Below are 55,646 nucleotides of genomic sequence, written 5' to 3'. Positions count from 1 at the left end.
TCGGCGCGCGCCTGCCGCAATCAGTTTCCAATTGCCATTGAATTATGCCGCCCGATGGCGAATAGCAGCGGCAACAACATAGCAAAGGGATATGACGGATGACCGACGGCACGACTCCTTATGTTCGCCCCGATGTGGCGGCCTTTCTTGCCTTCCTCAACGCCCAGGACGGCCCCAAGATGGAAGAGATGCCGCCCGAGGCGGGGCGCGAGATGATGCGCGTGATGGGCCAGATGGCCGACGTGCCGCGCGGCGCGATCGCGAAGGTCGAGGATCGCACCATTCCCGGACCCGCCGGTGAGATTCCGATCCGCATCTATGACAACCGTCCCGATCGCGAGCCCGGCCCGGTCATGGTCTTCTACCATGGCGGCGGCTGGGTGATCGGCGATCTCGACACGCACGATCCCTATTGCGCCGAAGCGGCGCGTCAGCTCGACATGCCGGTGATCGCCGTCGACTATCGCCTCGCACCAGAACACCCCTTCCCTGCGGCGCCCGAGGATTGCGAAGCGGCGACGCGCTGGGTCGCCGACAATATTCCTTGCACCGGGCTGGTCCTGTCGGGCGACAGCGCGGGCGGCAATCTGACCATCGCGACCGCGCTTGCGCTGCGCGATGCGCCAGCCGCGAAGCCCGTGGTCGCGATCCATCCGATCTATCCGGCGGTCACGACGCATCAGGACTGGCAAAGCTATCGCGATTTCAAGGATGGCTATCTGCTCACCGAAGGCGGCATGACCTGGTTCGGCGATCATTATGCCGCCGATCCCGCCGATCGCCGCGCGTCGCCGATCGATTTCGATGCCGCCGGCCTGCCCCCGACCCTGCTCGTCACCGCGGGACTCGATCCGCTGCGCGATCAGGGCCGCGCCTATGCCGGCAAGCTGATCGCCGCTGGCGTGCCGACCACCTATCGCGAAGCTGCGGGCACCATCCACGGCTATATCTGTCTGGCGCAGGGCATCCCGAGCGCCAAGGACGACATCCGCGGCAATCTGACCGTCCTCAAGGCGATCGTCACCGAAGCGACCGCATGATCGACGCCAGCGCCCTTCCCTATCGCCCCTGCGCCGGGGTGATGCTCGCCAATCGTCATGGCCGTGTCTTCGTCGGCCAGCGACTCGATTCGGCCGAGGACGCGTGGCAGATGCCGCAAGGTGGCATCGATCCCGGCGAGGATGCCGAAGATGCCGCAATCCGCGAGCTCAGCGAGGAAACCGGCGTCCATGCCGGGCTGGTCGATATCATCGCGCGCAGCAAGACCGAGCATTTCTACGACCTGCCCGACCATCTGATGGGCAAGATGTGGGGCGGGAAATATCGCGGTCAGCGCCAGTCGTGGTTCCTGATGCGCTTCATGGGCGAGGATAGCGATGTCGATATCGCGACCCGGCATCAGGAATTTCGCGCCTGGCGCTGGGCCGAACTCGACGAGCTCGAACGGCTGATCGTCCCGTTCAAGCGCCAGCTTTACCGCGCCATCGTCGACGAATTCCGCCCGCTGGTCTGATCGCGCAGCGCGATCGCCGAACGAAACACGTCGGCGAACATCGCCGGCGTCAGCCGCCCGGTGTTCGTGTTGTAGCGCGAGCAGTGATAGCTATCGACCAGATGGCGCCCGTCGGGCAGGCGATGCACCGCGCCATGCGCAAACCGATAGGCGGCGAGCCGTCCGCCCACAGCGCGAACCGCCGCGTCATGCGCAATTCGGCCGAGTGCGATCAGCACCCTGACCTGTGGCAGCGCCGCGAGCTGTCCCTCGAAATAGGGTCGGCAGGCGGCGATTTCGGCGGGCGTCGGCTTGTTCTGCGGCGGCAGGCATTTGACGCTGTTGACGATGATCGTTCCGTCCAGGCGCAGCCCGTCGTCGATCCGCCCGTCATAGACGCCGCGGCTGAGCCCGAAGGCGGCGAGCGTTTCGAACAACAGGTCGCCCGCATAATCTCCGGTAAACGGCCGCCCGGTGCGGTTGGCACCGTGCTTTCCCGGCGCGAGCCCGGCGATGGCGAGCCACGCATCGGGATCGCCGAAAGCATAGACGGGGGCATTCCACCAATCGGGATGCTCGGCGCGACAGGCGGCGCGCAACCCGACAAGGCGCGGGCAACGCCGGCAATCGCGCGGCGGCTCGGTACCGGGCAAGGGGCTGTCAATCTTCACCCCGCTGCGATAGGCGCATGGGCATGACCAGCGCAACGCCCCTCCCCCTCTATGCCATCGGCCTTGGTTCGAACCGCCGCCACGTCCGCTTCGGCGATCCGCGGCGCGTGTTGCTCGCAGCACTCGCCGCGCTCGAAAGCGACGATATCGAACCCGTCGATGCGAGCCCGATCGTCGCCAGCGCGCCGCTCGGTCCATCGCGTCGCCGCTACGCCAATGCCGTCGCGCTCGTCGCCTCGCCGCTCAGCCCGCCCGAGATGCTTGATCGGCTGAAAGCCATCGAAGCTGCTTTCGGACGGCGGCGCGGCCAGCGCTGGGGCGCGCGCACGCTCGACCTAGACATATTGCTGTGGTCGGAGGGCGCATGGAGCGATGCGGCGCTCACCGTGCCGCACGCGGCAATGACCGTGCGCGATTTCGTGCTCGGCCCGCTCCGCATGATCGCACCCGCGTGGCGCCATCCGCTCAGCGGCCAAAGCGTCCGCCAACTCGCCGCGCGTCTTTCGCGGGCAAAGCCGGTTGACCACGGCGCTTCGGCGCACTAGGGCGACGGCTCGCTTTCGCACACCGCCCCCGCGCGGTCCGCGATGGGCCCTTAGCTCAGTCGGTAGAGCAACTGACTTTTAATCAGTAGGTCGCTGGTTCGAACCCAGCAGGGCTCACCATAACCGCCGGAATTGGCGCCTTACCTCAGGCGAAGTGCAGCTTGCGATATTTGCCGCGGAAGTAGAGCAAGGGATCGCGGCGCGGTTCGAAGATTGCTTTCAGGACGCGGCCGACAAGAATGAAATGATCGCCGCCCGGATGCACTGCCTCGCGCGCGCATTCGAAACTGCTGAGCGATCCCGACAGCACCGGCGTACCGAATTCGCCGATCTCCCACCCGGTTGCCGCGAAGCGGTCCTCGCCCTTGCCCGCAAAGCGATTCGACGTCGGCTGCTGGCCGATCTGGAGCACATTGACCGCGAAATGCTCGGCTTCGCGCAGCACCGCCGCGCTGCCGGCATTGTTGGCGATGCAAACCAGGAGGAGCGGCGGGTCGAGCGATACCGAGGTGAAGCTGTTGGCGGTGAGGCCGATCGGCTGGCCCGCCGCATCGATCGCTGTGACGACGGTAACGCCGGTCGCGAAGCAGCCGAGTGCGTCGCGAAAGGTCCGCGCATCGGACCCAGCGCGATATTCGGGCCAGCCGCGCGGCGCGCGGCGCTCGAGAAAGTCGATCAGATGCGCGCCAAGCGCATCGATCCGGTCTTCGGTGACGACCAGCGCGGCGTCCTCCACCTCGACCAGTTCGCCATCGGGGAGCTGGCCGACGAACGCCGCAGCCGAGGCGCGCGAGACAAGTTCGCTCATCGCGCCGCGGACATAGAGCGTCGGCAAGGCTATATTGCGGGCGATACCGGAAAGCCGCTCGGTCACCGTCGCCGCGTCGAAAGCCTCGAACAGGCGGGCGTCCCATGCCGCCTGGCCGGGCGCGCGATTGGCCGCTTCGCGCAGGCGGTCGCCGATGCGCTGCGCCATCGTGACATCGTCGCTGACCGGCAGGTCGACGAGCACCAACCCCGAGGCGAGCACCGCCGCATCGCGTTCGAGCGCGGCAGCGGCGATCCATCCTCCGAGGGTCGAGGCGACAACGACCGGCCGCGTGCCGAGCTGCGCGAGCACCGCGCGCAGATCGCCGACCAACGCATCGAAATCATAGCGCCCATCCTCGGGCCACTCGCTACCGCCATGACCCCGAAGGTCGAGGCTGATGACGCGGCGGCCGGCCTGTTCGAGCGCGTCGGCGACATTCGACCAGATCGCGCGCGTCTGGCCCGCACCGTGAAGCAGCAGCACCGCCGGGTCATTATCCGATCCGATGACGTCGGCTTCGAGGCGGATTCCCGCGAAGCCCTGATAATGAACGATGCTCATGCCGTGAAAATCTCTTTCGTCCGGTGCCGCGGCGGCGACCGGTCGGGCATGATTATTTTCGCTTGTTGATGCAAGTCAAAGTCGGGGAACCGCACCATTGCCAAAAGCGGATGGCAGGTTCCGGTGATCGAACCTGCGTTCACGGCAACCCTGCACCAGTTGCCACCCAGATCACCTCCCCCAACTGCCCTGCCGGCGTCCCACCGGCGGGGCATTTCTTTGGGAAGGCCGTTCAGGCGCGAAACCCGGCCAGTCGCTGATCGAGGACAGCCTCCGCCTCGGCTATGATGCGGTCGATCAATTCCTGGCAGCTCGGAATATCGTGGATAAGGCCCTGGACCATCCCGGCCCAGAATACCCCCTTCGTCAGATCTCCCGTTTCGAGGAGTTCGCGGCCGGCCTTGCCGTTGACCAGTTCGGCGACGTCGGCAAAGGTCGCATCGGGCTGCGCAAGGCGGCGCACCACCTCCTCCGACACTGCGCTCTTGCCGACGCGCGCGGTGTTCTTGAGGCTGCGGAAGATCAGGAAGCTGCCGCGCTCGTCATTATCGACATAGGCCTGCTTCACATTGTCGTGGATCGGCGCTTCCTTGGTCGCGCAGAAGCGCGTCCCCATGTTGATGCCTTCGGCACCGAGCGACAGCGCTGCGACCAGCCCGCGACCGTCGCCGAAGCCGCCCGACGCCAGCATCGGGATCTTCACCTTGTCGGCGGCGGCCGGGATCAGGATCAGCCCCGGAATATCGTCCTCGCCGGGATGGCCTGCACATTCAAAGCCGTCGATCGAGATGATATCGCAGCCCGCTTTTTCGGCCGACAGCGCATGACGCACGGCGGTGCATTTGTGGAGGATGGTAACGCCATGGGGCTTGAGCATTTCCCATATCTCGCGCACCGCTTGGGTGCCCGCCGTTTCGACGATCTTGACGCCGCCGTCGATGATCGCCTGCGCATAGGCCTTGTAATCGGGGGCGTTGATCGTCGGAAAGACCGTCATGTTCACGCCGAAGGGCTTGTCGGTCATCGACCGGCAGCGTTCGATTTCGTCGCGCAGAGCGTCAGGGCTTGGCTGGGTCAGCGCGGTGATGATGCCGAGGCCGCCGGCGTTCGACACGGCGCTCGCCAGTTCGGCATAGCCGACGCTCTGCATGCCGCCCTGCACGATCGGATGCTCGATGCCCAGCATTTCGGTGATGCGCGTCTTGAAAGCCATGGTCCATCCTTCCCTTCTGTCTCTGCCGTTACGGCACCATTGCTTCTCCCTTGAATTAACTTGACGCTTACGTCAACGTCGGGTTGAGAGTAGGTAGTTAGATAGCGAAGGGAATCGGAATGGCGGCGACGCACCAAGGCATATCGGATCGGGCGCTCGCGATCGCAGCCAAGGTCGAGGCTTTCGTCCGCGAAACGGTCGTCCCCTATGAAAAAGATCCGCGCCGCGACCATCATGGCGCACCGACCGACGAGCTGGTGATGGAAATGCGCGAGCATGCGCGGGCCGCGGGCGTGCTGACGCCGCACATCCTGTCGGATGGCAGCCACCTCAATCAGCGCGAGACGGCGGTCGTCCTCATCAAGTCAGGTCTGTCGCCGCTCGGTCCGCTCGCCTGCAACACGATGGCGCCCGACGAAGGCAATATGTATCTGCTCGGCAAGGAAGGCAGCCCCGAGCTCAAGGAACGGTTCCTCAAGCCGATGGTCGAGGGCCGCGTCCGATCGGCCTTTTTCATGACCGAACCCGCCGAAGAAGGCGGTGCGGGGTCCGATCCGTCGATGATGAAAACGACCTGCCGCCCCGACGGCAATCATTGGGTCGTGAACGGCCGCAAGACCTTCATCACCGGCGCGGAGGGCGCGCGCGTCGGCATCGTCATGGCGAAGGCCGAAGAAGGCGCATGCATGTTCCTCGTCGACCTGCCCGATCCGGCGATCCGTATTGACGAGATTCCGAACACGATCGACAGTTCGATGCCTGGCGGGCACGCGACGCTGACCATCGACAATCTGCGTATCCCCGCCGACCAGATGCTGGGTGAGGCCGGCGAAGGCTTTCGCTACGCGCAGGTCCGCCTGTCCCCCGCCCGGCTGTCACACTGCATGCGTTGGCTCGGCTGCTGCATTCGCGCGCACGAAATCGCGACCGACTATGCCAACCGGCGTGAAGCCTTTGGCAAGCCGCTGATCGAGCATGAAGGCGTCGGCTTCATGCTCGCCGAGAATATGATCGATCTGAAGCAGGCCGAACTGATGATCGACTGGTGCGCCGGCGTCCTCGACACCGGGTCGCTCGGCACGGTGGAAAGCTCGATGGCAAAGGTTGCGGTCTCCGAAGCCCTGATGCGGATCGCCGACCGCTGCGTTCAGGTGATGGGCGGGACCGGCGTCACCGATCGCACGATCGTCGAACAGGTGTTCCGCGAAGTGCGCGCCTTCCGCATCTACGACGGTCCGACCGAGGTCCACAAATGGAGCCTTGCCAAGAAGATCCGCCGCGACTGGAAGGCCGGACGCACCTGATGCCCCTGTCAGTTGCACTTTGCCGCCCGATCCTCCAGCCGTAGCGTCAAAACGACTTGACGTTTACGTTAACGTCCGGATGATGGGTGAAAACATAAAGGGTAGAGGACTCGGACCGATGTCGATTTTGTACGACGAAGGACAACAGGCGATCGCCACCGAATCGCGCCGCATATTGGAAGCGCGCGTGCACAAGGACGATCTGCTCCCGCTGCTCCAGACAAGCGGGCGCTATCACGAAGCCTTCTGGGCCACCGCGAAAGAACAAGGCTGGACCGCGCTGGCCTTGCCGGAAGCCCATGGCGGCCTTGCGCTCGGCCTCGTCGAACTCGGCCTGATCGCGCACCAGGCGGGCCGCACGCTCAGCGGCGCACCCTTTCTGACCTCGAATTTCGGTGCGGCAAAAGCGATCGAACTATACGGCAGCGATGATCAGAAACAGCGCTGGCTACCTGGACTGGCAAGCGGTGACGTCATCGGGGCGGTCGCGATTGCATCGGGGCCTGACGCCCTGCCCGCCCATCCCAAAGTCACGCTGACCAATGATCGCCTCGATGGGGTGAAGGACGGCGTTTCGGGCGCATTACATGCCGACGTCGCCATTGTCTTCGCCAATGGCCCGGGTATGCCGGTCCTCGCGTTGGTCGATCTTGCCAAGGTCGAAAAGACGGCGATCGACAGCTTCGACAACAACCGCTGCCTCGCCGACCTGCATTTTGCGGATACGCCCGCCGAGACGCTCGTCAGCGGAAGCGCCGCGCGCGCGGCGGCGCTGCACATTCTGGCATTGCAGGCCGTCATCACCGCGCACGAACAGACGGGCGGAGCCGAGGCGCTGATGGAAATCGCGCGCGACTATGCCGTCACGCGCAAGGCGTTCGGGCAACCGATCGGCGCCTTCCAGTCGATCAAGCACCGCATCGCCGAACTCTACGGCCTCGTCGAACTCGCGCGCGCCAATTGCATCCACGCGGCCTCGCGCGAGGGGCAGAGCGACTTCGTGACGGCGGCCGCCGCGGCGCGGCTTTCGGCGACCGAAGCCTATGACACCGCGGCGCGCGATTGCGTGCAGATCCACGGCGGCATCGGCGTGACCTGGGAAATCGGCCTGCACCTTCATATGCGCCGCGCCCGCACGCTGGCGCTTGAACAGGGAAGCAGCCTGTTCTGGGAAGATATATTGGTCGACCGCCTAGCAGGAGAAGCAGCATGAGCGATCTCGAAGCCTATCGCGCGAAGGCCGCAGCCTGGTGCGAATCCGTCGCGCCCACGTTCGGCAAGGCGGCCCGCAAGGGCCTGAGCGTCGAAGAGGATCTCGCGCTCGGACGCCGCTATCAAAAGGCGAAATTCGATGCGGGCTTCGCTGGCATCAACTGGCCTACCGACCTCGGCGGACAGGGCCTTGGCCATATCGAGAAGATCACCTTCGAAGCCGAGGAGATGAAGCACGGCTTCCCGAACGTCTATTTCGGCATCTCGCTCGGCATGCCGGTGCCGGTGCTGATGCAGTTCGGCTCTGACCGCGATTTCGTGAAGGAGCGCGTGCTCAAGGCGCTGCAGGGCGAAGAAATCTGGTGCCAGCTCTTCTCCGAACCATCGGGCGGCACCGATCTTGCCGGCCTGCGCACGCGCGCCGAAACCGATGGCAACGGATGGAAGATTAACGGCCAGAAAGTCTGGACGAGCTGGGCGCAATATAGCGACTATGGCGTCATCGTCGTGCGCACCGACCCGACCGTCGCCAAGCACAAGGGCCTTACCTATTTCTGGGTCGACATGAAGGCGCCCGGCGTCACCGTGCGCCCGATCAAACTCGCCGGCGGCGACAGCCACGTCAACGAAGTCTTCTTCGATGATGTGAAGATCAGCGACGACCACCGCATGTCTCCGGTCGGCGGCGGCTTCTCGGTCGCGCTCGCGACCCTGATGATCGAACGCTATGTCGCGACCGACAGCGCCGGATTCGGCCCGCACCTCGACCTGTTCGTCGATCTGGCGAAAGACCTGATGATCAATGGCCGACCGGCGATCGAGGATGGCCGCATCCGGCAGCAGATCGCCCGCAACTATGCGATGCGTTCGGGACTCGATTCGATCAATGTCCGCGCACGATTGATGATGCAGGCGGGTATGACGCCGGGGCCCGAAGGCTCGCTCAACAAGCTGGTTGCGGTTCGCTCGCGCCAGAAGCTGTCCGAACTCGCGATCGACCTGCAGGGCGTCGGCGGCTTCCACTTCGACGAGCATGCCTCGCCCAAGGACGATTGGGCATCGAGCTGGATCAATGCGCCGACCGGCCGCATCGCCGGCGGATCGGACGAAACGCTGCTCAACACGATCGCCGAGCGCATCCTCGGCCTGCCGCAAGACCATCGCCCCGACAAGGGCGTCCCCTTCAACCAGATTCCAGCCTGAGGAGCCTCCCCATGAAACTCGATTCCTCGACCGCGGCCGTTGTCACGGGCGGCGCGTCCGGTCTTGGCCGCGCAACCGCCGAAGCCCTTGCCGCCGCGGGTGTGAAGGTCGCGATCTTCGATATCAACGACGCGCTGGGCGAAGAGGTGGCGCATTCGATCGGCGGCCTGTTCGTCCATGTCGATATCACCGACGAACAGTCGGTTCTCGACGGCTTTGCCAAGGCGCGCGCCGCTCATGGTCAGGAACGCATCGCGGTCCACTGCGCGATGACGTCGCGCCGCGGCAAGACGCTTGCCTATGACAAGGAAACGGGCAAATTTCGCCGGACCCCGACCGCGGATTATGAATATGGTGTCGCGGGCATATTGACCGCAAGCTACCGCATCGGATCAATCGCGGCCGAAGGTATGGCGACATTGCCCGAACTGGAAGACGGCGAACGTGGCGCAATCATCTTCACCGCCTCGGTCGCGGCGCAGGACGCGCAGATCGGTCAGGTCATCTACGGGTCGGCCAAGGCCGGGGTAAACGGCCTCGTCCTGCCGATGGCGCGCGATCTGATGGACCTCGGCATCCGGGTCAATTCGATCATGCCCGGTGTGTTCGGCACCCCGCTGCTTGGCAATATGAACCCCAAGGTCAAGGAAAGTCTCGAAGCGTCGGTCCCCTTCCCCAAGCGGCTCGGCAAGGCCGAGGAATATGCCAGCTTGGCGATGGAAATGATCCGCAACACCTATTTCAACGGCCAGGCCGTCCGCCTCGACGGCGCGATCCGCATGGCGCCCCGGTAAACCTCGCGGTGGCCGCATGGCCCCGCGTCAAGACTTTCAAGGAAGGAACATCGTCATGGCCGAAGCCTATATCATCGACGCCGTCCGCACGCCGCGCGGGATCGGCAAGCCCGGCAAGGGCGCACTGTCGCATCTTCACCCACAGCATCTCGCCGCGACCGTCCTCGCGGCGATCCGCGACCGTAATCATCTCGACACGGCAACGGTCGACGATATCGTCTGGTCGACCTCGTCGCAGAACGGCAAGCAGGGCGGCGACCTTGGCCGCATGGCGGCGCTGTCGGCAGGGTACGACACCAAGGCCAGCGGAACGACGCTCGACCGCTTCTGTGGCGGCGGCATCAGCTCGGTCAATTTCGCCGCGGCGAGCGTGATGAGCGGCATGGAAGACTGCGTCATCGCCGGCGGCACCGAAATGATGAGCTACACCACCGCCTTTGCTGCCGAGCAGGCGAACGCTGGGCTGCCGCCACGCCTGATGGGATCGGGCCATGAAGCGCTCGACGAAATCCACCCGCAGTCGCACCAGGGCATCTGCGGCGACGCGATCGCGACGATCGAAGGCATCAGCCGCGAAGCGCTCGACGCGCTCGCGCTCGTCAGCCAACAGCGCGCCGACAGGGCGATCAAGGAAGGCCGCTTCAACAAGTCGGTCGTGCCCGTCCTGAACCCGGACGGCAGCGTTGCGCTGGACCATGAAGAGTTCCCGCGCCCCGAAACCACCGCGGAGGGCCTTGCGTCACTCAAGCCCAGCTTTGCCGCGCTCGCCGATTTCGACATGGGCGGCGGCTTCACCTTCCGGAAGCAGATCAACCGCCGCTATCCCGACCTTGAAATCCGGCATTTCCATCATGCAGGCAATTCGTCGGGCGTTGTCGACGGCGCCGCCGCGATTTTGCTGACATCCAAGGATTATGCCGACAAGCATGGCCTGAAGCCCCGCGCGCGCGTCGTCGCCTATGCCAATATCGGCGACGATCCGACGCTGATGCTCAACGCCCCGGTTCCGGCGGCCAAGAAGGTGCTCGAAAAAGCGGGACTGACCAAGGACGACATCGACGTCTGGGAAATCAACGAAGCCTTTTCGGTGGTCGCCGAAAAGTTCATCCGCGACCTCGACCTCGATCGCGAAAAGGTGAACATCAATGGCGGCGCGATGGCGCTCGGTCATCCGATCGGCGCGACCGGTTCGATCCTGATCGGCACCGCGCTCGACGAACTCGAACGCTCGGGTGGCCGCTATGGCCTCGTCACCATGTGCGCCGCGGGCGGCATGGCACCGGCCATCATCATCGAACGCATCTAAGACAATCATCGTCATTGCGACCCCGGCGAAACCCGGGGGAAGCAATCCATGGCGGCTTACGCCCCCCTGGATTGCCGTGTCCCCCGGATCAAGTCCGGGGTCCTCGCAATGACGATGCAGGCATGGGAGACACGACATGGCCGGACCCCTCAAGGGCATCAGGATCATCGAATTTGCGGGGATCGGTCCCGGCCCCTATTGCGGGATGATGCTCGCCGACCATGGTGCGGAGGTGATCCGCATCGATCGTCCCGGCGGTTTCATGGACCCGCGCGATCCGCTGTCGCGCAACCGCACCTCGATCGCGCTCGACATGAAAAATCCCGATGCGGTCGCGATCGCGCGCGATCTGTGCAAGAGCGCCGACGGCATCATCGAAGGCTATCGTCCGGGCGTCATGGAGCGGCTGGGGCTCTGCCCCGATGTGCTGCTCGCCGACAATCCCAGGCTTGTTTACGGACGCATGACCGGCTGGGGCCAATATGGCCCCTATTCGCAGGCGGCCGGACACGACATCAACTATATCGCGCTGTCGGGCGTCCTCCATACCGTTGGCCGCGCTGGAGAAAAGCCGGTGCCGCCAGTCAATTATGTGGGCGATTTCGGCGGCGGCGGCATGATGCTGGCCTTCGGCATGGCAAGCGCGCTGCTGCACGCCGCGAAGACCGGCGAGGGTCAGGTCATCGACTGCGCCATGACCGACGGGTCGGCATTGCTCGCGGGGATGAGCTGGGGCTTTTATGCCATGGGTCGGCTGCGCGACGAGCCGGGGGTGAACATGCTCGATACCGGCGCCCATTTCTACGACACCTATGCGTGCGCCGACGGCAAGTTCATCTCGATCGGCTCGATCGAGCCGCAATTCTATGCCTTGCTGCGCGAAAAGACCGGGCTCGACGCCGATCCCGCCTTCGATGCGCAGATGGACCCGTCGCAGTGGGAACCGCTCAAGGACAAGCTGACAGCGCTGTTCGCGACCAAGACGCGCGACGAATGGTGCGCGCTGATGGAAATGACCGACGTGTGCTTTGCCCCCGTCCTTTCGCTCGCCGAGGCGCCGCAGCATCCGCACAATGTCGAGCGCGAAACCTTCCTCTCGGTCGGCGGCGCCACCCAGCCCGCCCCCGCTCCGCGCTATTCGGCGACGAAGGCCGACACGCCGCGTCCCGCTCCGGCGGTGGGCGCCGATGGCGACGCGGTGCTTGCCGCGCTCGGCTACGACGCCGAGCGAATCGCCGCGCTGCGCAGCGGAGGCGCGGTCCGCTGAACCGATACGGCGACCGGGCGCCGATCCGCGCCCGGCAACGCCATCTGCAACTTGCCAGAACAGACCGCGGGGCATAGCCTCTGCGCGGTACAGGAGACGTGATGATGGGCGAATTTCTGAGTGTTGAGCGGCGGGGAAAGATCGCCATCCTGACGATGATCAAGCCCGAGAGCATGAACGCCATCGGCACCCATGCCGACTGCGACGATATCGTCGACACGCTCCGCGCGCTGGGCGAGGATCGCAGCGTCAGCGCGATCATCCTTACGGGCAGCGGCAAGGCGTTCAGCGCGGGCGGCAATCTCAAGTCGATGCAGGATCGCAAGGGGATCGGCGTGCTCGATCAGCCTGATTCGACCCGCGCCAATTATCGCCGCGGCGTGCAGGCGGTGATCCGCGCGCTGATGGATTGCGAAATCCCGATGATCGCTGCGGTCAACGGCCATGCCGTCGGCCTCGGCTGCGACCTTGCCTGCACCTGCGACATCCGTATCGCGGCGGAGAGTGCCAAGTTCGCCTGCAGCTTCATCAAGGTCGGCATCGTCCCCGGCGACGGCGGCGCCTGGCTTCTCCAGCGCGTCCTCGGCTATCCGCGCGCGGCCGAACTCTTCCTGACCGGCGACCGCTTCGATGCGCAGACGGCAAAGGACTATGGGCTTGTCACCGAAGTCGTCCCCGACGCCGAGCTGCTCGACCGTGCGGTGGCGATCGCCGAGCGCATCGTGTGCAACCCGCCGCGCGCGCTGCGGCTCACCAAGCGGCTGCTCCGCGAGGCGCAACACAGCCGGATGAGCGACATCCTCGAACTCAGCGCCGCCTATCAGGCGATCGTTCACGAAACCGCCGACAACCGCGAGGCGATCAACGCCTTCGTCGAAAAGCGCCCACCCGTCTTTACCGGAGAATAGCCATGATCGCCGACCGCGTCCTGCCGCTTTCGGGCATCCACAATTTCCGCGACTATGGCGGCTATGCGGTCGAGGACGGCGGACGGCTGCGGCAGGGACTGCTCTGGCGTTCGGCGCACCACGAACAGGCGACCGACGCGGATCTGGGCGCGGTCGATGCGCTGGGCCTCGAAACCGTGATCGACCTGCGCGGCGACGATGAGCGCGAAATGCATCCCTGTCGCCGCTCCGACAATTTTTCGGCGCGCGTCCTGTTCGCAGGCGGCGTCACCGCAGGCCTGGCGCCGCACCTTCAGGCAGCGGGCGGCGCGATCGATGTCGAGACGGCACGGGCGCGAATGATCGACACCTATGCCGGCATGCCCTATCGCTCGGCGCTCGTCGCGACGCTGCGCCTCTATCTGGCGGCGCTCGCCGAACATGATGCGCCGAGCCTTGTGCACTGCGTCGCGGGCAAGGATCGCACCGGCTTTGCGGTCGCGATCGTCCACCGGCTCGTCGGCGTGCACGAGGATGATCTGATGCACGACTATCTGCTCACCAACACGGCGGGCAAGATCGAGGAACGCATCGCGCAGGGCGCCGCGCACATCCGCGCCCGCTATGGGGCGGAGATCAAGGACGAGGCGGTGCGCGCGCTGATGTCGGTCAATCCCGCCTATCTCGACGCCGCGCTGGCGACGGTGCGCCGCGATCATGGCGATATTCCGAGCTATGCCGAGGCGGTGTTGAATTTCACCCCCGCGATGCGCGAAGCCCTGATCGACAAGCTGGTCGTATAGTCCCTTTCCTCAAGGGCAGATTATTCGCCCTTCACCAGCACCCCGCCCTTCACGACCGCGGCGACATGTTCGAGCCGGGTCACATCGGCAAGCGGGTCGCCATCGACCGCGATGATGTCGGCGTAGCGACCGACCGCGATCGCGCCGAGGTCGCTCGTCATGTCGAGCGCTTCGGCGCCGCTGACCGTCGCGGCACGGATCGCCTGGAGCGGGGTCATCCCCCACTCGACCATCTTTGCGAACTGCTTGCCGTTATCGCCGTGCGGATAGACGCCGGCATCGGTGCCGAACAGCATCCGCACTCCTGCCTTCACAGCGCGCTGGAAGGTCTGGCGCTGGGCAAGGCCGATCGCCTTTTCCTTGTCGAGGCTTTCCTGTTCGGTGCCGTTGGCGGTCCCGGTCGCGAGGATATAATCGTCGTTATAGATATCCATGTCGAACCAGGTCTTGTGCTCGATGGCGAGCTTGATCGCCGCATCGCTCGCAAGGCTGGCATGTTCGATCGTATCGATGCCGGCAAGGATCGCCGTCTTGATCCCGTCGTCGCCATGCGCGTGGGCCGCCACCTTCAGCCCCAGCATATGCGCCTCGTCGGCAATCGCCTTCATCTCGTCGAAGGTCAGTTGCTGCGCGCCGACGCTGTCGCCGAGCGAAAAGACGCCGCCGGTCGCGCAGATCTTGATGACGCGCGCGCCATATTTGTGCAGCCAGCGCACCTTCGCGCGCGCCTCTTCGGGGCTGTCGATCACCGACGCCTCCTTGCGGTCCATCGAGGGCGGCAGCCCGCCGCTGTCGCAATGGCCGCCGGTCGCGCCGATCGCCCACCCCGCCGGAATGATGCGCGGTCCCTGAATGAAACCGCCCTCGATCGCCTGCTTCAGCCCGACGTCCTCGAAATCGGCGGAGCCGACATTCCGTACGGTGGTGAAGCCCGCATCGAGCACTTTCTTCGCGTTGGCGACGCCGACGACGGTCCAGAAGCTGTCGGTGTAGCGCAGCCCTTGATAGCCGCCGACTTCGGCGAGCGAGGTCAGATGGACGTGCATGTCGATGAGGCCCGGCAAAAGCGTGCGATCGCCAAGGTCGATCTGCCGGACGTCGGAGCCCCAGCGCACGGTGCGCGCATCGGCGATGCCGGTAATGCGCCCGTCGGGCCCGACGAAGATCGCGGGATGCTCGACGGTCTTGCCGGTCAGCACGTCGAGATAGCGTGCCGCGGTAATCACCGTCTTCTGCGTCGCCGCCGCGTCCTGCGCCGACGCTGTCCCAACGGCAAAAATCGCCGCCGCACCGATCGCGATTCCTCGCAGAAAACTGCCGAACTTCACACTGGATTGCATCACGCGTCCACCCTCTGTTGCTGCCCGCAGACTTGATGGCAAAAGGCGCCCGTGTAGGACAGCGAAAATTGCGTCAGGCGGCGATTTTATGCTGCGCAAGATAGGCATAGTCGGCGCGGCACGCGTCCGCGACGGCCTGGGCCTCGGGCGACAGCGGCGCCGCCGGCTTGTCGGGCGCACCGAAGCCCGTGCTGGCCGCAACCGCGTCATACCAGTGCGACGCCCATATGCCGTCGGTGGCTTGGATTCCGGGTTGCCACCGCAACATGGCGGCGTCCCATCCGATGCCGAGCGCTGCGCACAATTTCTGCAGCATCGCCGGAGGGTCGCGCAATATGTCGGCGCTGTCGATCACCGGCGGCGCATGGCCGAGCCGGTCGGCCTCGCGGTCGAAAAACTCGACCTGACGCGCGGTGCCGAGATGGTCGGGGCGGACCATCACGCGCTTGGCCGCATAGCTCGCGACGACGCGCGCCGGGTCGCGGATCAGGAAGGCGTGGCGAAGCCCGGGCAGATCGTGATGCGCGATCGGGCCGACCATATGGTGCGCCATATGCTTCTGATACCAGATCGGCGTGGCGGCGGGATTCGGCCCCGTCAGGGTGCGCGCCACTCTACGCCAGTCGCAGTCCATCGACGCCATGACCTGCTCCATCATCGGCTGCGGGTCGCCGGTCTGCCGCAGATAGGCACCGTAAAAGGGTTCGTCGGTGACGAAGCTGTCGGCGCGGCTGTCAAAGCTGCGCATCATCGCGGTCGACAGGTTTCGCGGCCCCGACCACATGGCGATGCGGATGCAATCGGTCACGGTCGTCCCCGCGCCGCGACGTCGGCCTCGATCAGCGCGCGATAGAGGCCCTGCAGGCGCTCGACCATCGGCCCGCGCCCCTCGGTCAGCTTGCGCCCGTCGATCGTGTGCGCCGGCACGACGCCGGCGAAGGTGCCGGTCACGAATGCCTCGTCGGCGCCATAGACATCGGTCAGCGAAAAATTCCGTTCATGGACCGCTATTTCGTTGTCGCGGCAGATACGGATGACGTTGCCGCGCGTGATCCCGCCAAGGCAATAATCGCCGGTCGACGTCCACACCTCGCCCTTGCGGACGATGAAGAAATGGGTCGAATTGCAGGTCGCGACGAAGCCGTGCGGATCGAGCATCAGCCCCTCGTCGGCGCCCGCCTGCGCCGCCTGGATGCAGGCGGTGATGCAGTTGAGCTTGGAATGCGAATTGAGCTTCGGATCCTGCACCGCGGGATCGCCGCGGCGGACATGGACGGTAAAGAGCGACAGCCCCTTTTCGACCGTCGCGGGCAGCGGATCCTTATATTCGGCAATGATGACGATCGTCGCGGGCGAGACGATCACGCGCGGATCCTGATAGGGGGTCGAGCGTATCCCCCGCGTCACCATCAGGCGGATGTGGCACGCGTCCATCCGGTTGTCATCGATCGTGTCGTAGAGCCGCCGCTCGAGCGCTTCGCGCGAAATGCCGATGTCCATCGCGATCGCCTTTGCGCCCTCCCACAACCGATCGAGATGCTGGTCGAGAAACGCCATGCGGCCGCGGTGAACGCGGATCCCCTCCCACACTCCGTCGCCAAGCATGAAGCCACTGTCGAACACCGACACGCTGGCTTCGGCGCGCGGAACGAGCGCGCCATTGACGTTGATGAGGATCGCGTCGTTGCGCGGATCGGGGACGAAGTCGTGCGTGCCTTGTGCCATCATTCCAACCTAGCCGCTTGGACGGCGCTGTCGAGCGGTCATGCCGGCCCGGCGGGCTCCGAACGCGCCCACCACGCGGCCGCCAGCGCGAAAGCCGCGCCGAGCAGGGTGCCGCCGACGACATCGCTCGGCCAATGCACGCCGAGCATGATGCGCGAGAGGCCGGTGAGGCCGATCATCAGCATCGCGAAGGTCCATACTGGCCGCCGCCATCGCACCGGCGCAAGCAGTGCCAGCGTCAGGTAGAGCGCCGCCGCGCTGGTGGCGTGGCCGCTGGGGTAGGAGGCGCTGCTGACATGATCGAGATGCGCGATCAGGTCGGGGCGCGGGCGATCGAAGGCGGCCTTGAGCAGGCTCGATGCGATGTTGGCGAACAACACCGCAGCCACGATCGCCAGCGCCGGACGCCGCCCGCCCCAATAGCGCACCGCCGCCGCGATCAGGCCGACCAGCACCCAGCGCGGCGTGCCGCCGCCGATCCAGCTTATCGCCTTCATGAAGGTGATCAGTGGTGCGGGACCGGCGCCGTCGGGCCACGTAAAATGCCGCGCGATCGCGGCGTCGAGGGCCGTGACATGATCGGCGCGAGTCAACAGGCCGAGCGCCAGCACCGCGACAGCAAGCATCACGACGATGACCGCCCTGTTCCGCAAACGCGCCGGTGGCTGCGCCACGATCAGGCTTGCCTCGCCCGATCGTCGGCGGGCTTTCGCCATGCCTCGAGATAGGTGGCGAAGCGGCGCAATTGTTCGGTGCCGCCGTCGACATCATTGTCCATCAGCCGCAACACGCCCGGCCCCTGATCGGTGCGATAGGCGAGATAGAGTCCGTGCCGGAAACGCGCCCCCATTCCAACCGATACGGAAAGATCGCCCGGAAAGCGATCGGCGCGGTCGACGAGAAGCTGCGTGATGTCGCGCGCATCGAGCGACCCGATACCCGCATCGTGCAGCAGATCAGAATAGAGGCGCCCGTTCTCGATCCTGACCGCAACGCGCGCGGTGGCCGCCCGCCTCCCATGTCGCGCCGCATAGAAGAGGCAGCCGCATCCGGCCCCGATCAGCACGATCATATGCAACGGTGCCAGCGGATCGCGCCGTGGCGCCGGCGCGGGCCACAAGCCGCCGGCGAGAGGCACTGGCGGCGGCGGCGGGGCGTGGGCGTCGTCGTACATCAACCCGGCCACAACGAAAGCCACGACCGCAAAGGCGAGGAAGAGCAAGGCCTTCCCGCTATTGCCGCCGCGCGAATAGTGAAGGATCGACGGGTTCAAGCGCGATCAGATATGCAGCGCCCGTCCATAGGCGCCCAGCACCGCTTCGTGCATCGTCTCGCTGATCGTCGGGTGCGGATAGACGGTGTGCATGAAATCCTGTTCGACCAGTTCGGCGGTCTTGCCGACGGTATAGCCCTGGATCATCTCGGTCACTTCGGCGCCGACCATATGCGCGCCGAGCAGTTCGCCGGTCTTGGCGTCGAACACGGTCTTCACGAACCCTTCGACCTCGCCAAGCGCGATCGCCTTGCCGTTGCCGATGAAGGGGAAATTGCCGACCTTGACGTCATAGCCCGCTTCCCTGGCCTTCGCCTCGGTCAGCCCGACGCTCGCGATCTGCGGGTGGCAATAGGTGCAGCCGGGGATGTTCTTCGCATCCATCGGATGCGGGTGCGCGTCCTTGTTGCCCAGTTCCTTCGCGATCGCCTCGGCCGCGATCACGCCTTCGTGGCTGGCCTTGTGCGCGAGCCACGGCGGCGCGGTGACATCGCCGATCGCCCACAGGCCCTTCACATTGGTGCGGCAATAGGGATCGGTGTCGATATGCCCCTTCGCCGTTTTGACGCCGAGCGCTTCGAGGCCGATATTGTCGGTGTTGGGAACGATGCCGATGGCGACGATCGCATGGCTGTAGTCGCCCGCCTGAACCTTGCCGTCCTTCGTCTTGATCTTCGCCGAAACGCCGCTCGCGGTCGCTTTCAACTCCTCGACGCCGGCGCCGGTCAGGATCGTCATGCCCTGCTTCTTCAGCGATTTTTCGAGGAAGCTCGACACGTCGGCATCCTCGACAGGGACGATGCGGTCGAGCATTTCGACGACCGTCACCTCGGCGCCCATGTCGTTGTAGAAGCTCGCGAATTCGATCCCGATCGCGCCCGATCCGATGACGAGCAGCTTCTTGGGCATTTCGGCCGGGGTCATCGCATGGCGATAGGTCCAGATGCGCTTGCCGTCGGCGGGCGCGAAAGGCAGGTCGCGCGCGCGGGCGCCGGTCGCGACGATGATATGCTTGGCGGTCAGCGTCTCGCTGCCCTTCTCGCCCTTGACCTCGATCTTGCCCCGGCCGGTGAGGGTGCCGTCGCCCATATGAACCGCAATCTTGTTCTTCTTCATCAGGTGCGTGACGCCCTGATTGAGCTGTTTCGCGACGCCGCGCGAGCGCTTGACCACCGCGTCCAAATCGGCGCTGATGCTCGCCGCGGCGAGGCCGTAATCCTTGGCGTGCTGCATATAATGATAGATTTCGGCCGAACGGAGCAGTGCCTTCGTCGGGATGCAACCCCAGTTGAGGCAGATGCCGCCCAGATTTTCGCGCTCGACGATCGCGGTCTTCAGGCCCAGCTGCGCCGCGCGGATCGCCGCGACATAACCACCGGGGCCGGAGCCGAGGACGATGAGGTCGTAATTTTCAGCCATGTTACGCCACCAGTCCGAGCGGGTTTTCGACGATCTGCTTGAACGCCTGCATCAACTGCGCGCCGTCTGCGCCGTCGATGGCGCGGTGGTCGAAGCTGCCCGTGGCCGACATCACGGTCGCGATGGCGAGCGCGTCGTCGACCACATAAGGCCGCTTCTCGCCCGCGCCGATCGCCATGATCATGCCCTGCGGCGGGTTGATGACCGCCTCGAACTGCTTGATGCCGAACATGCCCATGTTCGACAGGCTGGCGGTGCCGCCCTGATATTCGTGCGGCTGGAGCTTGCCTTCCTTGGCGCGGCCCGCAAGTTCCTTCATCTCGGTCGAAATCTTGCTGACCGACTTGTCGTCGGCGCCGACGATGATCGGGGTGATCAGGCCGGCGGGCACGCTGACCGCGACCGAGATGTCGGCGCGTTCGTAGCTGATGAGCTGGTCGCCGGCGAAGCTGACATTGCATTTCGGCACCTGGATCAGCGCCTTTGCCAGCGCCTTGATCAGCAGGTCGTTGACGCTGAGCTTGACGCCCTGCGGCTCGAGTGCCGCGTTGAGTTCGCCGCGCAGCTTGAGCAATTTGTCGAGCTGGACATCGACCGTCAGATAGATGTGCGGCACCTCCTGCTTCGACTGGGTCAGGCGGCGCGCGATCGTCTTGCGCATATTGCTGAGCTTTTCCGCGCTGTGCGGGATGTCGGTTTCGAACGGCTGCGCGGGGGCGGGTGCAGCGGCGGGCGCAGGGCTGGGCGCGGCCGCGCTTGCCGGGGCGGCGGTCGACGCAGCAGCGCCTTCGAGGTCGGCCTTGACGATGCGGCCGCCGGGTCCGCTGCCGGTCAGCGCAGCGAGATCGATGCCCTTGTCGGCGGCGATGCGCTTGGCGAGCGGGCTCGCCTTGATCCGCTCGCCCTGCGCGGCAGGGGCCGGGGCGGCGGTCTGCGCCGGAGCGGGTGCAGCCGCGGGGTCGGCCTTGGCGGCGGGCGCCGGTGCAGGTGCAGGCGTAGGCGCAACCTTGGTGCTGCCCGCATCCTCGTCCTCGCCGGCGATAACGGCGATCACGGTGCCGACCTTCACATTGTCGGTGCCTTCGGGGATCAGGATTTGCGCGATCGTGCCTTCATCGACCGCTTCGAATTCCATCGTCGCCTTGTCGGTTTCGATTTCGGCCAAAAGGTCACCTGACTGGACGCTGTCCCCCTCCTTCACCAGCCATTTGGCGAGGGTCCCTTCCTCCATCGTCGGCGAAAGGGCGGGCATCTTCAGTTCAATCGGCATCGTCGCTTTTGTCCCTGTCAGTCTTGCAGGCGCAGGCCTGCCGCTACGGATTCGTCCTCGTCATAAGCGCATCGCGGGTCAAGGTCTATCGGGCGGAACTTGCCTTTCATACGAATGTGACGCACTGTCCGCCCGCAAAAGGCATAGCGGGGGCCGGGGCATGCGCACCTATCTGGTGGTTATCGACGACAGTCCGGAGGCGACGCTGGCGCTGCGCTTTGCGGCGCGGCGCGCGGCGCGCACGGGCGGCGGCGTGATGGTGCTGGCAATCGTGCCGCCGCAGGATTTCGTGGCGTTCGGCGGCGTCCAGGCGACGATCGAGGCCGAAGCGCGCGAACATGCCGAAGAACTGGTCGCCGCCGCCGCCGATGCGATCGCGCAGGAAGCGAATGTGACGCCGCAGATCATGGTCAAATCGGGCAAGCCGGCCGAGATCGTGCGCGACGTGATCGGCGCGAACGACGAGATCGCGGCGCTCGTCCTTGCCACCGCCGCGAGCGGAGCGCCGGGACCGCTGGTGGCGCATTTCACCGGGCACGACGCGGGAACGCTGCCATGCCCGGTGATGCTGGTTCCGGGCGCAATCGACCTCGCCCGGCTCGACGCGCTTAGTTAGGCCGCCGCAGCGCGCGGGAGCGCTGCTGCGCCCTTCGCTTCGAACAGCGCGAGTTCGAGAACGACAATCGCCTGCACGATCAGGATTGCGATACCGGTCCAGCTCATCTGGCCCGCGAACATCGCCAGCACCGCAAAACTCGCCGCGACCCAGCCGAGATTGCCGATGGCGATCAGATTGGCGAGCGTGCGGCTCGGGTTCTTCTGCCCGGCAACGAACAGCATCAGCGCCGCCGACGGCAACCCGATCCAGCCTGCGGCCGCGACAAGCCCGGTCGGCAGACCGAGCAGCGCCGCGACCGGCGCGGTCGCGAACACGCACGCAAGGAACAGGATGCTGCAGGTAATCGCATCGATGACGAGGCTGTTCTTGAGATTGAAATAGGACATGATGGATTCTCCTTTCGAACCCCTCCTGAATGGCGCCGCGACGTCATCGCGTCGATTACGCGCCAGGTAATGGAAATCGCGCACCGCCATCGCTAACCAGAGGCAAAAGGAGACAGGCGATGCAGATGGTTCCGCTCGGCGAGCAGCTTCGCGAATGGCGCGCGCGGCGCCGGATGAGCCAGATGGACCTCGCCCTCGACAGCGAGATTTCGACCCGCCACCTGAGTTTCATCGAAACCGGACGCTCGAAGCCGAGCGCCGCGATGATCCAGCGCATCGCCGATTGTCTGGAGGTGCCGCACCGCGCGCGCAACGCGATGCTGCTCGCCGCCGGATACGCCCCCGATTATCGCGAGCGCCCGCTCGACAGCCCCGAAATGACCGGGATGAAGGCCATTGTCGACCATGTGCTGAAAGGGCACGCGCCCTATCCCGCGCTCGCAGTCGACCGGCACTGGAACATGGTCGCCGCAAACGATGCCATCGCGATCCTGACCGCGGCCGTGTCCCCTGCCCTGCTCGAGCCGCCGGTCAACGTGCTACGCATCGCGCTCCATCCGGAAGGGCTGGCGCCGCAGATCGTCAACCATGCCGAATGGCGCGCGCATATCCTGCACCGCCTGGATCAGCAGATCGAGGCGAGCGCCGATTCCGGGCTCGCCGCGCTGCGCGACGAAATCGCCGGCTACCCCGCGCGGCCGGGCGATCAGCCCGCCCCGCCCGCAAGCAGCATCGCGGTCCCGCTGATCGTCGACACCGCCGCCGGGCGGATCGGCTTCGTGTCGACCGTGACGATCTTCGGAACGCCCGTCGATATCACCCTGTCCGAACTGGCGATCGAGGCCTTTTTTCCTGCCGATGCCGAGAGCGCGGCGTTGCTGCAGCGACTGGCGACGGAGCCATAGGCTTCGTCAGTGCAAGGAGCCGAAGGCAAGGAGGCAAGCTCCGGCTTTCCGCGTTGCGGAAGGTGGCAGGCTGGAGATTGCTTCGTCGCTGCGCTCCTCGCAATGACGAGGCACGATTATCGGCGCTTGCCCTCATGGCGGATATTGCCGGGCCGTCCCCGTTTACCGACCATATGCTTGCCCGCCTTCTTCACGCCGTCGCGGCGCGGAGGGCGATTGCGGAAGCCGCCTTCGGGCGCGTCGGGCAATTCGAAACGCAGCGCGCCGCTGACCGGGTTCGCCTCCATCAGCCTGAGGTCGAGCCGCTGGCCGACGCTATAGCTCACCCGGCCATGCTCGCTGTCGAGCGTGCGCGCGGCTTCATCGTAGAAAAACCGCTCGCTGCCGAGCATCGAGACCGGCACCAGTCCGTCGCCGCCGAGGCCATCGACGGTCGCGAAGAAGCCGAACGGCTGCACCCCCGTTATCCGCGCCGGCACGATTTCGCCGACCTTGCCGGCGAGATAAGCGGCGACATAGCGGTCGACCGTCTCGCGCTCGGCCTCCATCGCGCGGCGTTCGAGCCCGCTGATCGCCTCGCCGATGCGCGAAAAGCCCTTTTGGTCGGCCTCGCCGAGCCCGCTGCGCTCGGGCAGGCCCTTGGGCTTGCCGGGCACTTCGAGACGATAGCTGTCGACCAGCGCCCGGTGGACGAGCAGATCGGCATAGCGGCGGATCGGTGAGGTGAAATGCGCGTAGCTGCCAAGCGCGAGGCCGAAATGGCCCGCATTGGCGGGGCCATAATAGGCCTGTGTCTGACTGCGCAGGATCGCCTCCATGATTTCTGGCAATCGGTCGTCGCCCGAAAAGCCGTCGATCAGGCGGTTGAACACCGCCGGCGTAATGACCTGTCCCAGCGCGAAGCTTTGTTCGAAGCTTTCGAGATATTCCTTCAGGCTGACCAGCTTTTCGCGGCTCGGCGGTTCGTGGATGCGATACATCACCGGCGATTTCTTCGCCTCGAGCGCCTTCGCCGCCGCGACATTGGCCGCGATCATATAATCCTCGATCAACCGGTGCGCGTCGAGCCGTTCGCGCACGCGTATTTCGGCGATATTGCCCTGCGCGTCGAGAATCACCTGCCGTTCGGGCAGATCGAGGTCGAGCGGCGAGCGCGCCGCGCGCGCCTTGGTGAGCAAGGTCCAGCAGCCCCAGAGGTGGCGGAGCGCCGGCAGCACGTCGGCGTCCCAGCCTTCGTCGGGCGCGTCCGCATCATAGGCTGCCTGCGCGCGTTCATAGGCAATGTTGGCGCGCAGCCGCACCAGCGCGCGGGTGAAACGCCATGACGTCACCTTGCCATGCTTGTCGACGGTCAGGTGGCACGCCATCGCCGCGCGGTCCTGCCCTGCTTTCAGCGAGCAGACGCCCGCCGACAGTGTTTCGGGCAGCATCGGAACGACGCGGTCAGGGAAATAGACGCTGTTGCCGCGGCGCCGCGCCTCGCGGTCGAGCGCACCGTCGGGGCGGACATAATAGCTGACGTCGGCGATCGCGACGATCGCCTTCCACCCACCCTTGTTGCCGGGATCCTCGTCAGGGATCGCCCACACCGCGTCGTCATGGTCGCGCGCATCGGCGGGGTCGATCGCGACGATCGGCAGATCGCGCAGATCCTCGCGCCCCTCGGGCGTCAGCGGCAGCGTCGCTGCGCGCTCGGCCTCGGCGAGCATCTCGTCGCCGAACACATGCGGGATATTGTGCTTCGCAATCGCGATCATGCTGAGCGAGCGCGGGGCGAAAGGGTCGCCGATGCGGTCGATCACGCGGGCCTTGGTCGCGGGACCGCGTCCCGACAGTTCTGCCCGGACCAGGTCGCCGATTGCCGCATCGCCCATGTCCGCCACGGCGAAGTCGAACCGCGCGCGCTTGTCGGCGGGGCGCAGCCAGGTCATCGGCTTGCCGCCGGGGCCGGTGTCGGCAACGAGCACGCCGATCACGCTTTCACCGCCGGACTGGAGCTTTTTCATGGGATGCGCGACATGGCCGCTGCCGCGTTCCTCGGTGCGGGCAAGGATACGGTCGCCGACGCCGAGCGCACTCTTGCGGCCCTTTTCCATCACGCGAAGGCGCGGCGCCTGGCCACCGCCTTCCCAGCGATCGGGCACCGCCCAGACCGTATCGCCCTCGACCGCGGCGACGCGCAGCACGGTGACTTTGGGGAGGCCGCCATGCTTGTGGAACGCCCGCCCCGGCGCCATGTCGACGACGCCTTCGTCGGTCATGTCCTTGAGCAGCGCCTTCAGCGCGATCTTGTCGGCACCGCGCAGCGCGAAATGCTTGGCAATCTCGCGCTTGCCCACCGCACCGGGGCTGTCCTCGATGAAACGCAATATCTGCTCGCGCGAGGGCAGACCCGCCGGCTGCGGCCGCTTCGGCGCCTTTGCCAATTAATAGGTCCGCCCGATGAGCACGCGTTCGACCGCGGGCTCGCCGGTGAAGAAGCAGGCGCCGTCGGCGGGCGCGGCGTCGAGGGGGGTGTTACGCATCGTCAGCTTCAACGCTTTCAACTGCTCAACGATCCCTTCGAGCGCGGCACCGGTCGGGCGCGACCATTGCACTTCGGCCCAACCGACGAATTTGTCGTCGCCGCCGAAATGCGCCGCAAGGTCGGTGACGTCCCGGCGGATATTGGCGTCGAGGCGGGCCTTCGCGTCGGCATAAAGCCCCTGCTGGATTGCCTGAAGAATGGTCGCGGCTTCGGCGACGAAGTCATCTTTCGCGACGAAGGCGGTGTCGAGCTTGCCGCTCTCCTGATACAATCGGTCGCGGCGGATGACCGCGACATTGCCGCCCGCGACGTCGCGCGGGCCGACCTCGACGATGATCGGCGCGCCCTTCTTGACCCAGCCCCAGCGCTTGGTCTGCGCCTTGTTCGCGCCGGTGTCGAGCAGCACGCGCACCGGTTCGCGGAACGCGTCGAGCGCCTTCAGCTTCATCTCGAGGTCGCGGCAATAATCAAGGATCGCGGCATCCTCTTCATTGTCGCGCAGCATCGGCACGATGACGATCTGGTGCGGCGCGATGCGCGGCGGACAGCGGAGGCCATCGTCGTCGCCATGCGTCATGATGACGCCGCCGATCATGCGCGTCGACACGCCCCAGCTCGTCGTGTGGCAAAGGCTGTGGCCGCCATCCTTGTCCTGATAGCGGATATTTGCCGCCTCGGCGAAGCCGGTGCCGAGATAGTGCGAGGTGCCGGCCTGCAGCGCCTTGCCGTCCTGCATCATCGCCTCGATAGAATAGGTCGCGACGGCGCCCGGAAAACGCTCGTTTTCGGGCTTTTCACCGGCGACCACCGGCATGGCGAGGACGTCCTCGGCAAAACTGCGGTACATTTCGAGCGCGCGCAGCGTCTCGGTCATCGCATCGCCTTCGTCGGCGTGCGCCGTATGGCCTTCCTGCCACAGAAATTCGCTGGTGCGCAGGAACATGCGCGTGCGCATTTCCCAGCGCACGACGTTCGCCCACTGATTGACTTTGAGCGGCAGATCGCGCCAGCTCTGCACCCAGCGGCTCATCGCGGCGCCGATCACGGTTTCCGAGGTCGGGCGAACGATCAGCGGCTCCTCGAGCTTCGCCTCGGGGTCGGGGACCAGCTTGCCCTTGCCGTCACCGATCAGTCGGTGATGCGTGACGACCGCCATTTCCTTCGCGAAACCATCGACATGATCGGCTTCCTTCTCAAAGAAGCTCAAGGGAATGAAAAGCGGGAAATAGCAGTTCTGCACCCCCGCATCCTTGATCGCGGCGTCCATTACCGCCTGAATCCGTTCCCAGATGCCATAGCCCCACGGCTTGATGACCATGCAGCCGCGTACGCCCGATTCCTCGGCAAGATCGGCTTCGGCAATGACATCCTGATACCAGGCCGCGAAGTCGGCCTGACGGGTTACGCTGAGCGCATGCTTGATCATCTGTCCTGTTTTCTGTGCTGGGGGCGGGAGAGGCCCCGATGTGTCACTTCTTTTTGGCGAGCTCGGCCTTGAGGTCGGCGATTTCGGCCTTGAGCGCGGCAATTTCGGCATCCCTGGCCTTGCCGCCGCCGACACCCGGGATGAAGGCGCCCGCCGCCTGCTGGAACATTTCCATGTTGCGGCGCGTCAGTTCGGCGAGCGGGTTCGATCCCAGCGCGCCCTCGAACGCGGCACGCACATCCTGCTGATTCTTGCGGAACGCGGTCATCGACGCTTCCAGATATTGCGGCACCATCGACTGCATCTTGTCGCCGTACATGCCGATCAGGTGGCGCAGGAAATTGACCGGCAGCAGCGTTTCGCCGCGCGTTTCGGTGTCCATGATGATCTGGGTGAGCACATTGTGCGTGATATCGTCACCGCTTTTGGCATCGACCACCCGAAATTCGCGCCCCTCGCGCACCATGGCGCCCAGATCGTCGAGCGTGATGTAACAGCTGCGTTCGGTGTCATAGAGCCGCCGGTTCGCATATTTCTTGATCGTAACGACGTCGCCCTCGGCGGTCGTCTTGGACTTGGCCATGCTGCGGCGGCTCCTCTTCCGGCGCGGCGCGCGATCGCTTGCCGCGGCGCCGATGTGACAAAGTCCGGCATTAGCATCAATCCATGACGCGCCGCAACATAAGTGCCGCGACATAAGTGCAGTCAGCGGTGATGATTCGGCTAGGCGCCGCAACGGATTCCGCCACAGCGGCGTGGACTGCTTCATTTCTCAACGGCAGATTTCGGCACGCCCCGCTGCAGTAGCGCAAGGGCGACCGCGCTACCCGCAAATGCGGTTACGCAATATAGTTTCACGAGAAACCTACATTTCGTCATCATTCTCCCTTATGACAGGCCTACGCAGACAGAAATTTCGCAAGAAGATAAGCAAATTAGTATCACGATGAAGGGCCGCCATGGCGCCACTGTTGCGCCAAAGACACAGAATCAGCCGATCGTCTTCAACCTGTAAGAAAATTGCCTTGAGGGGCTTGTGCGCGCCCGGCTTTCCGTCTTTTTAGGACGCAATCCGTTCATTTCCACATTCTTGGACGGGCAACCGGGGAGTTACCTATGAATAAGTCGCACCTGCTTATGGGTGCTGCTGCCTTTGCAGTAGCCATAGCTGTTGGTCAGCCTGTGCTGGCCCAAGAAACGCCCGCTTCGGCCGCTGATTGCGCCGATGCGAACAACGACGGTGTTTGCGATTCGGACGAATCGGCGAGTCAGGCATCGGCCATTGTCGTGACCGGCTCGCGCATCCGCCGCGACGAGTTCACCGCTGCGGAACCGATCACGGTTGTCACGTCTGAAGAAATCACGCAGGCCGGCTTCAACAGCGCCACGGACGCGCTGCAGAGCGCTTCGGTCACGCAGGGCGCAGGCCAGATCAACAACTTCTATGGCGGCTTCGTCACCGATGGCGGCACGGGCGCCAACACGCTGGGCCTTCGCGGCCTCGGCCCGAGCCGCACCCTGATCCTGCTCAACGGTCGTCGTCTGGCACCGGGCGGTACCCGCGGCTCGGTTCTCGCAGCCGACCTTAACGTCCTGCCGACCGCGATCGTCGACCGCATCGAAGTCCTGAAGGCCGGCGCATCGTCGATCTACGGCTCGGACGCCGTCGCTGGCGTCGTCAACATCATCACCGACGACAAACTTCGCGGCCTGAACATCGATGCGCAGGTCAACGTTCCCGAAGTCGGCGCAGGCGTCGATCGCCGTATCGCTGCTTCGTTCGGCCTGCAGGCCGATCGCCTGAGCATCATCGGGTCGATCGAGTATCGCAAGCGCGACCAGCTTTCGCTGCGCGACGTTTCGTGGCTGAAGTGTCCGGTCGGCGGCTATCTGACCGGCGAAGGCACGGCTTTCGGTTCGGGCGACGGCGTCGGCTTCGACGGCAGCCCCTGCTTCACGCTCGACAACGGCGGCGTGACGATCAACACGCTCGGTATCCCGACGCGGCAGGGTATCGGCCGTACGAGCGGCACTGTCGGCAACTTCAACCGCTTCGTTCCGGCCCCCGGCCAGACCACCGGCCCGTTCCCGGGGTACCTGGGCGTCGGCTTTTACGACCGCGATACGTTCGATCCCGAATCGCAGCGCGAACCGCTGATCACCCAGGCGGAAATCCTTACGGGTTATCTGTCGGGCAAGTATGAGCTCGGTTTCCTCGGCAACGCCGAAGTCTATGGCGAACTGCTCGCGACGCGCCGTAAATCGGCATCGCCGCTCTATCGCCAGCTCTCGCTGGATTATGTGCGCGGCAGCCCGCTGCTTCCGGTCGATCTGCGTAACGGTGCGTTCTTGAACCCCAACTCGACGTCGGGCGGCAAGATCGTTGCGGCCCGCGCCTTCATCGGCTTCGGTCTGACCGATTCGTCGCAGCAGGTCGATTATGTTCGCGCTTCGGGCGGCATCCGCGGCGACTTCTTCCTGCCCGGATGGCGTTATGACGCTTATGCTGGCAAGTCGTGGAACGATGGCACCTACGAAATCCAGTCGTTCCTGACCGATCGCCTGGCGGCTTCGCTCGACGTCGTGGCCAATGGTGACGGAACGTTCAGCTGCGCCAGCGCGGCGATCAATCCGAACTGCGTCGCAGCGCCGGCACTTTCGGCTGATGTCATCGGCGGTAAGCTGCCGCAGGATTTCAAGGACTGGATCCTCGTCAACACGATCGGCAAGACCCAGTTCCGCGAAACGACCTTCTCGTTCAACATCGACGGTCCGGTCGCTGCGCTGCCCGGCGGCGATGCCCAGCTTGCGCTTGGCGTCGAATATCGCCGCCAGAGCATCAACGACCAGCCCGATGCCAACTCGATCAACGGTAACCTGCTGGGTCTGACGGCGGCGACCCCGACCGTCGGCAAGGACAACGTCAAGGAAATCTATGGCGAATTGTTCCTGCCGATCCTGTCGGACGTCCCCGGCTTCTATCGTCTGAACCTGACGGGTTCGCTGCGTTACACCGACTATGCGTCTTACGGTTCGGACACGACCTACAAGATCGCGGCCGAGTGGGAACCGATCCGTGGCGTCGGCTTCCGCGGCAGCTATGGCACGTCCTACCGTGCTCCGGCGCTTGCGGAACAGTTCCTGGGCGCGACCAGCGGCTTCCTGAGCAGCACCCTCGATCCCTGTGACGATCCGGGCACGTCGCCGACGGGCCAGATCATCGCGGCGAACTGTTTGTCGATCGGCCTTGGACCGAGCTTCACGCAGACCAGCGGCATCACCACGTTCCGCGTTGGCGGTGCGGATGCCGGCCTGAAGGCGGAAACCTCGAAGAACTGGTCGGTTGGCGTCGTCCTCCGCCCGGTCCTGCCGGAATCGGTCGGCCAGCTTTCGCTGTCGCTCGATTACTTCGACGTGAAGGTGTCGAACGGCGTTGCTGATCTCTCGGCTTCGACGATCCTCAACCGTTGCTATTCGGATCCGAACTTCGACGGAACCTCGGGCTTCTGCCGCTTCGTCAACCGCGATGCGAACAACGCTCTTCAGGTGACCAGCAGCTACGTGAACCTGTCGGAAGACATCGTGAAGGGCTTTGAGTTCAACGGCCGTTATGCCCGCGATCTCTTCGGCGGCCGCTTCACGCTGAACGCCAACATCACGAAGTATACCGAGCAGTCGAGCCGCCTCTTCCCCGAAGAGTTCCTGACCGACAGTAACGGTACCGTCGTGAACCCGGACTGGGTTGGCAGCTTTGATGCGACCTATCGCATCAACAACATCACCTTCCGTTACGGGGTCGACTGGATCGACGGCGACCACGACAAGACGTACAAGTATTTCGCGTATGACGAAACCACCGGCATCTCCGATCCGGATCTGGTGCAGCTCTATCGCGACAACTACTATCTTGAAGCGTCGAACTACTTCCTGCACTCGGCGTCGGTTCAGTTCAACATCGCTGAGAAGTATCAGTTCACGATGGGCGTGCAGAACCTGTTCGACAAAAAGCCTCCGCAGATCAGCGCTGTCGGTTATACGACCATCGGCAACGCGCCGCTGTATTCGGGCTACGACTATCGGGGCCGCACGTTCTTCGCGAACGCGTCGTTCCAGTTCTGATCTCGTCATCCGAACAAGAGAAAGGGCCCCGGCAAACCGGGGCCCTTTTTTTGTTGGGTTGCAAGCTGGTTCGGGGAGTCGATCGCAGAGAGGCCAAGCCTGTACGGCTCGCCTCGTCAGGAAGAATATCGCGCGGGGAGCGAGCGGCTTAGAGCCAAGTGTGACTCAAGCCGAATATGCCCATTCCCGCGCAAACCGCGCGCCCAACCCCGTCAGCAATTCATATTGCGACAATCCGCTCGCGGCGGCGGTGGTCGGCAGGTCATAGTCCAGCGCCAGCCAGTCGCCCTCGCCTATTTCTTCGGCGGCGCTTGCGTCGAAGGCGGTGAGATCCATCGAGACGCGGCCGATCAGCGGCAGGGCGCGGCCCTCCCATGTCGCACCGCCGGTTCCGGCGTGGCAGCGCAGATAGCCGTCGGCATAGCCGAGGTTCGCCACCGCCACCCGTGTGGGCCGCGGGGCGGTCCAGGTGGCGCCATAGCCCACCGTTTCGCCCGCTGGTACGTTCCGCACCTGCAGCACGCGCGCTTCGGGATAGGCGACCTGCCTGATGTGCCCCCCCGCCTCGCCGCGCGGTAAGCCGCCATAGAGCGCAAGCCCGGGACGCGTCAGGTCGAAGGCATAGTCGGGGCCGAGGCAGATGCCGGCGCTGTTCGCGAGGCTGTAACGCTGCGCCGGAATCTGGCTCCGCACCGCGCGAAAAGCCGCAAGCTGCGCCGCATTTTGCGCGCTGTCCTCGTCAGCCGAAGCGAGATGGCTGAGCAGATTGACGATGCCGAGCCCGTCGAGCGCCCCGCCCAACGCCTCTTCGACACGCAGGCCGAGCCGGTTCATCCCGGTGTCGACCATCACGTCGCACGGACGGCCTTCGCCCGCCGCGCGCCAGCGCGTCACCTGTTCGACGCTCGCGAGCACCGGACGCGCGGGCAGCGTGCGCGCGGCGACCATGTCGGTCGCGCCCACGCCGTGCAGCACCGATAGCGACACGCCCGCAGGCAAGGGCATCAGCGCCGCCGCTTCGGCCCAGGTCGCGACGAAGAAATGCCGGCATCCCGCCGCCGCAAGATGGCGCACAATGGCGCCAGCGCCGAGGCCATAGCCGTCGGCCTTCACCGCCGCGCCGCACGCCGCGGGGCCGCTGCGTTCGGCCAGCCAGCGCCAGTTATGGACGAGCGCGGCGGAATCGAGACGGAGCCGGAGCGGCGAAGCAATGTCGATCATCGCTTCGCCCTAGCCGGGAACGAACCCGCCGCCAATGGCCGTTCAGGCGTCGGCGGCGCGCTTGTCCCATTCGCCGGGCACGGGCTCCTTGAGCATGAAGGCGGCGACCAGGAACGCGACGAGCACGACGCCCCATGTGTACCACAAGCCCGCATAGGCATTGCCCGTCACCGCGGCGATCAGGCTGGCGATGAACGGCAGGAAGCCCCCGAAATAGCCGGTGCCGATATGATAGGGGATCGACAGCGAGGAATAGCGTACGTGCGGCGGAAACATCTCGGCGAGCAAGGCGGCGACGGGGCCATAGGTAAAGCCCGACAGCGCGCTGAGGCCGAGCAGCGCGAGCAGGATCACCGCGAGGCTGCCCACCCCCGGTACCTGCTTGTCGAAGCCATAGCCCATCGCCTCGAGCGCTGGCCGCAGCAGCGCCGGATCTTCGCTGGCGACCTCGCGGCCGCCGATATGGATTTTCACGCTGTCCAAGCCGCTTCCCGACGGCTGCACCTTATAGGGCACGCCCAGCTTGGTGAGTTCGGCAATCGTGCGGCCGCAAGCCGTCGTCTGCTGCTTCTGTTCGAAGGGATTGTAGGAACATTGGCTGCCGGTCACGACGACCGGCGCCTTTGCCGCCGCCTCCTTGAGCGCAGGATTGGCAACTGCGCCCATCATCCAGAAGAGCGGAAAGAGGACAACGAGCGTCACCGCATAGCCCCAGACGATCGGCTTCTTGCGCCCGATCCGGTCCGACAATTTGCCCGCCCAGATGAAGAATCCCATGCCGAGGGCAGCGGCGAGGCCCACGATGACCTCGGCCGCGGTGTCATCCACCTTCATCGGGCCTTTCAGGAAAGCGAGGCCCGAGAACATCGCGGTGTACCAGATGACGGTCAGCCCCGCCGCGATCCCGAACAGCGCGACGAAGATGCGCTTGGGGTTGCCGGGATAGGTAAAGCTTTCCTTCAGCGGATTCTTGGCGATCTCCCCCTCTTCCTTCATCGCCTGAAACACCGGGCTTTCGGAGAGTTTGAGCCGCATCCACAGCGAAATCGCGAGCAGCAGCAGCGACAGCAGGAATGGCACGCGCCAGCCCCAGCTTTCCCAGACATCGGCGGGCATCGCCGCCTTGCACGACAGCACGACGATCAGGCTGAGGACAAAGCCGCCGACGACGCTCGCCTGGATGAAGCTGGTATAGAAACCGCGCCGTTCGGGCGGCGAATGTTCGGCAACATAGACCGCCGCGCCGCCATATTCACCGCCGAGCGCCAGCCCCTGCAATATGCGCAGCAGGATGACGATGATCGGCGCCGCGATGCCGATCGTCGCGGCCGAGGGGATCATGCCGACCCCGGCGGTGGCGATCCCCATCAGGGTGACGGTGACGAGGAAGGTATATTTGCGCCCCAGCCGGTCGCCGAGAAAGCCGAACAGCACCGCGCCGAGCGGCCGGAAACCGAAGCCGACGGCAAAGCCGGCCCATACCAGCAGCACCTCCAGCGTAGCATTGTCGCTCGGGAAAAAGGCTTTGCCGATGATCGCGGCGAGCGTGCCGTAGATGAAGAAATCATACCATTCGAAGATGGTGCCCGCCGACGAGGCGGCGATGACCATGCGAATATCCTTCGCGGTCGGTTCATAGACCGCGCCATGGTCGGCGACGGCGGCTGCGTCGGTCATATACTCTCCCCTGCCCCGGTTCGGGCTTGTCACCGTTTCTAGCGGGCGCCGAACCGCGCGCAAGCCTTCGCTTGGCGCCGCGGCCTATCGGTGGCAGATTGCGGGCCATGCAGTTCATCGACCTTTCGATCCCGATCACCAACGACGTCGTCTCCGACCCGCCGGTGATGCGCCCGCAAATCAGCTACATGACCCACGAGACGACGTGGGAACAGATTGCGATGTTCTTTCCGGGACTCGCGAAGGATGACCTTCCCGACGGCGAAGGCTGGGCGGTCGAAAGCCTGACGTTGAGCACGCACAACGGCACGCATATGGACGCGCCCTGGCATTTCCATTCGACCACCGATGCGGGCGCCACGCCTGCGCCCAGCATCGACGAGGCGCCGCTCGACCTCTTTTTCCGGCCCGGCGTCAAACTCGACTTTTCGGATCGTCCCGCCGGCCATGTCGTCAGCGCGGCCGAGGTGGAGGCCGAACTGGCGCGGATCGGCCACACCCTTCAGCCGTTCGACATCGTGCTCGTCCAGTCGGGCGCGATCTACGGCACCGACAATTTCACCGATCAGGGCTGCGGCATGGGGGCCGAGGCGACGCTTTATCTGACGGAACGCGGCGTGAAGGTCGTCGGCACCGACGCGTGGAGTTGGGACGCACCGTTCAGCCACACCGCGAAACGCTGGGCCGAAACGCGCGATCCGTCGATTATTTGGGAAGGCCATAAGGCGGGACGGATCCGGCCCTATTACCAGATCGAGAAGCTGACGGGCCTTGCCGCCCTGCCCCCGACCGGCTGGACGCTGTCCTGCTTCCCGGTGAAGATCGAGCGCGCGAGCGCCGGCTGGATTCGCGCCGTCGCGCTGATCGATGGCGCACCGGTTTCGCACACCGATTGACGGCGGCGGGCGAACGGCGCAGCATCGCGCCATGGCTTTCACGATCACCCCAAGCGGCCAAGCGTGCGGCGCCGCGATCACCGGCGTCGACCTGACGCAGCCGCTTTCGGCCGGCGACGTGGCCGACATCCGCGCGGCGTGGCTCGACCATCATGTCCTCGCCTTTCCCGGCCAGTCGCTGCTTGACGACGATCTTGAGCGGTTCACGCAATATTTCGGCGGCTTCGGTGACGATCCCTTCATCGCACCGATTGCGGGCCGCCGCCATGTCATCGCGGTCAAGCGCCGCGCCGACGAAACCGCGCCGCTATTTGCCGAAAACTGGCACAGCGACTGGAGCTTTCAGGCGCGGCCACCGGCCGGAACCTGTCTTTACGGCATCACCATCCCGCCCGTTGGCGGCAACACCGAATTTGCGAACCAGCATGCGGCGCTTGCCGCCATGCCGGACGCGCTGCGCGCCCGGATCGAGGGGCGCCGCGCGATCCACAGCGCGCGCGGCGGCTATGCCCCCTCGGGCATGTATGGCGCCAACGACAAGGGCCGCAGCATGGACATCCGCCCCGGCGAAGCGGCGATGGCCACGCAGGCGCACCCGATCATCCGCCGGCACCCCGAAACGGGCCGCGAGGGCCTGTTCGGCTGCGCGGGCTATATCGTCGGGATCGAGGATATGGACGATGCCGAAGCGCTGCCGCTGATCGTCGAGTTGTTGCACTGGCAGGGGCGCGAGGAATTTCGTTACAGCCACAAATGGGACGCGGGAACGCTGCTGATGTGGGACAATCGCTCGGTCCTCCACCGCGCGACCGGCGGCTATGACGGCTATGACCGCCTGCTCCACCGCACGACGATCGCCGCGTGGGACGGCTGACGGCCGCACAAAGCGCCACCTATTTCGCACCATCTCCGGAAAGCTCTCCCATGCGTCTCCTCGCCCTTGCCCTGCTTCCCTTTGCCGCCTTGCTCACCGGAGGCGCCGCGCCGGAGCGCCCGCGCGCGCCGTTCGATGGGGCGTGGATGTCCTGCGAAACCTATCGCGGCGCGCAAATCTGTTCATACAAGCTGATGCGGCAAAGTGGCGCGCGCGTGTGCGGCGTTCAGCAATATTTCGCCACCAATGCCTATTATGTGCAGCGTTTTATCGCGAAGGCCGACGGTAACAGCGCGCATGTCGAACGCATTTGCGGCGATCCCGGCTCCGAAACGTCCAGCTATTGCCCCGGACGGGCCCCCTCGGGAGCCGCAAAGGTCGGATGGGAACCAACCGATCGGGTACTCCATGCCTGCGGTAAACGATTGTACGCAACCGCTCCCGGCCAGAGCTTCAGCTGCGCGAGCGCGCGCCCCGATACGGGCGTGCCGAAGGTTCGCTCGCTCGCCGGCAACGGCCCCGCACCGGAGGATGCCGTATGGCTGGCCTCGTGCATCGAGGGCAACGACGACTAGCGGACGCCCGGCGCTAGGCTCGATCCCTCTCGCGGCTCAGTGTCGATACGACGCCCCAGGCGATCAGCGCCTGCCCCGCAAAGTAGAGCGGCCAGACGAGCCACAGGGTGACGTCCTTCGAAAGCGCACCGCCTTCGCCGGCGAAGATGAAGAGGTCGCTCGCCAGGAACAACATCGCGCCGATCCCGGTGCGATAGCGCGGAAAACGGCTCGTCCACGCCGAAGCTGCCATCGCGGCGACGAGCGCGGTATAGCCGACCGCTGCCGGGCCGTCGGGCGCACCGCGCGTCAGCCCCCACGCGATGACGAGCGCCGCCGGAACGGTCAGCCAGCCGAGCCAGCGCTGCGGGGCCGACAGTGCCGGGCGCCGGTTACGCCAGTAAAGGATGATCGCGGTGACATGCCCAGCCGCAAAAGCCAGCGCGCCGACGATCAGCCCCCTGGCGTCGAGCAGATAGTCGCCGAGCGCCCCGAAACCGAGCGTCAGCGCGATCAGGCGGCCATCGGTGCCGCGCGCATTCGCGGCGGCCCACAAGGCGAGCAGCGCAGCCCCGCTCGTCTTCCACGCCCAGATCGCGGGGCCGTGCCAATGCTGATGAACCGCGACGAAAAAGCTGACACCGCCGACCAGCGCGAGCCACCAAAGCCACCGCGCGCGATCCCAACCCCGTTCATCGCTCATCGCCCACCCCTTTGCATCTTGCTCACAAGGCGCCTACTGCGCGGCGGATCGGGTACAAGTCAACGGATAGCGTATAGTGGCTCACGACATTCATATCATCGGCGGCGGCCTCGCAGGATCGGAGGCGGCATGGCAGCTTGCCGAGGCGGGCTACCGCGTGCGCCTGTCCGAAATGCGCGGGGGCGGCGACATGACCCCGGCGCATCAGGGCGACACGCTCGCCGAAATGGTGTGTTCGAACAGCTTTCGCAGCGATGACGGCGACAGCAACGCCGTCGGTCTGCTCCACCGCGAGATGCGCAGCCTCGGCTCGATCATCATGCGCGAAGCCGATGCCACAAAAGTTCCCGCCGGGTCGGCGCTCGCGGTCGACCGCGATCTCTTTTCGGGCGGCGTCACCAAAGCGCTTGCCGAGCATCCCAATGTCACGATCGTGCGCGAACGCGTCGACACGCTGCCGACCGAGGGCATGACGATCGTCGCGACGGGACCGCTCACCGCCGCCAGCCTCGCGGAGAGCATCGGCGTCGCAACGGGGAAGGACGCGCTTGCCTTTTTCGACGCGATCGCGCCCATCGTTTACCGCGACAGTATCGACATGGACATCGCCTGGATGGCGAGCCGCTGGGACAAGGTCGGGCCGATCGGCGACGGCAAGGATTATATCAACTGCCCGATGGACAAGGATCAATATTACGCCTTCGTCCAGGGGCTGATCGACGGCGACAAGACCGAATTCAAGGACTGGGAAAAGGACACGCCCTATTTCGAGGGCTGTATGCCGATCGAGGTGATGGCCGAACGCGGCGTCGAAACGCTGCGCTTCGGGCCGATGAAGGGCGTCGGGCTGGACAATCCGCGCACCGGGCGCTGGCCCTATGCCGTCGTCCAGCTCCGCCAGGACAATGCGCTCGGCACCTTGTGGAACATGGTCGGCTTCCAGACCAAGCTGAAGCATGGCGCGCAGGTCGAGCTGTTCCGCACCATTCCGGGGCTCGAAAAGGCCGAGTTCGCGCGGCTAGGCGGTCTTCACCGCAACAGCTTCATCCGGTCGCCCGAACTGCTCGACGGCCAGCTTCGCCTGAAATCGGCGCCGCATATCCGCTTTGCGGGTCAGATCACCGGCTGCGAAGGCTATGTCGAAAGCGCCGCGATCGGCCTTGTCGCCGCGCGCTTCGCGATCGCCGAGCTCAGCGGTCGTTCGCTACCGCCGCCGCCGCCCGAAACGGCGCTCGGCGCGCTGCTCGGCCACATCACCGGCGGCGCCGACGCTGCATCCTATCAGCCGATGAACGTCAATTTCGGGCTGTTCCCGCCGGTTGCGGAGGATGTCCGCAAGAAGGACCGCAAGCTCGCCTACACGCAGCGCGCGGGCGCGGCGCTGGCCGAGTGGATGAAAGTGGCGGACGGCGTCGCCGCGTAACCGCGCGCGCCCCCCGCGATCAGGGCGCGTCGCCCAATATCCAGTCGATACCTGCGGCGACATGGATGCGCGCCGTATCATACACCGGCAGCACGTTTGCGTCGGGATCGACAAGCATCACCAGTTCGGTGCAGGCCAGAACAAGCGCCTGAATATCCTGCTTGGCGATGTCGGTGATGAAGGTGCGCATCGTCCGGCGCGAATCCTCAGTCACCTTGCCCTGCATCAACTCGTCATAGATGATGCGGTCGATCTCCTCGGCGCGGCTCGCGTCATAGGGGGCGAGCGTCAGGCCGTGGCGCACGAGCCGCTGGCGGAACCAGGGTTCGGTCATGACGTTGCGGGTGCCGATCACTGCCGCCGCCTTCACGCCGTCGGCGCGCATCTTTTCGCCCGTTTCGTCGACGATATGAAGCAGCGGGATCGAAATCGCCGCAGCGACGTCGTCCGCCACCTTGTGCATCGAATTGGCCGCGATCATCAGCGCCGTCGCCCCCGCCGCCTCGAGCCGCCGCGCCGATGCGATCAGCACCTCCTTCGCGTGATCCCATTGCTCAGGTGTCGAGAGCCGCGACAGATCGCAATAATTCAGGCTTTCCATCAGGATCGGCGCGGAACAGCCGGTGCCGACCCGCTTTTGCAGCCCCTTGTTGAGGTGCCGATAATAAAGCTCGGTCGATGCCCAGCTCATTCCTCCGATCAAACCGATTTTGCGCATGGATGACGTCTATCCCTTCATCGTCACCCCGGCGAAGGCCGGGGTCTCGCCGTCCATTTCCGACGCGAGGTTGAGATCCCGGCCTTCGCCGGGATGACGATTCGGGTCAATGCCCCTCAGTCTGGAGGCGGCGGGCCCGTCGGGGCACCGCATCCGCTTTTCTTTGACGCGGCTCGCCGCACACGGCAGACCGGCGCGATGGACGCGATCCGGCACTATTTTCTGGCCCAGCTCGCGGAGCAGGAAGCCGAAGCGGCCCGGCACCTTGGCGACAGCTATTGGACCGACAGCCGCACCGGGCGCAACGTCGGGCTGGACGAGCTGCAGGCGATCGGCGCGATGAAAGGCGTCGCGCTCGACCCGCGCCCCGGCGAGGATGACGCGCAAATCTATCTACGCCACCTGCTCGCCGATCTCGACGATGTCGCGAACCGCTTTCGCGCGGCCGCGCCCGATCCCGACGGCTATGGTATCGCGACGATCGGCACCGTCGCGCGCCGGCTTGCGGCCTTCGGCTCTGACCCTAGTGCCCGCTGCCGCTCAGCGCCTTGACGATGTCGTCGGCCATCTTCTTGGCATCGCCGAGCAGCATCATCGTCTGGTCCATGTAGAAGACGTCGTTGTCGACGCCGGCATAGCCGACGCCGCCCATCGACCGCTTCACGAACAGCACGGTCTTCGCCTTTTCGACGTCGAGCACGGGCATGCCGTAGATCGGCGAGGTCTTGTCGGTCTTGGCCGCTGGGTTGGTCACGTCGTTGGCGCCAATCACGAAGGCGACGTCGCATTGTGCGAATTCGCCGTTGATGTCCTCGAGCTCGAACACTTCGTCATAGGGGACATTCGCTTCGGCAAGCAGCACGTTCATATGGCCGGGCATACGGCCCGCGACCGGATGGATCGCATATTTGACGTTCACGCCCTCTTTTTTGAGCATGTCCGACATTTCGCGCAGCGCGTGCTGCGCCTGCGCCACCGCCATGCCGTAGCCGGGAACGATGATGACATTTTCCGCCTGGCTCATCAGGAAGGCCGCGTCCTCGGCGCTGCCCGGCTTCCACGGGCGCTGTTCCTTCGAACCGCCCGCCCCGCCGCTCGAATCGTCGGCGCCGAAGCCGCCGGCGATGACGCTGATGAAGCTGCGGTTCATCGCGCGGCACATGATGTAGGAGAGGATCGCGCCGGACGAACCGACGAGCGCGCCGGTGATGATCATCGCGGTGTTGCCGAGCGTGAAGCCCATCGCTGCCGCGGCCCAGCCCGAATAGCTGTTGAGCATCGACACGACGACCGGCATGTCGGCGCCGCCGATCGGGATGATCAGCAGGAAGCCGATCAGGAAACTCAATGCGGTGATCGTCCAGAAGACCCACGGCGACTGGTCGGTCAGGAAATAGGCGACGAGGCCGATGATCGCGGCGAGCGTGCCGAGGTTGATGACGTGCCGCGCGGGCAGCATGATCGGCGCGCCCGACATATTGCCGTTGAGCTTCAGAAAGGCGATGACCGAGCCCGAAAAGGTGATCGCGCCGATGGCGATGCCGAGCCCCATTTCGATCCGGCTGACCGCGAAAATCTGACCCATTTCGTCGGCGATATGAAAGGCGCCGGGATTGAGGTAGGCCGCCGCCGCCACCGCAACCGCCGCAAGGCCGACGAGGCTGTGAAACGCCGCGACGAGCTGCGGCATCGCGGTCATAGCGATCCGGCGCGCCATGACGATGCCGATGATGGCGCCGATCGCGATCGCGCCCAATATCTCCGCCATCGCCGTGACATCGATCCCGACGTAACTGTTCGCCGCGTCGCCGCTTTTCCACGGGGCGTGGGTGATCAGCGTGGTGACGACCGCAATCGTCATGCCGATCATGCCGAAACGGTTGCCGCGCCGCGACGAAGCCGGGCTCGACAGGCCGCGCAGCGCGAGGATGAACAGGATGCCCGAGGCGAGATAGGCCAGCGCCACCCAGGGATTGATCGGTGCTACTTCGTGCATGCTAATTCCCCCGTCGGGCCATCCGTCCATGGCCCGTCAAATCCTTGGTTCGCAGCGCCTTAACGCTCTTTCTTCTTGTACATTGCGAGCATGCGCCCGGTGACCGCAAAGCCGCCGAAAATATTGATGCTCGCCATCACGACCGCGGCGAGGCCGAGCCATTTCGAGCTTGCCGAGCCCGCCGCCGCGCTGGCGATCAGCGCACCGACGATGATGACCGACGAAATCGCGTTGGTCACGCTCATCAGCGGCGTGTGCAGCGCCGGCGTCACCGACCAGACGACGAAATAGCCGACGAAACAGGCCAGGACGAAAATCGAAAAGATGGAAATGAAATCCACGGCGCGCTCCCCTGCTGATTCCGCGTCGGCACCTCTTGCCGTGGGAGCGCAGGCCTGTCGACTCCAAAGCTGTCAAAAAGTCACGCCCGCGCATCTCCGGGCAGGAAATGACGGGCGCTTTGTGAAATATAATTACGCCTCAAGACAATTTACATCTTGGGGAGCAGCACCGCGTCGACGACATGGACGATACCGTTCGCCTGCCCGACGTCCGCCTGCGTCACCGCAGCCTTGTTGCCGCTCGCACTCGTCAGGATGATCGCATCGCCCGATTTGGTCGCGGTCAGATCCTGGCCATCGAGCGTCTTGAGCATCGCCTTGCCGCCGCCCGCATCGATCTTCGATGCCAGATCGGCGGCGGTCAGCCTACCCGGCACGACATGATATTTGAGCACGCCGGCCAGCACGACTTTCTGCGCGGGACGCGCCCAGCCGTCGCGCGTGACCGCGGGAACCTGCGCAAAGGCGGCGTCATTGGGCGCAAACAGCGTGAAAGGCCCCGGCCCCGACAGCGTATCGGCCAGCCCGGCCTGATTCACCGCGGCGGTCAGCTGGCTCAATATCGGCGAGGCAGCCGCATTGGCGAGGATCGTCTTGTCAGGCGCCATCCCGGCACCGCCGACCTGCGGATTGGCGCTCGCGGTGACGACATCGTTCATCGCGCCGCTTTCTGTTTCGGCCTTGGGCGGCTCGGGCGTCTTGTTGCAGCCGCCGAGCGCCAATGCCGCCACCATGGCACTCATGAACAAGCCGGATTTCGTCACCTCTGATCTCCTTGCTGAAACGGCCCGAACGACCCCGTGCCACATCGCGCGGCACCCCGATTCGCAACGCCATTGGCGCGCGAAAGTTTCAGAAGAAAGTCAGCCGGACGCGTCCAGCGGAACGCCTACCCCAACAGCCGCTCGTTCACGACCTTGCCGCCCCGCGTCAGCCGCACGGCATTGCCGATTTCCTCGTCGAGCACGGGCTTGCCCGCTTCCTTGTCCCAGAAGGCCGACAGGAAATTGAACAGGTTGCGGCTGAACAGCGCGCTGGTGTCGGCGGGCATCAGTGCCGCGATATTCTTTGCGCCGATCACGGTGACACCGTGGATCTGCTTCGTTTCGCCGGCCACCGAGCCTTCGACATTGCCGCCGCTTTCGGCCGCCATGTCGACGATCACGCTGCCCGTGCGCATCGTCGCGAGCTGCGCGTCCGAAATCAGCCGCGGCGCGGGGCGCCCCGGGATCAGCGCGGTGGTGATGACGATATCCTGCTTGGCGATATGCCCCGACACCAGCTCAGCCTGGGCTTTCTGATATTCGTCGGACATTTCGGTGGCATAGCCGCCCGCACCCTCGCCCTCGATCCCCGCGACGCTTTCGACGAAGATCGGCTTCGCGCCGAGGCTGAGAATCTGTTCCTTGGTCGCCGAGCGCACGTCGGTCGCGCTGACCTGTGCCCCCAGGCGCCGCGCGGTCGCGATCGCCTGGAGCCCGGCGACGCCGACGCCCATGATGAACGCCTTGGCCGCGCTGACGGTGCCAGCAGCGGTCATCATCATCGGAAAGGCGCGGCCATAGGCGTTTGCCGCCATCAGCACCGCCTTGTAGCCCGCGAGATTCGCCTGGCTGGACAGGATATCCATCGACTGCGCGCGCGTGATACGCGGCATGAATTCCATCGCCAGCGCCTCGATGCCAAGCTTGGCATAGTCGTCGACCCGCGCGCGCTCGCCAAACGGGTTGAGCCCCGCCGCCAGCCACGCCCCGTCGGCAAAGCCCGACAGGCTCTTGGGATCGGGGCCCTGAATGCCGAGGATGATATTCGCACCCTTCAGCACATCGGCGCGGCTGCTAACGCTCGCCCCTGCAGCGGTGTAATCGGCGTCGGCGATCGAAGCCGTAACCCCTGCTCCGCTCTCGACTGCGACTTCAGCGCCCAGGCCGATGAATTTCTTCACCGTTTCCGGGGTCGCAGCGACACGGGTCTCGCCCGCGGCGAGTTCCTTCAGCACGGCGATGCGCATGACCGGCGCCGCTTAGGAAGAGATCAGAAGGACGACGACCACGGCGACGATCACGGTTGCGATCGTGCCGACCTTCAAAAGACCCAGAAAGCCTTCATAGGTCTGGTTCGCCGTTTTCATATCCTGTTCCGCCATGGCCATTCCCCTTTGCCTTGTACCCGCTTGATACGTGGTATCCGCTTGTTTCCTGCCCGCCAGCGCAGCGCCGGGCGCCCGCCAGAATCGGATATCGCGCCGGTCTTAGCCATGCGCCCCCTGATGCTCAATAGCGGGTTTTGCGCCGCGGCGCATAGCGGGCAAAAGCCTGGTGGCCTTAATCCGGCCTTTACCCATCCCGGTTACACATGGCGGCTACCGCGGACACCGGCACCCTGCGTGCCGACAAAAGGGGCAATTGGGAAGCGATGGCGAACGCGCGCGACACGCGAATGGTGATGATCGTCGACAGCGAACCGGCGCAGCAGCGATTCCTTTCGGCGCTGGTGTCGCGGGGCGGCTGGCGCAGCGTCGTCGCCGCCGACACCGACACCGCGCTCGCGAAGCTCGGCACCCAGGAAGGCATGGCGCTCGACGCCGTGCTCGTCGATCAGGGCGCGCCGGGTGTGCCGATCCCCGAATTCATCGCCGAACTGCGCCGCTGGCGCCCGGCGCTGCCGCTTATCGTCATCACCATGCGCAACGGCGTCGAAGTCGCGGTTGCCGCGATGCGCGCAGGCGCGAGCGATTTCGTGCAAAAGCCCATCGCGCCCGACCGGCTGCTCGGCGCGCTCGACCGCATCGTCTCGCAGACCGGCCCGCAGGGCGAATTGCGCCCGCTCACCGAAAAGCTGCGCGCGCCGCTCGCCTTCGAAGAAATCATCGGTTCGTCGCCCAATTTCCGCAGCGCGCTGGCGATCGCCGCCAAGGCCGCGCGCGCCCGCGTGCCGGTGATGATCAACGGCAAGCCGGGCACCGGCAAGGAAGTCTTTGCCCGCGCGATCCACAGCGCCAGTCCGCGTGCGCGCGGCCCGCTGGTGATGGTCGATTGTTCGGCGGTATCGCCGGGGCTTATCGGATCGGGGCTGTTCGGCCACGAACGCGGCGCCTTTCCCGGCGCCTTCGACCGGCAGGTCGGCCGGCTGGTGCAGGCCGACGGCGGCAGCATCATCATCGACCATGTCGAATGTATCCCGCTCGACACACAGGCAAAACTCGTCGAATTTCTGAACGGCGGCGAAGTGCAGATGATCGGCGGCTCGATCCGCCAGACCGTCGACGTCCGCATCATCGCAACGAGCGCCAGCCCGCTCGACAAGCTGATCGAGGCGGGACATTTCCGCGAAGACCTATTCTACGCGCTGTCGACCGCGCAATTCACCCTGCCCTCGCTTTCCGAACGGCGCGGCGATGTCGGGCCGCTCGCCCGCCATCTGCTCACGCGCATCGGCGGCCTGCCCGGCATGGGCCCGATCGGCATCACCGACGATGCGCTACGCCTGCTCGCCGCCTATGCCTGGCCGGGCAATGTCCGTCAGTTGCAGGACGTGCTCTTCCGTGCGGCGGTCGAAAGCAAGACCGACGTGCTGACGAGTGCCGACTTCAAGGCGATCGAAGCCGCCCTCGGCGGCAGCGTGAGCGGAGACGCCAATGTCGCGATCAACGGCGAGGCGATCGGCATCACCCTCTACCTCCCCGACGGCAATCTTCGTCCGCTCGAGGATATCGAAGCCGATGTCATCCGCCTCGCCATCGGCCATTACCGCGGCCGCATGAGCGAAGTCGCCCGCCGGCTCGGGATCGGGCGCTCGACGCTGTATCGCAAGCTCAGCGATCTGGGGATCGACACCGCGGCCTAAGCCGCGCCGATCGCCTGCTCGATCTGCGCCGTGTCGGCGTTGGTCAGCGTCTTGGCGAGTTCGCCGACCAGCCGCTTTTCCAGTTCGCGATGATAATGGCCGCGCATCACGCCGAGCGTGTGCGGATCGGCAATCACGAGCAGTTCTTCGATTTCGTTGTCGAGGATGCGCTTGTTGAGAAGCGCCGCGACGCCCGCGGCGTGTCCCCGCTCGTCAAGGTCGCGGGGTTCGGGCTTCGCGCCGCCGCGGTTTCCGGCGTCGACCTCCGGGCTGGCCGCATCGACAAGGTTGATAAGGTCGGCATCGCCATCGTTGCGAAACAGAACGAAGCGGTTGCCGTCGGCAACGGCGACATGGGCGCCATGGGGAAGTTGCATGGAAGTCTCCTTCGGAGCCCGCAATCGGAGCGGGCCTTCAAGAAGGGGACGCATGACAGTGCTGCAGGGTTTCCTCTCCCGCGACCGATGGAGGAACTCAGGCGGTCAGCGCCGCATCCCGCAGCCCGCGCCACACCCGCAGCGCCTGCCGGTTTTCGGCCACATCATGCACCCGCAGCAACTGTGCGCCCTGCGTCGCAGCCTGATAATGAAGCGCGACCGTGCCGCCAAGGCGCTGGTCTGCAGAGGCTTCGTTGTCCAGTGCCCCGATCAGGCGCTTGCGGCTCGCCCCGAAGAGCAGCGGGCAGCCGAGGGTGTGGAAGAGCGCAAGGCCATTGATCAGCGCCAGATTGTCGGCGACCCCCTTGCCGAAGCCGATGCCCGGATCGACGATGATCTTTGCGGGGTCGATGCCCGCCGCGATGCAGTCCGCGACACGCTCGGCGAGCATGTCGTAAACATCGAACAGGACATGCGCGTAGGTGCCGCCTTCGTGCGGATCGCTCTTTGCCGACGGCGCGTGCATCAGCACGACGGCGCAGCCCGCGCGCGCCACGACCTCCATCGCACGGTCGTCGTAGCGCAGCGCCGAAATATCGTTGACGATCGTCGCTCCGGCGGCGAGCGCCGCCTCCATCACCGCCGCCTTGCGCGTGTCGATCGACACCGCGGTTCCGCCGCGCGCGAGCGCTGCGACGACATTTTCCACGCGCTTGACCTCATCGCCTTCCCAGACCAGCGGCGCGCCGGGCCGGGTCGATTCCCCCCCGACATCGACGATCGCCGCCCCTGCCGAGGCCATGGCGAAGCCGGCCTCGATCGCCGCTGCCTCGTCGACCGTCTTGCCGCCGTCGGAAAAGCTGTCGGGCGTGACGTTGAGGATGCCCATGATTTGCGGCTCGCCGAGCCGTACCGTACGCGCGCCCAGCGTCAGCGCGCCGCGCGGTCGTGCCGTCGCGGCCCGCTGCGCGCGCGCTGCCTCGGCGAGCCGGCTGGGCATCGCGGCAATCCAGTCGTCGAGTTCGGCCACCGGCACCACCGCCGAGCGGATTATGTCATTGTCGCGCAGGCTGACATGCCAGGCGGCGAACCAGATCATCGCGTCGGCGAGGCGCAGACAATGGTCGTCGAGTTCGTGCGGACGATCGACGAAGCAGGTCGGGCGGAGGTAGACGCGCGCATCCTCCCATGTCGTACCGAAGTCCGGCTTGGTGAGTGGAACGAACATGCAATCCCTTTCCCGTCGCCCCCGCGGAGGCGGGGCCGTAGTCGGCTTGTCGCGGCGCGGCAAGGAGATCTGGCCAACGGCCCCCGCGTTCGCGGGGACGACCAGGCTTATGCCTCGTTCGCGAGCAACCAGTCCTGCCGCACCGTGTCGATCACGCGCAATTCCTTGCCCGTATCGACGTGCCAAAATGTCCAGCCGTTGCAGCTCGGCGCGCCCTGCACGCCCGCGCCGACCTTGTGGATCGACCCCGCGGGTTGCCCCTCGCATTCCAGACTGCCGTCGACACGCACCACCGCCTTCCAGCGGCGCTTCGTATCGGTGAGCGTCGTTCCCGGTGCAATCATGCCGCATTCGACCAGCGTGCCGAAGGCGACGCGCGTTGCGGCCTTGGGCGCCATCATCGTCCGCACCGTGCTTTCGTCGAGCGGCAGCGCCATTTCGATGCGCTCCTTTGCCGCTTCGATATAGCCGTCCTCGCGTTCGATGCCGATGAAGCGGCGGCCAAGGCGCTTGGCGACCGCGCCGGTGGTTCCGGTGCCGAAAAACGGGTCGAGGATCACGTCGCCGGGGCTCGAGCAGGCGAGCAGGATGCGATACAACAGCGCCTCGGGCTTCTGCGTCGGGTGCACTTTCGTGCCGCCCTTCTTGAGCCGTTCCTGACCGCCGCAGATGGGGATCAGCCAGTCGGAGCGCATCTGAAGTTCGTCGTTGAGCGTCTTCATCGCGCGATAATTGAAGGTGTAGCGCGACTTTTCGCCCATCGAGGCCCAGATCAGCGTCTCGTGCGCATTGGTAAAGCGCGTGCCCTTGAAATTGGGCATCGGGTTCGCCTTGCGCCACACGATATCGTTCAGGATCCAATAGCCATTGTCCTGAAGCGCGGTGCCGACGCGGAAGATGTTGTGATAGCTGCCGATCACCCAGATGCTGCCATTGGGTTTGAGGATGCGCTTCGCTTCCTTGAGCCACGCATGGGTGAAACGGTCATAAGCCGCGAGACTGTCGAACTTGTCCCAATCATCGTCGACGGCGTCGACCTGGCTGCCGTCGGGACGATGCAGATCGCCGCCGAGCTGGAGGTTATAGGGCGGGTCGGCGAAGATCATGTCGACCGATGCCGCCGGCAGGCTGCGCATCATGGCGATGCAGTCGCCTTGCAGGATGCTGTCCAGCGGCAGATCGAGCGGGGCCGCTTTCGGCGTCCGCTGTTTTGCGGCCGGCGCCTTGACCCGTTCCATAACACCCATGTTTCGCCCCTGTCCTTGTCCGAAAGAAGCCCCTGATGAGTCCGGCGGAGTCCGCCGTCAAGCGCAGGATTCTAGGGATTCCGCCTCTCGAAATGGTTAACGCGTCGAGAACGAAAGGAGTCTGCCACGACATATGGAGTCTCGCGCGACTCGGGGACTCAACCACTGGTGGTGTGGCCGTCAGGACTCAGCGGCGAATTTTTTTCGATTTGGCGCCCAACCAAGTGCCATTCGGGTTCAAATTCCCGGATCGACCCCGGTGAGGTCGACCGAACGCTCCCACAATTCGCGCCCCAGCTTCGGGTCGCGCGCCGCCTTGGTCGCGCGCGCGGGTCCCGACGCGCCGCTGATCTCGCCCAGCCCCTGAGGTCCCAGATAGTCGCCGCCCTGCACATGGGCGCCGGTTGCCGCCTGCAAGGTCGGCCAGGCGCCCTGCGCCGCGCTGTTGAAAAACGGCGTGGCCAGCGGCGTCATCGACCGCAGCGGCCATGGCAGATGGCGTGTCAGCTCGGTGAGCGCGACACCCGGATGCGCGCCGATCGCCTGTGTCGCCCGCCCCGCCGCGCCCAGCCGGCGATCGAGCTCGAACATATAGGACAGATTGGCGAGCTTGCTCGCCTGATAGCGCGACCAGCCATGATAGCCGCGCCGGGCATCGAGATCGCTGAAGTCGATCGTGCCGCTCTTGTGCGCCAGGCTGGCGGTGACGACGATCCGGTCGTCGACATGACCATGTATCAAGCCGGTAAAGGCAAAGGTGCCGAGGTGATTGACCCCGAACTGCAATTCGAAGCCCTGCGCGGTCAGCGACCGCGGCGGGATCATTACGCCCGCGTTGTTGACGAGGACGTCGATGCGCGGTCCGGCGCGTACCGCGGCCGCCGCCTCGCGAACCTGATCGAGATCGGCGAGATCGAGCCGCACGAAGGACAGGTCAGCGCCGGGAACATCGTCCGCGATGCGCGCCATTGCCGCCTCGGCGCGCGCTGCGTCGCGGCAAGCAAGCACCACCGCCGCTCCGCGCGCCGCCAGGATGCGCGCGACTTCGAAACCGATGCCGGCATTGGCGCCGGTGACGAGGAAGCGGCGACCGGTCTGCGCGGATACATGCTCTGCCGTAAATCCGCTCATCGCCCTCTCCCGTCCGTCAGATCAGCGTCAGCTGTGCGACCGGCGCAAAGCTCGCGCGGTGGAGCGGTGTCGGCCCCAATTGCCGCAGCGCCGCCAGATGCTGCGCGGTGCCATAGCCCATATTCGTCTCCCAGCCAAAACCGGGAAAGCGGCGCGCCGCATCAGCCATGAAGCGGTCGCGATGCTCCTTGGCGATGATGCTCGCCGCCGAAATACAAGGGTGCAGCGCATCGCCGTCGACGATCGCCCGCGCGCGCCAGCGCCATCTGGGCAGGCGATTGCCGTCGACCAGCACCTCGCCGGGCTCGACCCCCAGTGCCTCGACCGCGCGCGTCATCGCAAGGAAAGTCGCCTGCAAAATGTTGATGCTGTCGATCTCGGTCACGCTCGCTTCGCCGACGCCCCAGCGGCAACGCGCCTTGATTTCTACCTCCAGCGCGGCACGGCGCTTCGCGCTCAATTTCTTGCTGTCGTCGAGACCGTCGATCCCGTCGTCGCACAGGATCACCGCCGCCGCGACCACCGGACCCGCGAGCGGTCCGCGCCCCGCCTCGTCGACGCCGACGACGATCATATCCGCCACGGCGGATAACGCCGGTATTCACCCGCCTGATAGAGGCACAGACGATTGCCCGCGGGATCGGTCAACCGCGCCTCGCGCCAGCCCCATTCCTCGTCGCGCGGCATCTGGTCGAAGCGCACCCCGCGCCGCGCGAGATAGGCGACCCAGGCGTCGAGCGCGCCGCTTTCCAGATAGGTGGTCGTTCCGCCCGCGTCGCCGTCGCCGACATGAATCGAGAGGGTGACGCCGTTCGCCGCCTCGAAGCGGGCATAGCCATTTGCGCCGCTATCGACGATCTGCGTCAACCCCATTTGTTTGTAGAAAGCCACCGACGCCGCATAATCGGTCGCCGGCAGGGTGATCTGGTTGAGTGCGGGGCCGGTAAACAGCCCGTCGTTCCGCACCCCCTGCTGTCCCATCGGTCCATGCCCCTCGCCCAATCCAGGCGCATCCATCAGCGCCAAACGCACAAAGTCGCGTGCGCGCGCCACCGCGGGCTCGAGCGGCATACCCTGCGCCAGCCCTGTCGCGATCGCGCTGGCGAGCGTACAGCCGGTACCATGGGTGTTCGTCGTCGCGATACGCGGGGCTTCCCAGCGCGCCACTTCGCCCGCATCGGCTTCGATCAGCCGGTCGACCACGGTGTCGCCTTCGCCATGCCCGCCCTTGGCGAGCAGCGCGCAGCCATGGGCCAGCACCGCCGCCTCGCCGCCGAGCGCCGCCAGCTCGCCAAGATTGGGCGTCGCCACCGCCGCCCGGTCGAGCAGCGCCTCGAACGCGCGGATCGTGTCGGCGTCAGCAAGCACCGATCCGCTGGTCGCGACCATGACCGGGTCGAACACCACCGCGGCGCCGGCCATGTCGGGCCGGCGAAGCCGTTCGGCGACCGCCGCCGCGGTTGCCGCGCTGCCGATCATGCCGATCTTGACCGCATCGATGCCGATGTCGGCGACGACGCTGTCGATCTGCATCAACACCATCTCGGCCGGGACAGCGTGGACGCCCTGCACGCCCATCGTATTCTGCGCGGTGATCGCGGTGATCGCGGTCATCGCGTGGCCGCCGAGCATGGTGACGGTCTTGATATCCGCCTGAATGCCCGCACCGCCGCCGCTATCGGAGCCGGCGATAATCAGAACGCGTGCGGTCAACGCTTGAACTTTCGCTCCGTCGAAGCGGGGAATTTCGCCAGCGCGGCGCCTTCGCGCAGCGGACGGTCGAGCAGGTCGCCGCCGCAATTGGGGCAGCGTTCGTCGAGCTTGTCGGCGCAGGTCGCGCAAAAGGTGCATTCGAACGAGCAGATGAAGGCGCCGTGGATGTCCGCGGGCAAATCACGGCCGCAGCGTTCGCAATCGGGTCGCATCTCAAGCATGTATATATTCCTTAAAAACCGTTCGCCCCAAGCTTGTCGGAGGGGGCCGTTCTTCCTGCTCCGCTCATAGAGAAGAGAATGGTGCTTCGACAAGCTCGGCACGAACGGGGTGAGACTATTCGGTTTTCAATTCGCCGCCGCCGCGCGCACCGCGTCGCAGATCATGTCGACCACCTGTTCAACCTCACCCGCATCGTCGCCTTCGGCCATGACGCGGATGACGGGTTCGGTGCCCGAGGCCCGGATCACAAGGCGGCCGCGGCCGTCGAGCATGGTTTCGCCCTCGGCGATCGCCGCCTGCACCGTCGGCGCGTCGAGCGGCTTGCCGCCGGCAAAGCGCACATTCTTCAAAAGCTGCGGGACCGGGTCGAATTGGTGGAGCAGTTCGCTCGCCGGTCGTCCGGCGCGGACGAGTTCGGCAAGCAATTGAAGCGCGGCGAGCGTCCCGTCGCCCGTCGTCGCGTGGTCCGACAGGATCATGTGCCCCGACTGCTCGCCGCCGACATTGAAACCGCCCGCCTTCATACGTTCGAGGACATAACGATCGCCGACCTTGGTCCGCTCGAGCCGCAGCCCCTCGCCCTCCAGAAAGCGTTCGAGGCCAAGGTTCGACATCACCGTCGCGACGACGCCGCCGCCTTTGAGCCGTCCCTGCCGCGCCCAGCTCGCCCCGATCAGCGCCATGATCTGGTCGCCGTCGACGATGTTGCCCTTTTCGTCGACGACGATCAACCGGTCGGCGTCGCCGTCGAGCGCGACCCCGATGTCGGCGCCGCTCGCCACCACCGTTTCCTGAAGCAGCGCCGGCGCGGTCGATCCGCAGCGGTCGTTGATGTTGGTGCCATTGGGTTCGACGCCGATCGCGATCACGTCGGCGCCCAGTTCCCAGAATACGGTCGGCGCGCTGTTGTAGGCGGCGCCATTGGCGCAATCGAGCACCAGCTTCAGCCCGTCGAGGCGAACCGAGCCGGGCAGGCTCTGCTTCACCGCGTGAATATAGCGCCCGCGCGCGTCCTCGATCCGTTTGGCACGGCCGATATGCGCGGGTTCGGCAAGCGCCGGCGCCGCTTCGAGCAACGCCTCGATCTGCATTTCATCGGCATCGGACAGCTTGTAGCCATCGGGCCCGAACAGTTTGATGCCATTGTCGTGGAAGGGATTGTGGCTGGCAGAGATCATCACGCCCAGATCGGCGCGCATCGACTGCGTCAGCATCGCCACTGCAGGCGTCGGCATCGGGCCGACCTGTACCACGTCCATGCCGACGCTGGTGAATCCCGCGACCAGCGCATTTTCGAGCATATAGCCCGACAGGCGCGTATCCTTGCCGATCACGACGCGGTGCTTGTGTCCGCCCCGCAGGAAATGCGCGCCCGCCGCCATGCCGACGCGCATCGCCACTTCGGCGGTCATCGGCACCTTGTTGGTCAGGCCCCGGATCCCGTCGGTTCCGAAAAACTTGCGCATGCCGTCTCCGCTTCCTAATCCTCGGGGTTCACGCTCGCCCACCCCGGCAGTCCGGACGGCACTAAGTCACCCATATTTGCTTGGCAAGCAGGCCGGAGGTTTTGAACTTGAAATCGGCATGGATCATCCTGTCATCGCTGATTGCGGGCATGCTGCTCGGCATCCTGCTCGACATGGCCGCCCCGGCGGCGGGCACCGCGTCGCTTCCCTATGTCGAAACCGTCGGCCTGTTGTGGCTGAAGGCGCTGACGATGACGATCATCCCGCTGATCGTCGCGCTGCTCATCACCGGCATCACTGCGACCGCAGACGCCGCGCGCGCGGGAACGCTCGCGGCGCGGTCGGTCGGCATCTTCATGGTGTCGATTTTCCTCACCGGCCTGATGTCGCTGCTCGTCACGCCGCTGTTGCTCCGCCTGTTTCCACTGTCGCAGGGCGCCGCGGCGGCGCTGCGCGGCGGGCTCGGCGGGGCGACCGAAGCGCCGCCCTCGCCGACCTTTTCGGATTTCATCCTCGGCCTGATCCCCGCCAACCCGATCGCCGCGGCGGCGGAGACGACGGTCCTGCCGCTGATCGTCTTTACCACCATCTTCGCTTTCGCAATGACGCGCATCGCCCCCGACGCACGCGCCAGCCTGTCGGGCCTGTTCAAGGCATTGGGCGACACGATGCTCGTCGTCATCGGCTGGGTGCTCGCGCTCGCCCCGATCGGCGTCTTCGCGCTCGGTTATGCGCTGGCGATCAAGGCCGGGCTCGCGGCGTTCGGCGGCCTCCTCCATTATGTGCTGATCGTCTCCGGCGTTGGCGTCTGCTGCATCCTGCTTGGCCTTGCGCTCGCCTGGCTGGTCGTCGGCGTCGCGCCGGCGCGCTTCGTCCGGGCGATGGTGCCGACACTCGCGGTCGCGCTGTCGACGCAAAGCTCGCTCGCCAGCCTGCCCGCGATGCTCCGCGCGACCGAGGATCTGGGCGTCGATCCCAAAAAGGCCGATATCGTGCTGCCGCTTGCGGTCGCGCTTTTCCGCTTCACCAGCCCGGCGATGAACTTGGCGGTGGTCGTCTATATCGCTTGGCTGTTCGGCCTGACGCTGTCGCCCTGGACGATGGCGGTCGGCCTTGCCGTCGCGATGGCCGCGGCGCTGAGTTCGGTCAGCCTGCCCGGATCGATCAGCTATGTGACCTCGATCGCGCCGATCGCGGTGTCGATGGGGGTGCCCGTCGCGCCGCTGGGGCTGCTCGTCGCGGTCGAGACCTTTCCCGACATATTCCGGACATTGGGTAATGTTATCGCCGACGTCGCCGCGACCAAATATGCCGCCGACGGCGTTCGCGACGAACCAGAAGGAGAAGCAGCATGAAATATCGCACGCTCGGCCACGGCCTCGAAGTCTCGGCGATCGGCGTCGGCTGTATGCCGATGATCAAGGGCGGCAATATCCTCTATGGCGAAGCCGCCGATATGGACGAGGCGACGCGAACGATCCACCGCGCGATCGACATGGGTGTCACCTTCTTCGACACCGCGCAAATCTATGGCCCGTTCACCAATGAGGAACTGCTCGGCGAAGCCATCAAGGGCAAGCGCGACGGTCTTGTCATCGCGACCAAGTTCGGCTTCCGCTTCGACGGCAAGCAGATCGTCGGCGTCGATGGCAGCCCCGACAATGCGCGCCGCGCCTGCGAAGGATCGCTCCAGCGCCTCGGCATCGACACCATCGATCTCTTCTATCAGCACCGCGTCGACCCCTCGGTACCGATCGAGGAAACCGTCGGCGGGATGATGGAGCTGGTCAAGGAAGGCAAGGTGCGCCACATCGCACTGTCCGAAGCCGGCCCCGAAACGCTGCGCCGCGCCGCCAAGGCCGCGCCGATCACCGCCCTGCAGAGCGAATATTCGATCTGGGAGCGCGACGTGGAGGACGAAATCCTGCCGGTCTGCCGCGAATTCGGCATCGGCTTCGTCCCCTATTCGCCGCTTGGCCGCGGATTCCTGGCAGGCGCGGTGCGCAGCCGCGACGAGCTGCCCGAGCATGACTGGCGCCGCAACGATCCGCGCTATTCTGAGGAAAATCTGCCCGCCAACCTGCGCATCGTCGATGCGATCGGCGCGGTCGCCGACCGGCACGGCGTGTCGAAGGCGCAGGTCGCACTCGCGTGGCTGCTCGCACAGGGCGACGACATCGTCCCCATTCCCGGCACCAAGCGCCGCGCAACGATGGAAGACAGCATGGCCGCCGCCGACCTGACCCTCAGCGCCGACGATATCGCGGCAATCGACGCCGCCGCGCCGAAGGGCGGCACCAGCGGCCCGCGCTACGGCGAACAGGGAATGCGGATGGTGCGGCTGTAGGGTTTCGGGTTTCGGCCGGAACAAGTCCCGTCGCCCCCGCGCAGGCGGGGGCCGCTGTCGGTTTACGCAGCGCCGCAGAAAAAAGGCCGATTGCGGCCCCCGCCTGCGCGGGGGCGACGTTCTGAAGCAACGTCCGCTAACGACCGATTGCGGACATTGCAGCTTCCGCTACGCTATGCGGATGACAGAATGTCCAGATGCCGAGGCAATCGCGGAAGCGTGGATAGCCGAGAGACTTGCAAACCTCACGGTCGCTCAAGGAGAGCCCATTGAGGTTGAGTATACGGATTTGCTCGATGGACTGATATTCGCGCAACCCTCGATGGCATGGGATGCCCTCAAAAACATCTCACGCGATGAGCGGGTAGACCCGGTCGACGATGTTTTTGGAATGGGGCCGCTCAGCTCGTTCATTTTTCAGTGCGGCGTCGACTTCCGCGAAGAGATTCATGATTTCTGGAAGCTAAATTACAGATTCCGAGAGCAATATAAGATGGTGGTGTTTAGGGATATTGCTGAGGCAATCATTGCGCCAGACAGCATTGTGGGTGCTGCCTAAAACGTATGATGTATCAATGTCAGCTTTCC

The 55,646-nt window shown here is 65.3% G+C and carries 54 protein-coding genes and 1 tRNA gene; 24 read left to right on the top strand and 31 right to left on the bottom strand.

What is annotated here, in order from left to right; genetic code table 11:
* Positions 1–98: 98 nt before the first annotated feature.
* Positions 99–1,040: an alpha/beta hydrolase gene (locus EBMC1_RS16250; RefSeq protein WP_003051325.1), complete on the top strand. Its 942-nt coding sequence runs from the start codon at positions 99–101 to the stop codon at positions 1,038–1,040.
* Positions 1,037–1,513, top strand: a complete 477-nt coding sequence (locus EBMC1_RS16245; protein ID WP_003051322.1) for an RNA pyrophosphohydrolase — start codon at positions 1,037–1,039, stop codon at positions 1,511–1,513. The genes EBMC1_RS16250 and EBMC1_RS16245 overlap by 4 nt, the downstream gene beginning before the upstream one ends.
* On the opposite strand, the gene EBMC1_RS16240 is transcribed toward EBMC1_RS16245, so the two are convergent.
* Complete coding sequence (locus EBMC1_RS16240) at positions 1,474–2,163, bottom strand: uracil-DNA glycosylase (RefSeq protein ID WP_003051319.1); 690 nt, start codon at positions 2,161–2,163, stop codon at positions 1,474–1,476. The genes EBMC1_RS16245 and EBMC1_RS16240 overlap by 40 nt on opposite strands.
* Before the next feature lie 17 nt (positions 2,164–2,180).
* Here EBMC1_RS16240 and folK point away from each other — a divergent pair, with 17 nt between their 5' ends.
* Positions 2,181–2,708, top strand: a complete 528-nt coding sequence (gene folK / locus EBMC1_RS16235; protein ID WP_003051316.1) for a 2-amino-4-hydroxy-6-hydroxymethyldihydropteridine diphosphokinase — start codon at positions 2,181–2,183, stop codon at positions 2,706–2,708.
* 44 nt (positions 2,709–2,752) lie between these two features.
* Positions 2,753–2,828: transfer RNA gene (locus EBMC1_RS16230), tRNA-Lys, on the top strand.
* A 25-nt stretch (positions 2,829–2,853) separates the two neighbouring features.
* On the opposite strand, the gene EBMC1_RS16225 is transcribed toward EBMC1_RS16230, so the two are convergent.
* On the bottom strand, positions 2,854–4,080 hold the full coding sequence (locus EBMC1_RS16225) for an alpha/beta fold hydrolase (protein ID WP_003051314.1): 1,227 nt from the start codon (positions 4,078–4,080) through the stop codon (positions 2,854–2,856).
* A gap of 232 nt (positions 4,081–4,312) precedes the next feature.
* Positions 4,313–5,293 carry an NAD(P)H-dependent flavin oxidoreductase gene (locus tag EBMC1_RS16220; protein ID WP_003051310.1) on the bottom strand — a complete coding sequence of 327 codons (981 nt, stop codon included), beginning with the start codon at positions 5,291–5,293 and terminating at the stop codon, positions 4,313–4,315.
* Between the two features lie 119 nt (positions 5,294–5,412).
* On the opposite strand from EBMC1_RS16220, the gene EBMC1_RS16215 reads away from it, so the two are divergent.
* The 8 genes from EBMC1_RS16215 (at position 5,413) to EBMC1_RS16180 (ending at position 14,069) form a co-directional block, all read left to right on the top strand.
* Positions 5,413–6,597 (top strand): acyl-CoA dehydrogenase family protein, encoded by a 1,185-nt coding sequence (locus EBMC1_RS16215; RefSeq protein ID WP_003051307.1) that lies wholly within the window; start codon positions 5,413–5,415, stop codon positions 6,595–6,597.
* A gap of 118 nt (positions 6,598–6,715) precedes the next feature.
* Complete coding sequence (locus tag EBMC1_RS16210; protein WP_003051305.1) at positions 6,716–7,810, top strand: acyl-CoA dehydrogenase family protein; 1,095 nt, start codon at positions 6,716–6,718, stop codon at positions 7,808–7,810.
* Entirely contained in the window at positions 7,807–9,012 is a 1,206-nt protein-coding gene (locus EBMC1_RS16205) for an acyl-CoA dehydrogenase family protein (protein ID WP_003051302.1), read from the top strand. Before EBMC1_RS16210 ends, EBMC1_RS16205 begins: the two co-directional genes overlap by 4 nt.
* Positions 9,013–9,023: 11 nt before the next feature.
* Positions 9,024–9,806 carry an SDR family NAD(P)-dependent oxidoreductase gene (locus EBMC1_RS16200; protein ID WP_003051299.1) on the top strand — a complete coding sequence of 261 codons (783 nt, stop codon included), beginning with the start codon at positions 9,024–9,026 and terminating at the stop codon, positions 9,804–9,806.
* Positions 9,807–9,861: 55 nt separating this feature from the next.
* Complete coding sequence (locus tag EBMC1_RS16195) at positions 9,862–11,112, top strand: acetyl-CoA C-acetyltransferase (protein ID WP_003051296.1); 1,251 nt, start codon at positions 9,862–9,864, stop codon at positions 11,110–11,112.
* Between the two features lie 136 nt (positions 11,113–11,248).
* Complete coding sequence (locus EBMC1_RS16190) at positions 11,249–12,379, top strand: CaiB/BaiF CoA transferase family protein (protein WP_003051292.1); 1,131 nt, start codon at positions 11,249–11,251, stop codon at positions 12,377–12,379.
* 104 nt (positions 12,380–12,483) lie between these two features.
* On the top strand, positions 12,484–13,287 hold the full coding sequence (locus tag EBMC1_RS16185) for a crotonase/enoyl-CoA hydratase family protein (RefSeq protein WP_003051289.1): 804 nt from the start codon (positions 12,484–12,486) through the stop codon (positions 13,285–13,287).
* Between the two features lie 2 nt (positions 13,288–13,289).
* Positions 13,290–14,069: a tyrosine-protein phosphatase gene (locus tag EBMC1_RS16180; RefSeq protein WP_003051286.1), complete on the top strand. Its 780-nt coding sequence runs from the start codon at positions 13,290–13,292 to the stop codon at positions 14,067–14,069.
* Between the two features lie 20 nt (positions 14,070–14,089).
* On the opposite strand, the gene EBMC1_RS16175 is transcribed toward EBMC1_RS16180, so the two are convergent.
* From EBMC1_RS16175 to EBMC1_RS16140, 7 genes are all read right to left on the bottom strand, one after another.
* Complete coding sequence (locus EBMC1_RS16175; RefSeq protein ID WP_003051283.1) at positions 14,090–15,409, bottom strand: Xaa-Pro dipeptidase; 1,320 nt, start codon at positions 15,407–15,409, stop codon at positions 14,090–14,092.
* Between the two features lie 73 nt (positions 15,410–15,482).
* Positions 15,483–16,217 (bottom strand): hypothetical protein, encoded by a 735-nt coding sequence (locus EBMC1_RS16170; RefSeq protein WP_003051280.1) that lies wholly within the window; start codon positions 16,215–16,217, stop codon positions 15,483–15,485.
* Positions 16,214–17,137 carry an aminotransferase class IV gene (locus EBMC1_RS16165; protein ID WP_003051278.1) on the bottom strand — a complete coding sequence of 308 codons (924 nt, stop codon included), beginning with the start codon at positions 17,135–17,137 and terminating at the stop codon, positions 16,214–16,216. The genes EBMC1_RS16170 and EBMC1_RS16165 overlap by 4 nt, the downstream gene beginning before the upstream one ends.
* 35 nt (positions 17,138–17,172) lie before the next feature.
* Positions 17,173–17,850: a phosphatase PAP2 family protein gene (locus tag EBMC1_RS16160; RefSeq protein WP_051066449.1), complete on the bottom strand. Its 678-nt coding sequence runs from the start codon at positions 17,848–17,850 to the stop codon at positions 17,173–17,175.
* Positions 17,811–18,407: a hypothetical protein gene (locus tag EBMC1_RS16155; RefSeq protein ID WP_003051274.1), complete on the bottom strand. Its 597-nt coding sequence runs from the start codon at positions 18,405–18,407 to the stop codon at positions 17,811–17,813. Before EBMC1_RS16155 ends, EBMC1_RS16160 begins: the two co-directional genes overlap by 40 nt.
* A 6-nt stretch (positions 18,408–18,413) precedes the next feature.
* The gene (gene lpdA / locus EBMC1_RS16145) at positions 18,414–19,826 is read right to left on the bottom strand and encodes a dihydrolipoyl dehydrogenase (protein WP_003051272.1); all 1,413 of its coding nucleotides are present in this window, start codon (positions 19,824–19,826) and stop codon (positions 18,414–18,416) included.
* 1 nt (position 19,827) lies between these two features.
* The gene (locus EBMC1_RS16140) at positions 19,828–21,096 is read right to left on the bottom strand and encodes a pyruvate dehydrogenase complex dihydrolipoamide acetyltransferase (RefSeq protein WP_003051269.1); all 1,269 of its coding nucleotides are present in this window, start codon (positions 21,094–21,096) and stop codon (positions 19,828–19,830) included.
* Positions 21,097–21,256: 160 nt separating this feature from the next.
* On the opposite strand from EBMC1_RS16140, the gene EBMC1_RS16135 reads away from it, so the two are divergent.
* The gene (locus EBMC1_RS16135) at positions 21,257–21,712 is read left to right on the top strand and encodes a universal stress protein (protein ID WP_003051267.1); all 456 of its coding nucleotides are present in this window, start codon (positions 21,257–21,259) and stop codon (positions 21,710–21,712) included.
* On the opposite strand, the gene EBMC1_RS16130 is transcribed toward EBMC1_RS16135, so the two are convergent.
* A complete protein-coding gene (locus tag EBMC1_RS16130) occupies positions 21,709–22,101 on the bottom strand; it encodes a hypothetical protein (protein ID WP_003051264.1) in 393 nt (130 codons plus the stop codon). The genes EBMC1_RS16135 and EBMC1_RS16130 overlap by 4 nt on opposite strands.
* Before the next feature lie 119 nt (positions 22,102–22,220).
* On the opposite strand from EBMC1_RS16130, the gene EBMC1_RS16125 reads away from it, so the two are divergent.
* Complete coding sequence (locus EBMC1_RS16125; protein WP_003051261.1) at positions 22,221–23,006, top strand: helix-turn-helix domain-containing protein; 786 nt, start codon at positions 22,221–22,223, stop codon at positions 23,004–23,006.
* 116 nt (positions 23,007–23,122) lie between these two features.
* On the opposite strand, the gene EBMC1_RS16120 is transcribed toward EBMC1_RS16125, so the two are convergent.
* The 3 genes from EBMC1_RS16120 to phaR are packed head-to-tail and all read right to left on the bottom strand — an operon-like array spanning position 23,123 to position 27,542.
* Positions 23,123–25,432, bottom strand: coding sequence for a ribonuclease R family protein (locus tag EBMC1_RS16120; protein ID WP_003051258.1), 2,310 nt, complete (start codon positions 25,430–25,432; stop codon positions 23,123–23,125).
* Complete coding sequence (gene proS / locus EBMC1_RS16115; protein ID WP_003051255.1) at positions 25,433–26,959, bottom strand: proline--tRNA ligase; 1,527 nt, start codon at positions 26,957–26,959, stop codon at positions 25,433–25,435.
* Between the two features lie 43 nt (positions 26,960–27,002).
* Positions 27,003–27,542, bottom strand: coding sequence for a polyhydroxyalkanoate synthesis repressor PhaR (gene phaR / locus EBMC1_RS16110; protein WP_003051252.1), 540 nt, complete (start codon positions 27,540–27,542; stop codon positions 27,003–27,005).
* A 533-nt stretch (positions 27,543–28,075) separates the two neighbouring features.
* On the opposite strand from phaR, the gene EBMC1_RS16105 reads away from it, so the two are divergent.
* Entirely contained in the window at positions 28,076–31,078 is a 3,003-nt protein-coding gene (locus EBMC1_RS16105) for a TonB-dependent receptor domain-containing protein (RefSeq protein WP_040590727.1), read from the top strand.
* Between the two features lie 165 nt (positions 31,079–31,243).
* Here the strand turns inward: EBMC1_RS16105 and alr are convergent, their stop codons facing one another.
* Together alr and EBMC1_RS16095 are read right to left on the bottom strand one after the other, a co-directional pair.
* Positions 31,244–32,299: an alanine racemase gene (gene alr / locus EBMC1_RS16100; protein WP_003051246.1), complete on the bottom strand. Its 1,056-nt coding sequence runs from the start codon at positions 32,297–32,299 to the stop codon at positions 31,244–31,246.
* 42 nt (positions 32,300–32,341) lie between these two features.
* Positions 32,342–33,976: an MFS transporter gene (locus tag EBMC1_RS16095; protein WP_003051244.1), complete on the bottom strand. Its 1,635-nt coding sequence runs from the start codon at positions 33,974–33,976 to the stop codon at positions 32,342–32,344.
* 107 nt (positions 33,977–34,083) lie between these two features.
* Here EBMC1_RS16095 and EBMC1_RS16090 point away from each other — a divergent pair, with 107 nt between their 5' ends.
* Genes EBMC1_RS16090 through EBMC1_RS16080 form a run of 3 tightly spaced genes read left to right on the top strand, consistent with a single transcriptional unit; the run spans position 34,084 to position 36,321 of the window.
* Positions 34,084–34,872 (top strand): cyclase family protein, encoded by a 789-nt coding sequence (locus EBMC1_RS16090; protein ID WP_003051242.1) that lies wholly within the window; start codon positions 34,084–34,086, stop codon positions 34,870–34,872.
* 31 nt (positions 34,873–34,903) lie between these two features.
* Entirely contained in the window at positions 34,904–35,746 is an 843-nt protein-coding gene (locus EBMC1_RS16085; protein ID WP_003051239.1) for a TauD/TfdA dioxygenase family protein, read from the top strand.
* 50 nt (positions 35,747–35,796) lie between these two features.
* Positions 35,797–36,321: a hypothetical protein gene (locus tag EBMC1_RS16080; protein WP_003051236.1), complete on the top strand. Its 525-nt coding sequence runs from the start codon at positions 35,797–35,799 to the stop codon at positions 36,319–36,321.
* Between the two features lie 13 nt (positions 36,322–36,334).
* Here the strand turns inward: EBMC1_RS16080 and EBMC1_RS16075 are convergent, their stop codons facing one another.
* Positions 36,335–37,003: a lysoplasmalogenase gene (locus tag EBMC1_RS16075; RefSeq protein ID WP_003051233.1), complete on the bottom strand. Its 669-nt coding sequence runs from the start codon at positions 37,001–37,003 to the stop codon at positions 36,335–36,337.
* A gap of 73 nt (positions 37,004–37,076) precedes the next feature.
* On the opposite strand from EBMC1_RS16075, the gene trmFO reads away from it, so the two are divergent.
* Positions 37,077–38,426 (top strand): methylenetetrahydrofolate--tRNA-(uracil(54)-C(5))-methyltransferase (FADH(2)-oxidizing) TrmFO, encoded by a 1,350-nt coding sequence (trmFO, locus tag EBMC1_RS16070; protein WP_156001414.1) that lies wholly within the window; start codon positions 37,077–37,079, stop codon positions 38,424–38,426.
* 19 nt (positions 38,427–38,445) lie between these two features.
* On the opposite strand, the gene EBMC1_RS16065 is transcribed toward trmFO, so the two are convergent.
* Entirely contained in the window at positions 38,446–39,144 is a 699-nt protein-coding gene (locus EBMC1_RS16065) for an aspartate/glutamate racemase family protein (protein ID WP_003051228.1), read from the bottom strand.
* A 198-nt stretch (positions 39,145–39,342) separates the two neighbouring features.
* On the opposite strand from EBMC1_RS16065, the gene EBMC1_RS16060 reads away from it, so the two are divergent.
* Positions 39,343–39,696 (top strand): hypothetical protein, encoded by a 354-nt coding sequence (locus tag EBMC1_RS16060; RefSeq protein WP_003051225.1) that lies wholly within the window; start codon positions 39,343–39,345, stop codon positions 39,694–39,696.
* Here EBMC1_RS16060 and EBMC1_RS16055 read toward each other — a convergent pair.
* The 5 genes from EBMC1_RS16055 to EBMC1_RS16035 all read right to left on the bottom strand — a co-directional run bounded on the left by EBMC1_RS16055 (position 39,668) and on the right by EBMC1_RS16035 (position 43,627).
* A complete protein-coding gene (locus EBMC1_RS16055) occupies positions 39,668–41,140 on the bottom strand; it encodes an NAD(P)(+) transhydrogenase (Re/Si-specific) subunit beta (RefSeq protein WP_040590724.1) in 1,473 nt (490 codons plus the stop codon). The genes EBMC1_RS16060 and EBMC1_RS16055 overlap by 29 nt on opposite strands.
* 59 nt (positions 41,141–41,199) lie before the next feature.
* Complete coding sequence (locus EBMC1_RS16050; RefSeq protein WP_003051219.1) at positions 41,200–41,481, bottom strand: proton-translocating transhydrogenase family protein; 282 nt, start codon at positions 41,479–41,481, stop codon at positions 41,200–41,202.
* A gap of 149 nt (positions 41,482–41,630) precedes the next feature.
* Positions 41,631–42,245 (bottom strand): fasciclin domain-containing protein, encoded by a 615-nt coding sequence (locus tag EBMC1_RS16045; protein ID WP_003051216.1) that lies wholly within the window; start codon positions 42,243–42,245, stop codon positions 41,631–41,633.
* 125 nt (positions 42,246–42,370) lie between these two features.
* Positions 42,371–43,492 (bottom strand): NAD(P) transhydrogenase subunit alpha, encoded by a 1,122-nt coding sequence (locus tag EBMC1_RS16040; RefSeq protein ID WP_003051214.1) that lies wholly within the window; start codon positions 43,490–43,492, stop codon positions 42,371–42,373.
* 12 nt (positions 43,493–43,504) lie between these two features.
* The gene (locus EBMC1_RS16035) at positions 43,505–43,627 is read right to left on the bottom strand and encodes an aa3-type cytochrome c oxidase subunit IV (RefSeq protein ID WP_003051210.1); all 123 of its coding nucleotides are present in this window, start codon (positions 43,625–43,627) and stop codon (positions 43,505–43,507) included.
* Between the two features lie 269 nt (positions 43,628–43,896).
* Between EBMC1_RS16035 and EBMC1_RS16030 the strand changes: the two genes are divergently transcribed.
* Positions 43,897–45,327 carry a sigma-54-dependent transcriptional regulator gene (locus EBMC1_RS16030; protein WP_003051207.1) on the top strand — a complete coding sequence of 477 codons (1,431 nt, stop codon included), beginning with the start codon at positions 43,897–43,899 and terminating at the stop codon, positions 45,325–45,327.
* Here the strand turns inward: EBMC1_RS16030 and EBMC1_RS16025 are convergent.
* The 8 genes from EBMC1_RS16025 to glmM form a co-directional block, all read right to left on the bottom strand.
* Positions 45,324–45,704: a baeRF12 domain-containing protein gene (locus tag EBMC1_RS16025; RefSeq protein WP_003051203.1), complete on the bottom strand. Its 381-nt coding sequence runs from the start codon at positions 45,702–45,704 to the stop codon at positions 45,324–45,326. The genes EBMC1_RS16030 and EBMC1_RS16025 overlap by 4 nt on opposite strands.
* Positions 45,705–45,801: 97 nt before the next feature.
* A complete protein-coding gene (gene folP / locus EBMC1_RS16020) occupies positions 45,802–46,932 on the bottom strand; it encodes a dihydropteroate synthase (protein ID WP_003051200.1) in 1,131 nt (376 codons plus the stop codon).
* 107 nt (positions 46,933–47,039) lie between these two features.
* On the bottom strand, positions 47,040–48,179 hold the full coding sequence (locus EBMC1_RS16015) for a site-specific DNA-methyltransferase (RefSeq protein WP_040590722.1): 1,140 nt from the start codon (positions 48,177–48,179) through the stop codon (positions 47,040–47,042).
* Between the two features lie 237 nt (positions 48,180–48,416).
* On the bottom strand, positions 48,417–49,310 hold the full coding sequence (locus EBMC1_RS16010) for an oxidoreductase (RefSeq protein ID WP_003051194.1): 894 nt from the start codon (positions 49,308–49,310) through the stop codon (positions 48,417–48,419).
* A 16-nt stretch (positions 49,311–49,326) separates the two neighbouring features.
* Entirely contained in the window at positions 49,327–49,884 is a 558-nt protein-coding gene (locus tag EBMC1_RS16005; protein WP_003051191.1) for a ribonuclease HII, read from the bottom strand.
* Positions 49,881–51,023, bottom strand: a complete 1,143-nt coding sequence (thiD, locus tag EBMC1_RS16000) for a bifunctional hydroxymethylpyrimidine kinase/phosphomethylpyrimidine kinase (RefSeq protein ID WP_003051186.1) — start codon at positions 51,021–51,023, stop codon at positions 49,881–49,883. Before thiD ends, EBMC1_RS16005 begins: the two co-directional genes overlap by 4 nt.
* The gene (locus tag EBMC1_RS15995) at positions 51,020–51,244 is read right to left on the bottom strand and encodes a DUF1272 domain-containing protein (RefSeq protein ID WP_003051183.1); all 225 of its coding nucleotides are present in this window, start codon (positions 51,242–51,244) and stop codon (positions 51,020–51,022) included. The genes thiD and EBMC1_RS15995 overlap by 4 nt, the downstream gene beginning before the upstream one ends.
* A gap of 126 nt (positions 51,245–51,370) precedes the next feature.
* The gene (glmM, locus tag EBMC1_RS15990) at positions 51,371–52,711 is read right to left on the bottom strand and encodes a phosphoglucosamine mutase (RefSeq protein ID WP_003051180.1); all 1,341 of its coding nucleotides are present in this window, start codon (positions 52,709–52,711) and stop codon (positions 51,371–51,373) included.
* A 107-nt stretch (positions 52,712–52,818) separates the two neighbouring features.
* Between glmM and EBMC1_RS15985 the strand changes: the two genes are divergently transcribed.
* The 3 genes from EBMC1_RS15985 (at position 52,819) to EBMC1_RS15975 (ending at position 55,617) form a co-directional block, all read left to right on the top strand.
* Positions 52,819–54,066 (top strand): dicarboxylate/amino acid:cation symporter, encoded by a 1,248-nt coding sequence (locus EBMC1_RS15985; RefSeq protein WP_003051177.1) that lies wholly within the window; start codon positions 52,819–52,821, stop codon positions 54,064–54,066.
* Positions 54,063–55,058, top strand: a complete 996-nt coding sequence (locus EBMC1_RS15980; RefSeq protein WP_003051175.1) for an aldo/keto reductase — start codon at positions 54,063–54,065, stop codon at positions 55,056–55,058. Before EBMC1_RS15985 ends, EBMC1_RS15980 begins: the two co-directional genes overlap by 4 nt.
* 175 nt (positions 55,059–55,233) lie before the next feature.
* The gene (locus EBMC1_RS15975; RefSeq protein ID WP_003051172.1) at positions 55,234–55,617 is read left to right on the top strand and encodes a hypothetical protein; all 384 of its coding nucleotides are present in this window, start codon (positions 55,234–55,236) and stop codon (positions 55,615–55,617) included.
* Positions 55,618–55,646 lie beyond the last annotated feature (29 nt).

This window comes from Sphingopyxis sp. MC1 (genome assembly GCF_000371385.1).
Classification (GTDB): Bacteria; Pseudomonadota; Alphaproteobacteria; order Sphingomonadales; family Sphingomonadaceae; genus Sphingopyxis; species Sphingopyxis terrae.
Note: the sequence above shows the minus strand (reverse complement) of the source record. Positions and strands in the feature narration are given on the sequence as shown.

What these genes read in the sequence shown, in the direction of transcription:
- proS (WP_003051255.1), bottom strand. Translation starts at nt 26,959, where the DNA reads ATGATCAAGCATGCGCTCAGCGTAACCCGTCAGGCCGACTTCGCGGCC.
- folK (WP_003051316.1), top strand. Translation starts at nt 2,181, where the DNA reads ATGGGCATGACCAGCGCAACGCCCCTCCCCCTCTATGCCATCGGCCTT.
- EBMC1_RS16190 (WP_003051292.1), top strand. Translation starts at nt 11,249, where the DNA reads ATGGCCGGACCCCTCAAGGGCATCAGGATCATCGAATTTGCGGGGATC.
- EBMC1_RS15975 (WP_003051172.1), top strand. Translation starts at nt 55,234, where the DNA reads ATGCGGATGACAGAATGTCCAGATGCCGAGGCAATCGCGGAAGCGTGG.
- EBMC1_RS16245 (WP_003051322.1), top strand. Translation starts at nt 1,037, where the DNA reads ATGATCGACGCCAGCGCCCTTCCCTATCGCCCCTGCGCCGGGGTGATG.
- glmM (WP_003051180.1), bottom strand. Translation starts at nt 52,711, where the DNA reads ATGCGCAAGTTTTTCGGAACCGACGGGATCCGGGGCCTGACCAACAAG.
- lpdA (WP_003051272.1), bottom strand. Translation starts at nt 19,826, where the DNA reads ATGGCTGAAAATTACGACCTCATCGTCCTCGGCTCCGGCCCCGGTGGT.
- EBMC1_RS16015 (WP_040590722.1), bottom strand. Translation starts at nt 48,179, where the DNA reads ATGGGTGTTATGGAACGGGTCAAGGCGCCGGCCGCAAAACAGCGGACG.
- EBMC1_RS16060 (WP_003051225.1), top strand. Translation starts at nt 39,343, where the DNA reads ATGGACGCGATCCGGCACTATTTTCTGGCCCAGCTCGCGGAGCAGGAA.
- EBMC1_RS16140 (WP_003051269.1), bottom strand. Translation starts at nt 21,096, where the DNA reads ATGCCGATTGAACTGAAGATGCCCGCCCTTTCGCCGACGATGGAGGAA.
- EBMC1_RS16040 (WP_003051214.1), bottom strand. Translation starts at nt 43,492, where the DNA reads ATGCGCATCGCCGTGCTGAAGGAACTCGCCGCGGGCGAGACCCGTGTC.
- EBMC1_RS16195 (WP_003051296.1), top strand. Translation starts at nt 9,862, where the DNA reads ATGGCCGAAGCCTATATCATCGACGCCGTCCGCACGCCGCGCGGGATC.
- EBMC1_RS16165 (WP_003051278.1), bottom strand. Translation starts at nt 17,137, where the DNA reads ATGATGGCACAAGGCACGCACGACTTCGTCCCCGATCCGCGCAACGAC.
- EBMC1_RS16160 (WP_051066449.1), bottom strand. Translation starts at nt 17,850, where the DNA reads ATGGCGAAAGCCCGCCGACGATCGGGCGAGGCAAGCCTGATCGTGGCG.
- EBMC1_RS16065 (WP_003051228.1), bottom strand. Translation starts at nt 39,144, where the DNA reads ATGCGCAAAATCGGTTTGATCGGAGGAATGAGCTGGGCATCGACCGAG.
- EBMC1_RS16005 (WP_003051191.1), bottom strand. Translation starts at nt 49,884, where the DNA reads ATGATCGTCGTCGGCGTCGACGAGGCGGGGCGCGGACCGCTCGCGGGT.
- EBMC1_RS16085 (WP_003051239.1), top strand. Translation starts at nt 34,904, where the DNA reads ATGGCTTTCACGATCACCCCAAGCGGCCAAGCGTGCGGCGCCGCGATC.
- EBMC1_RS16185 (WP_003051289.1), top strand. Translation starts at nt 12,484, where the DNA reads ATGGGCGAATTTCTGAGTGTTGAGCGGCGGGGAAAGATCGCCATCCTG.
- folP (WP_003051200.1), bottom strand. Translation starts at nt 46,932, where the DNA reads ATGTTCGTTCCACTCACCAAGCCGGACTTCGGTACGACATGGGAGGAT.
- EBMC1_RS16200 (WP_003051299.1), top strand. Translation starts at nt 9,024, where the DNA reads ATGAAACTCGATTCCTCGACCGCGGCCGTTGTCACGGGCGGCGCGTCC.
- EBMC1_RS16175 (WP_003051283.1), bottom strand. Translation starts at nt 15,409, where the DNA reads ATGCAATCCAGTGTGAAGTTCGGCAGTTTTCTGCGAGGAATCGCGATC.
- EBMC1_RS16210 (WP_003051305.1), top strand. Translation starts at nt 6,716, where the DNA reads ATGTCGATTTTGTACGACGAAGGACAACAGGCGATCGCCACCGAATCG.
- EBMC1_RS16130 (WP_003051264.1), bottom strand. Translation starts at nt 22,101, where the DNA reads ATGTCCTATTTCAATCTCAAGAACAGCCTCGTCATCGATGCGATTACC.
- EBMC1_RS16025 (WP_003051203.1), bottom strand. Translation starts at nt 45,704, where the DNA reads ATGCAACTTCCCCATGGCGCCCATGTCGCCGTTGCCGACGGCAACCGC.
- EBMC1_RS16250 (WP_003051325.1), top strand. Translation starts at nt 99, where the DNA reads ATGACCGACGGCACGACTCCTTATGTTCGCCCCGATGTGGCGGCCTTT.
- EBMC1_RS16125 (WP_003051261.1), top strand. Translation starts at nt 22,221, where the DNA reads ATGCAGATGGTTCCGCTCGGCGAGCAGCTTCGCGAATGGCGCGCGCGG.
- EBMC1_RS15995 (WP_003051183.1), bottom strand. Translation starts at nt 51,244, where the DNA reads ATGCTTGAGATGCGACCCGATTGCGAACGCTGCGGCCGTGATTTGCCC.
- alr (WP_003051246.1), bottom strand. Translation starts at nt 32,299, where the DNA reads ATGATCGACATTGCTTCGCCGCTCCGGCTCCGTCTCGATTCCGCCGCG.
- EBMC1_RS16030 (WP_003051207.1), top strand. Translation starts at nt 43,897, where the DNA reads ATGGCGAACGCGCGCGACACGCGAATGGTGATGATCGTCGACAGCGAA.
- EBMC1_RS16225 (WP_003051314.1), bottom strand. Translation starts at nt 4,080, where the DNA reads ATGAGCATCGTTCATTATCAGGGCTTCGCGGGAATCCGCCTCGAAGCC.
- EBMC1_RS16055 (WP_040590724.1), bottom strand. Translation starts at nt 41,140, where the DNA reads ATGCACGAAGTAGCACCGATCAATCCCTGGGTGGCGCTGGCCTATCTC.
- EBMC1_RS16075 (WP_003051233.1), bottom strand. Translation starts at nt 37,003, where the DNA reads ATGAGCGATGAACGGGGTTGGGATCGCGCGCGGTGGCTTTGGTGGCTC.
- EBMC1_RS16090 (WP_003051242.1), top strand. Translation starts at nt 34,084, where the DNA reads ATGCAGTTCATCGACCTTTCGATCCCGATCACCAACGACGTCGTCTCC.
- EBMC1_RS16095 (WP_003051244.1), bottom strand. Translation starts at nt 33,976, where the DNA reads ATGACCGACGCAGCCGCCGTCGCCGACCATGGCGCGGTCTATGAACCG.
- EBMC1_RS16135 (WP_003051267.1), top strand. Translation starts at nt 21,257, where the DNA reads ATGCGCACCTATCTGGTGGTTATCGACGACAGTCCGGAGGCGACGCTG.
- EBMC1_RS16010 (WP_003051194.1), bottom strand. Translation starts at nt 49,310, where the DNA reads ATGAGCGGATTTACGGCAGAGCATGTATCCGCGCAGACCGGTCGCCGC.
- EBMC1_RS16205 (WP_003051302.1), top strand. Translation starts at nt 7,807, where the DNA reads ATGAGCGATCTCGAAGCCTATCGCGCGAAGGCCGCAGCCTGGTGCGAA.
- EBMC1_RS15980 (WP_003051175.1), top strand. Translation starts at nt 54,063, where the DNA reads ATGAAATATCGCACGCTCGGCCACGGCCTCGAAGTCTCGGCGATCGGC.
- EBMC1_RS16180 (WP_003051286.1), top strand. Translation starts at nt 13,290, where the DNA reads ATGATCGCCGACCGCGTCCTGCCGCTTTCGGGCATCCACAATTTCCGC.
- EBMC1_RS16105 (WP_040590727.1), top strand. Translation starts at nt 28,076, where the DNA reads ATGAATAAGTCGCACCTGCTTATGGGTGCTGCTGCCTTTGCAGTAGCC.
- EBMC1_RS16035 (WP_003051210.1), bottom strand. Translation starts at nt 43,627, where the DNA reads ATGGCGGAACAGGATATGAAAACGGCGAACCAGACCTATGAAGGCTTT.
- EBMC1_RS16080 (WP_003051236.1), top strand. Translation starts at nt 35,797, where the DNA reads ATGCGTCTCCTCGCCCTTGCCCTGCTTCCCTTTGCCGCCTTGCTCACC.
- EBMC1_RS16220 (WP_003051310.1), bottom strand. Translation starts at nt 5,293, where the DNA reads ATGGCTTTCAAGACGCGCATCACCGAAATGCTGGGCATCGAGCATCCG.
- EBMC1_RS16215 (WP_003051307.1), top strand. Translation starts at nt 5,413, where the DNA reads ATGGCGGCGACGCACCAAGGCATATCGGATCGGGCGCTCGCGATCGCA.
- phaR (WP_003051252.1), bottom strand. Translation starts at nt 27,542, where the DNA reads ATGGCCAAGTCCAAGACGACCGCCGAGGGCGACGTCGTTACGATCAAG.